Below are 50,740 nucleotides of genomic sequence, written 5' to 3' on the forward strand. Positions count from 1 at the left end.
GCCGAACTCCGGGCTCATGTTGCCGATGGTGGCGCGGTTGGCCAGCGGCACTGCCGCGACACCTTCGCCGTAGAACTCCACGAACTTGCCCACAACGCCGTGCTTGCGCAGCTGCTCGGTGATGGTGAGGACGACGTCCGTGGCGGTAGCGCCGGCCGGGATGGACCCGGTCAGCTTGAAGCCCACGACGCGCGGGATCAGCATGGAAACGGGCTGGCCCAGCATTGCGGCCTCGGCTTCAATACCGCCAACGCCCCAGCCCAGCACGCCCAGGCCGTTGACCATGGTGGTGTGCGAGTCGGTGCCGACGCAGGTGTCCGGGTAGGCCCGGACGACGCCGTCGATTTCGCGGGTCATGACGGTGCGGGCCAGGTACTCGATGTTGACCTGGTGCACAATGCCGGTTCCCGGCGGGACGACCTTGAAGTCGTCGAACGCGGTCTGGCCCCAGCGCAGGAACTGGTAGCGCTCACCGTTGCGCTGGTATTCGATCTCCATATTGCGCTCCAGTGCGCCGGAGTTGCCGAAGGCATCGATCTGCACCGAGTGGTCAATCACCATCTCGGCCGGAGCCAGCGGGTTCACCCTCTTCGGATCGCCGCCAAGCTCCTTGACCGCCTCACGCATGGTGGCAAGGTCCACAACGCAGGGCACGCCAGTGAAGTCCTGCATGATCACGCGGGCGGGCGTGAACTGGATTTCAGTGTCGGGCTGGGCATTCGGATCCCACCCTGCCAAGGCGCGGACGTGATCGGCAGTGATGTTCGCGCCGTCCTCGGTCCTCAACAGGTTTTCAAGCAATACCTTGAGGCTGAACGGAAGGTTTTCTGAACCTTCAACGGAGTTCAACCGGAAAATTTCGTATTCGGTACCGGCTACATTAAGTTTGCCTTTTGAACCGAAGCTGTCCACAATGCTCATCGCAGGACTCCTCTCGCAACAGTTTCATCTTTGTCGCGCGGTAGACCGCTTGCTAGTTAGGTCATCCTAATTAGTACAAGGTCATACAAAAGAGCATGGGGTCAGCCGAGAATTCGGCGCGCGACGTGGGACTACTAGGCCCATCCTAGTCACATCAGCCGCGGGGAGTCAGCAGTGCCACCGTCTCCAAATGGTGCGTGTGCGGGTACAGGTCGAACGCCCGGAGCGCCGAGAGAGACCACCCGCCCTGCTGGAAGTACCCGACGTCACGGGCAAACGATGCGGGGTCGCAGGACACGTAGGCGATGGCACGGGGATTTGCGGCCATCAGCTGGCCTACCACTGCCTTGCCCGCACCGGCACGCGGCGGATCCAGCAGGAGGGCGTCAAAGCTGCGCGGGTTCTGGCGCAGCACGCGTTCCACGCGGCCCTGCACGATTTCGACCTGCGGGGCACCGTGCAGGTTTTTCCGGGCGTCCCGGCTGGTTCCGGGGGCGCCTTCCACCGACAGCACGGTACCGGTCACACCGACGGCGTCGGCGAGCGGTGCCGTGAACAGTCCAGCCCCGGCGTAGAGATCGGCGACCGCCGCTCCGGGCTCCAGGAAACCGCCGTCGTGCAGGAATCCGGTCACTGCGCCCACCAGGGTTTCCGGGGCGTCGCGGTGGATCTGCCAGAAGCCGGCACCCGTGACCCGGTAATCGTGGCCGGCAGCGGACTCCTGGACCCAGGTGCGGCCGCGCAGCTGCAGAGTCTCATCCTTGAGGGGGTCGTAGCTGGCCACGGAAACATCGGCGGGAAGCTGGGCGAGGATGGTGCTGAGCCGCTTGGCGCGCGTCCCGGGCACGGGCGCGAGGAGCACCAGCGGCCGCGAGCCGTTGGCCGGCGCCGCCACTTCCACGCGCTCGATGCCCTGCAGGTCAATCTCCCACAGGCGCAGGGCGTTCACCCCGTCAACCGCAAGCGGCATCTCCCGCACCGGAATGACCTGGTCCGAACGGTGGGCGTGCATGCCCAGCTTGCCGCCGGCGGTCACCGCAAAACTAGCGCGGGTGCGCCACGCAAGGCCGGTGCCGCCGTCGTGGATCTCCGCGTCTGCGGCGCTAGCGGCGCCCACTGCTTCCACTTCGGTGGAAAGTTCGACGCCGGCGAGCCGCTTGAGCTGTTCGGCAAGCACTTCGCCTTTCAGGCTTCGCTGGCGGGACGGGGACACGTGGCCCAGTTCGGCACCGCCGACGGGCGGGTGCCCGTGCTCCCAGGAACTGACCGAATCTGCCACACGCCAGAAGTGCGGCACACGGTCCGGCGACGGTTCCAGGACGTCCACCACATCGGCCCGCCAGAATTTGGCTGACTCCCCCGCATCGGTGAGCCGGATCCGGGCACGCTCCCCGGGTATGCCGTGACGGACGAAGATCACTCGGCCTTCGTGCCGCGCCACGCAGTGCCCGCCGTGGGCCACGGAGCCGATTTCCACCACCAGTTCGGCGCCGATGGAGTTGGTCTTGGTGTCCGGCATGCTCATTGGATGTCCTGCAGTTTCTTTGCTTCTTCGGATGATTTGAGCTGCCAGGGAACACTGGCAACCATGACGCCTGGTTCAAAGTGGAGCCGGGTCTTGATGCGCAGCGCCGTCTGGTTGTGGACCAGCTGTTCCCACCACTTGCCCACCACGTATTCCGGGATGTAGACCACAATGAGGTCCCGGGGAGAGTCCCGGCGCATGTTCTTGACGTAATCCATGATGGGGGTGACCGTCTCGCGGTACGGGCTGGCGAGCACGGTCAGCGGGACGGGGATCTCAAGTTTGTCCCAGTCGGCCAGAGTGTGCGCTGTTTCCTCGGCGTTGATGTCCACGGTGATCGCGTCCAGCCGGGACGGGCGTGAGGCGCGCGCGTAGGCAAGGGCCCGGAGGACGGGCTTCCGGACGTGAGACACGAGCAGCACGGCGTGGACTCGGGTGGGGAGCGCGCGGGGCGAGGAGTCCTCGTCCACGGCCAGTTCCTTGGCCACATTGTCGTAGTGGGCGTGGATGCTCCACATGATGAGAAACAGCACGAGCATCGCCAGCAGGGCGATCCAGGCGCCCTGCTCGAACTTGGTGATGAGCACGATTACCAGCACCAACGAGGTCATGCCGAAGCCGATCATGTTGATGGTGCGGGACTTGAACATCCGGCGGCGCACCGCCTTGTCCTTGGCCAGCTTCAGCTCCCGGCCCCAGTGCCGGACCATGCCGAGCTGGCTAACCGTGAACGAAATGAAGACACCCACAATGTAGAGCTGGATGAGCTTGGTGACGTCGGCGTTGAAGGCGATGATCAGCACCAGGGCCCCGGCCGCCAGCGCAAGAACGCCATTGCTGAAGGCCAGCCGGTCACCGCGGGTGCGCAGCTGGCGCGGCAGGTAGCCGTCCTGGGCCAGGATGGAGCCGAGGACCGGGAAGCCGTTGAAGGCCGTGTTGGAGGCGAACACCAGGATCACCCCGGTGGCGGCGACCACGATAAAGAAGAAGATGCTACCCGGGCCGAAGATGGTCTGGGCGATCTGGCTGATGGCCGGACTCTGGATGTAATCTTCCGGCAGCGGCCGGCCGTTCAGGAGGAACTCTTTGGCCGGGTCCAGGACGATGTGCACCTTGGTGGCGTTGGCCAGGTAGATGATGCCGGCCAGCATGGACGAGGCGATCACGCCGAGCAGCAGCAGCGTGGTGGCTGCGTTCTTGCTCTTGGGTTTCCGGAAGTTCGGCACGCCGTTGCTGATGGCCTCGATACCGGTCAACGCGGCGGCGCCGGAAGAGAACGCCCGGAGCAGAAGGAAGGCACCGGCCAGTCCCACCAGGCCCTCGTCGAAGCCTTCCGCCGGCACGATCTCGAAGGCCGCCGACGGCGCCTCGCCCAGTTGGCCGGTGACCGCCTGGAAGACTCCGACAGCCGTCATGCCCAGGATGGATGCCATGAAGATATACGTGGGCACAGCGAACAGGCTGCCGGCCTCCCTGACGCCGCGCAGGTTCACCAGGGCCAGGATGATCACGCCGATGGTGGCCATCATGGCCTGCTGTCCGTGGAGCGACGGAACCGCGGTGGTGAGGTAGGTCGCGGCCGACGACATCGACACGGCGACGGTCAGCACGTAGTCCACGAGCAGCGCGGATGCCACGGTCAGCCCGGCGTACTTCCCCAGGTTCACGTTCGCGATCTCGTAGTCGCCGCCACCGGAAGGGTAGGCGTGGACGTTCTGCCGGTAGGAGGCCACGACCGTCAGCAGGACCACCATGACGGCCAGTCCCACGAGCGGGGAGAACGCCACAGCGCTGACGCCTGCCAGGGCCAACGTGAGCAGGATCTCGTCCGGAGCATAGGCCACGGAGGACAAAGCGTCCGAGGCGAAGACGGGCAGCGCGATCCGCTTCGGCAGGAGCGTATGGGCCAGCCGGTCGTTCCGGAACGGCCGCCCCACCAGGACCCGCTTCACGGCATTCAGAATTGTCAGCACCACACAAAGTTAGTCTGATTCGGACGCGATGTCATGGCAGGATTCCGGCGGTAGAGTCGTACCGAGCAGTCGGCGAGAAGTATGAGGAGACAGTGTGGCGCACTTCGTGATCATGGGATGTGGACGCGTGGGAGCAACGCTGGCGCACACGCTCGAGGATGCGGGCCATTCAGTGGCCATCATCGACCAGGATGACCGCGCCTTCCGTCGGCTCCGTTCCGGCTTCACCGGCCGGAAAGTGACCGGCGTCGGCTTTGACCGGGACACGCTCAAGCAGGCCGGGGTCGCCGACGCGTACGCGTTCGCCGCGGTTTCCAGCGGCGACAATTCCAACATCCTGGCCACCCGCGTGGCCCGCGAGACGTTCCATGTACCCCATGTTGTTGCCAGAATCTACGATCCCGGCCGTGCGGAGATCTACCAGCGCCTGGGCATTCCCACAGTCGCGGCCGTGCGCTGGAGCGCCGACCAGGTCCTTCGGCGCATCCTGCCGGAGCAGCACCTCGCCGGTGACTTCCGGGAGCCGTCCGGCCGCCTGGTGCTGGCCGAACTCGAACTGGATCCCGCCTGGATCGGCCATGCCGTGTCCTCGATCGAGAAGGCAGCCGACATCCGGATCGCCTACCTGACCCGGTTCGGCGAAGGCGTCCTTCCCACTCCCGGCACCTCGTACCAGGAAGGCGACACCATCCACGCCATGCTTCGTGTGGACCGCAGCGCCGAAGTGGCCCATGTTCTGGCCAAAGCACCCGCCAAGGAGTCTTAAGTGAAAGTCGTCATCGTCGGGGCCGGAAGCGTCGGCTCCTCGATCGCCCGTGAGCTGCTTGCCCACAAGCACGAGATTCTGCTGATCGATCTCAAACCGGAGGTCATTGGCCGGAGCGGGCTGCGCGGTGCGCACTGGCTGGTCGGTGACGCCTGCGAGCTCAGCACCCTGCAGGACGCGAAGCTCGACGACGCCGATGTAGTCGTATCGGCAACGGGCGATGACAAAGTCAATCTCGTCGTCTCGTTGCTTGCCAAGACCGAGTTCGGGGTCGGGCGCACCGTTGGCCGGGTCAACAACCCCAAGAACGACTGGATGTTCAATGACTCGTGGGGCGTCGACGTTGCCGTCAACACGCCGCAGCTCATGACGGCGCTGGTGGAGGAAGCCGTTGAAATCGGAGACCTCGTGCGCCTGCTGACGCTGCAGACCGGGGTGTCGTCCCTCGTTGAGTTCACGGTGCCCCATGACTCCCACGCGATCGGGCTGACAGTGGGCGACATCGACTGGCCCGAGGACTCGACACTCGTGGCCATCCTGAGGGACCAGGCCCCGATAACGCCCAGCCGGGACGACGTCATCGATGGCGGCGACGAGCTGTTCTTCGTCACCACCATCGCCGCCGAGGACCAGCTGCGGGAGCTCCTCTCCCCCGGCTCCAGCGAAGGGCGAGGTTCCGCCGAAGAGTCAGCCGGCGAGGCCGCTGCGGCGCAGCTGCCGGCCGGCGTCCAGCAGACGCGGCTGGATCAGTCGCCGGAGGATGACGGCTTCGAGGGCTGAACCACGGCGGCCGGTGCGGGCCGGGTGACCAGCCAGGCCAGCCACACGCCCAGGATGTACAGCGGAGCGCCCATGATGAGCCTTGTGGTTGCCAGCGCCGCCAGGCCGTCCGGCCCCATCAGGTAGAGCGGCACCTGAACCAGCAGGCGCAGGGCAAGCACTCCGACGATGATCCACGTGCCGAGCCGGTAGGCGCGGACACGGTCAGGGTTCCGGCGCCATTCCAGGCCCTCGTTCCGGATAAAACCGAACAGCAGCCCGGCGACGGGCCACTTGACGGCAATCGAGATGACCATGGCAGTGATGTAGGCGGCGTTGGCAAGGAATCCGGGCAGGTAGAAGTCCTCGGCCTTGCCGGTGCTGTTGGCGAACCACGCGGAGATGCCGACTCCGACGACGCCGGCCAGGGCCTGCGTCAGGGGGCGGCGCTGCACGAGCCGGACCACGGTAAACACGGCGGCAGTGCCGAGGGCTGCAATGAGCGACGGCGTCAACGCGCCTGTCGCGGTGAAAGTAATAAGGAAGAGCAGGCCCGGCAGGATGCTCTCCGCAATGCCCTGGTACCCCCCGGCACTCTTGAGGACGTCGATCTGACCGTCATGGGTGCGGTGCAGCCCGGCCTTGGACGCGTAGCCTTCGGCCAGCCCGGCAATGCCGGGACCCTCCGGCGCCGAGCCTGGCTCCTGCCGTCCCGTTCCCCGGTCCGGATTCTCAGGCAAAGTCATTGGTTCTCCTGGTGGGACAGTATTTCGTAACGGGGGTTGAAGATGGTGGGCAATCCGTCGCGCACCGTCAGCATGCCTTCCAGGCGAAGCTCGGTGCCGGCATCGATGCCCGGAATCCGGCGGCGCCCCAGCCAGATGACGCGGAGGCGGTTGCGTCGCACGGGCGCCGGACGGTCGTGGTCCGTAACGATGGCGGTGAACGCCGCCACGTGCGTTGCGGGCGCATAGGTCACCGATTCAATGAAGCCCTGGCACACGACGCGCCCCCGCTCCGGCAGGCCGCTGATGGGCACTGCCTCGCCCACGGGATGGCTGGCATCAACCAATCTGGGTGATCTCCGGACCGCGTTCGGGCTGCTGGAACTCCGGGGCGCCGGGCGGCACCGATCCGGTGGCGTCCTTGGGGAGCCGCAGCTGCAGAAGGTCACGGGGAGGCATGGGGTTGTCGCCGCGGATCACGACGATTTTCCGGAAAAGCTCCTCCAGGCCGGCCGCCGCAGCGCGGTCAAGCGCCGCTTCGCCTCCGAAGACCCCGCGGAGGAACCAGCGGGGACCGTCGACGCCGATGAACCGGGCAACGCGGTAGCCCTGGCTGCCGTCGGCCGATCCGGCCGGCAGCTTGGCCACCAGCTCCGGGCCGAAGTCGCCGGTGATTTCCTCGACCTGACCGCCCTGGCTGCCCACGGACTGGCCGATCTGTTCGCGGATTTCCTCCCAGAGTCCCTCCGAGCGCGGCGCAGCGAAGGCCTGCAGCTGCAGGCTGGATCCGTCCAGGTCCATGGTCACTGCCACGACCCGCTGCGTTGCCTCCTCGACCTCAAGCCTCAGCTGGAGACCATCACGCGGTGCGATGAGGAGGGCACCGAGATCCACGTAGCCGTCCCGGCTGCTGATCTCGGAGGCGTCGAAGGGACCGGAGGCGCTGCGGCCGTCGGCGGCGTCGTCAGCTGCATCAGCCGCGATGTCCGTCTCGACGTCCTCAGGCTCCGCCGCCTCGTGCTTCTTGGCTTTTCTGCCACGCCCAAAAACCATGGGTTGTCTCCTTAGTTGTGATCTTGCCGCGCAGGCCCCGCAGGCGCCGCGTCATGTCTTGCTGACCGCCGCGGCGTCGCGGGAGGCTTCGCCCTCACGGAACGCTCGGGGTGTCCGGTGAAGCTAGGCGCCCGGAACGGCGAAGCCGCCCGTGGAGCCGAAGCCTCCGGCACCGCGAACGGAGTCGTTCAACTCCCCCACGGCGACGAACTGCGCATGCTCCACGCGCTGGATGACCATCTGTGCAATTCTATCGCCGCGGCGCAGTTCTATGGCCTGGTCCCGGTCGGTGTTCAGCAACGTCACGGCGATTTCGCCGCGGTAGCCTGCGTCGACGGTTCCCGGTGCGTTAACCACCGTCAGCCCGTGTTTCGTGGCGAGGCCCGAGCGCGGGTGGATGAGGGCCACAAAGCCGTGCGGAAGGGCAATGGAGACGCCGGTCGGCACAAGCCGCCGTTCGCCAGGCTCCAGCACGACGTCCTCGCGTGCGCGCAAATCGGCTCCGGCGTCACCGGGGTGGGCGTAGGACGGCGCTTCCAGGCCGGCGTCGAGCATTTTCAGTTGAACCTGCACTGTCGGTGCTCCGAACCCTGCCGGAGCGGGCTCTGCCGGGGCGGCGGGTGCCGCTACGTGCGGCGGTGGCGTAATAGGCGTTATTTCGTCAGTCACAGTCCCTCACTCTATCGCCCGCGCGGTGCTTGCTCCTACCGAACCCGGGGCCGGCGGCGCCCCGTCCGGGCGGGATGAAATGGGACGGCAAAGGTGGAAAGCTGGGTGCATGCCCGATTCAAGCGCAGCCGTGCCTGCCCACCACCAGTCCTCCCCCGATGAAACCGTTCTGTTCAGCGAAAAGCTGTGGCCCGGCGTCTGGATCTGGCTGGTCGCGGCGGGCATCGCCGGTGCGGGCATCCTGGTTTTTGCCCCCATCAGCCTGGCGGCCGGCCTCACGGCTGCCGGCGTGCTTTTCGCCATCGAGGCGGTCCTGCTGATTCTGTCCACGCCTGCCGTGACCGTGACGGCGGGACGGCTGCAGGTGGGCCGGGCAAGTATTGAGCGCAGCCTCACGGGACAGGCAGATGCCTACCGCGGCAGCGAGGCGACGGCGGAACGCGGGACACGCCTGAACGGCCTGGCGTACCTGTGCATCCGCGGCTGGATCGATCCGGTGGTGCGCATCGAAATCACCGATCCCTCGGACCCCACTCCGTACTGGCTGACTTCCACGCGCCGCCCGGACGAGCTCGTCGCGGCGCTGACCGGAAAGTAGGCGGCCGGGAAGGCGGGCCGTATAAGGGCTAGCCTTCGCAGTCTTTGCAGTAAAAAAGGCCGTCCTTTTCGCGCGCGATCTGCGAGCGGTGCCGGACCAGGAAGCATGAAGAACAGGTGAACTCATCAGCCTGGGCCGGCATGACGCGGACCAGCAGTTCCTCGCCCGACAGGTCCGCGCCGGGCAATTCATATCCCTCGGCGAGGTCGGCTTCGTCCTCTTCGACGACTGCCGTCGGTTTATCGGCGCGGCGCGTTTTCAGCTCCTCAATGGAATCCTCATTGAGGTCCTCTTCGGTTTTCCTCGGCGCATCGTAATCTGTCGCCATGGTCTGCTGTTCACGCTCCGTCGACTCGCTTGATTAATTCATCTGATTAATTCACCCTGCACAACACCGGACCTCGTCATTTTGTGCCCTATCACGGGCACATTTTTCCCTAACCCGCAAGGAAAAGCCAGAGTCGGGCCAAAGACCTGCAGCGCTTTGGCCCTGCAGCACCGAAAGTCCCGGAATTTCGCGGCGCGCCCTCTGTCCTAACCCGAAAAGACCACCTTGGGTGGCAGAGTTTCGATTGATAGTAATGCCAGGGTGGAGGATTGTATGCAGGATCTACGGCTTGTAGGCGTCCACGACGACGGGGTGCATCTCCTGTTAAGCGGCACCGGCGGCGAAATGTTCCAGTTGCCGATCAACGAAGCATTACGTATGGCTGCCAGCCGGCCCTCTCTACGGACATCGGCGGCCAGCATCGTGGCCATGTCTCCCCGCGACATCCAGGCCAGGATCCGCAGCGGCTCCACAGCTGCGGAGGTGGCGGCAGCCTCGGGCATGCCGCTCGAAAAAGTTGAACGGTACGAGGGCCCGGTCCTGGCCGAGCGCGAATACGTTGCCCAGCAGGCCCGCAAGGTGGAAGTCGCTTCGCCGGCCCCGGGGCATGACATCTACCGGTCAGCGTTCGGTGACAACCCCGCGACTCTGGCCGACATGGTGGCCCACAGGCTCACGGCCCACGGCATTGCAGGGTCCTCGCTCGAGTGGGATTCCTGGCGCCGGCCCGACGGCACCTGGACGGTGGTGGCCAGGTTTGAGGTTGCGCCGGGCGGCCACGCCAGCATCGGCGAAGAACCCCCTGCCATGTGGACATTTAACCCCGCACGCAAGTCCCTGCAAAACGCCAACCGCTGGGCGCAGCAGCTCAGCGAACTGGAACCCCTGGACGGGCCGGTGCCCGCCCGGCGGCTCTCCGCAGTTTCTGACCGGCCCTTTGATTTTGAAACCGACGCCGAGGCCGCGGCCCGCACCGGTGCGGAGCACCAGAAGGAGGCCGACGGTCTTCTGGACATGCTGCGCTCCCGGCGGGGCCAGCGGATCGGTGTGGATGAGGACGGCGATGACGCCCTTGCCCTGCTGCTGACCAACGGAGTCCCTGCGGCCCATCCGAGGCCCTCGGAAGTGCCTGCCGGCGTCGACACCAGCGCGGAGCCCGAAGACGAGGCACCGGAATCCGCCGAAGCCGATCTGTCCGATGCCCCGGCCGCCCAGTTCGGCCAGCCGGGCCGCAGGCGCGACGCCCGGCCTTCGATGCTGTCCCGTCTCAGCCTCGCACCCCAGCACCAGGATGCCGACGACGATTCCCTGAAGCTTCACGACGGCGTCAGCACGGACACGCGGGAAATCACCATTGTGCCGTCCCGGCTGCGCCCGGTCAGCACCACGGATAGGGACAACTCCACAGCTTCTCCGTCGGACCCTGCAACTCGTGTTGCCGACGACGCAGCGGCGGACCGTCCAGCCGAAGGGCCGCAACGGCCGGCCGCCGCCAACGCCGGGCTGGATGAGTTGCTGGGCCGCGGGGCTCCCCGCCGCCGGTTGGAAGGCAACCGGACAGAGCCGGGCCAGGGCGCCACACCCCGCCCGGATCAGGATCGGGATGAACCTGAACGCCAGCCGTCGAGGCCGAAGCGCTCCAGCGTTCCCAGCTGGGACGAAATCGTCTTCGGCACCAGGGGCGACTGAGCCCTGACCCAGAAGGTCCGGAGTCAGCTCAGGCGTCTCCGGCCGCGGTCCTGTCGCCGGCTCCGTGCCAGAGGCACGCGTCAACCTCGAACGGCAGCAGCTGGTCCTGCTGGGCCATGATGTTGGCGCCGTGGGCGGTGACGCGGCGCATGAAGTGGCGCCGGCACAGCGTTTCGTAGCCCACGACCGGCATGTGGCCGGCCTCCGTGGACGCCGCATCGCCTGCCATGTCGACGTCGCCCACCACCACCTGCGCGCCCTCCATGACCATGACGCCGTCCACTGTCCGGGCGTTGTGCGTGGCGCGGCGTCCGCACCAGCACAGGGCTTCCACCTGGAGGACCTGGACGCGGTCCGCCAGTTCAATCAGCCTCTGCGAGCCGGGAAAGAGGCGCGTGCGGAAGTCTGCGGTGATGCCAAAGGCAAAGACGTCGACGTCGATCTCGTCGACTACCCGCGCAAGCTGCTCCACCTGGGCCGGCGAATAGAACTGGGCTTCGTCGCAGATGAGATAGTCAACGCGGATCCCCCGGGTGCGGCGGAGCACCACTTCGTCCCAGAAATCGGTCGTGTCCACCACCTCGACGGCGTCCGTCTCCAGCCCGAGGCGGCTGGAAATACGGAATCCGCCGGCGCGGTCGTTGCGGCTGAACCGCACCCCGCCGCGTCCGCGGGCGCGGTGGTTGTAGTCCATCTGGAGCGCCAGGGTTGATTTTCCGCAGTCCATGGTGCCCGAGAAAAAGACGAGTTCAGCCACGGGCTCCCCTCCGGCCGGCGGGCTTCCCCGTCGCCTGGAAGCAGAGCAGCGGCACTTCCCGTTCCGCCTTGGTAAGGGAGCCGTGCTGGCCCACCACCTCGAGGGCGGTCGGCCGCACGCGGCGGGTGTCGTAAAACGCCACGGCATCGCGGGCGGCGATCATCACGTCGCCCACGCGCCCCACAACTTCCGGCCGGACCGGGCCGAAGAGTCCGGCAGCCAGGGCTTCTTCCCGGGTAAAGGCCCAGATCCGGTCGCCGAACCGTCCGCGCCAGGCGGCAAGGAGACGCTGCCGTGCGTTCCCGTCGGCATCATCTTCGAGGTACAGGTGGACCATCCGCGGCTCGCCTGCCGTGTGGCGGACCCCGGCCACCAGCGGGGGTTCGGCGGAATAGTCGATGCGCTGCGCCTCTGCGACGTCCAGCATGCCGTGGTCGGCAGTGACCAGCACGGTGGCCCCGGTCGGGAGGGTGGCGTCCAAACGTTTGACGGTGGCATCCAGCTCTTCCAGCTGGTGTTCCCACTCCGGTGACTGGGAGCCGTGGCGGTGGCCGGCCTTGTCGAGGTCGTTCAGGTAGAAGTACATGAGGCAGGAATCCGTCCCCGCCATCGCTTCCGCGGCGGCGCCGGTCCGGGCGTGCGAGGTGGTCCCTGAAATGAACCTTCCGCCACGCAGCGCCGCGAGGGTCATGGGCGAACTGCCGAACTGGGGAAGGCTGACGGTGGCGACGTCAACCTGCTGGGCCGCGCGTTCGAAGACCGTGGGGAAGGGCTGCCATACCAGCGGGTCCACGCCGGTATCCCAGTTGCCCAGCATGTTAACCACCTTGTCCTGCGCAGGATCCAGGACGTCGTACCCCACCAGTCCGTGCTGGCCGGGGGCGAGCCCGGTGCCGAGGCTGGCAAGGGACGCCGCCGTGGTGGAGGGGAACGCCGAATCCAGCCATACGGGGACTGCACCCTGCCCCTGCTGCATGATCGCGCGGAGGAACGGCGTATGCGCGGACTTCTGCTTGAGCAGGCTGCGGCCCAGACCGTCGGCGAGAACCACGCAGATGCGTTTGGCCGGCGGCAGCGCCAGCGCATTCTCGAACCCGTCCAGCCCGAGGCTCGCCGCTGCGCTGGTCAGTACTTCCGCGACGGAGCGCCGTCCATAGGCCGGGGCGGCAGGCAGTTCGGGCCCGGCCTGTTGCGAGGACCCGGACGGCTCCTGGCGAAGCGTTGACGGGGCGGAAAAGGACGATTCGTGTTCCGGCCCCATCTCAGCGCTGGTGCCCGCGGCTCAGGCGGTTCGAGAAGACGCCCATTCGGGGACGTGGCTGGGGTGTGGGCAGCCCGTGCTGCACCGGGGCGGCGGAGGCGGTGTTCACGGCACGGAGGGCACGGGCAAACAGCTTGGCATCCTGGACTGCCTGCAGTCCGTCCGCCTCGGCGCTGATGCGCAGGACGATGTCCTCCTGGGCGATGGTTCCGCTGTACCCGTGGTCGGCCTCGCACTGCGGATCTCCGCAACTTGCCGGCCCCATGTCCAGCCGCTGCCCGCCGGACCATGCGATGGAAAGGGTCACTTCGCGGACCGGATCGGACGGCTTGTAGTTCTGCGGCTGCGAGTACATGTAGCTGAGCACCACCGAACGGATCTGGGTGACGGGCACCGACTCCGTGGAAATCTGCGCCACGATCTGTTCGCCCGCCTCATCCAGCTGCTGGTCGTCCACGTGGGTGATCACCAGCATGTCGTCGGTGAGGACCAGCACGGTGATATGCCGCCGGACCTCGGCGCGGTCGAAGTGCGTTTCCAAGTGGACCAGGTGGGCCACGCAGTCCCGGCCGTCCAGGGCGTCGTCGACGACGTCCGCCACCAGCCGGGGGTAGAAGCCGGCCTGCTGGAGCGCGCCTTCGAGGCTCTGGCCCTGAGCGCTGTGGTGGTGTGAGCTGTGGTGGAAAGCCTGCGGGCTGTGGTCGGGCGCTTGAGGCTTCGAAGTGGGAGGCTGGGAGCTCATTTCCCCATTTTCACAGATCGGCTTGGCACATGCTAACCCGGCGTCAACTGCGCATGGCCCGCCGTGCGCTGTCCGTGCGCTGCGCAGCGTTGGCGATCCGGACGTCGGCGGCCAGGATAAACGCACCCTGCGGAGTGGCCAGGACGGGGTTGAACTCCACGAGCGCGATTTCCGGGTGGGCGTCCTTGAGCCGTGCCAGGCGGGCGGCGAGGTCCTCGAGGGCGGCAACGTCGACCGCGGGCAGGCCCTGGTAGCCGAAGAGCTTCCGGGACGCCCGGGGGCTGCGGATGAACTCCCGGAGGTCGGCGGCGGACAACGGCGGCACCCGGTGCGCCCAGTCGTCGAGCAGGTTCACCGCGTCACCGGCCAGCCCGAAGGAGACCACCGGTCCCAGCAGCGGATCCTCGATGGCGCGGAATGTGCAGGCCTGGCCCACCGGTGCCATCGCCTGGACCTCCAAGGATGACGATCCGTAGGGCTCAAGTGCGCGGCGCATCTGGAGGATGTTCAACCGCAGGGAATCCGGGTCCTGGATGTCCAAGCGCACGCCGCCCAGATCGAGCCTGTGGCGCAGCATCGGGTCAGTGGTCTTCAGGGCCACCGGCCAGCCCAGCCTTGCGGCTGCTTCGACGGCTTCATCGGCGGTATCAAAGCCGGCGGCGGGCAGCACCTCAATTCCGTAGTGCCCGAGCAGTCGCGCGGCGTCCGCGGCATCCAGCTGCTTCAGCTGTTCGCCCCGGACATCCGCCAGCAGCCTCTCGAGATCGGCATGGGCGGCGTCCGCATCGCACCCGTCAGGCTCGGCAAAGAGGCCCTGGTCGCGGCCCGCCCACTCGGCGTAGCGCACCACGGCGGCAAGGGCGGCGACGGCGGCCCCGGGGTTTGAGTAGCACGGGACCGGCGACGTGCCGGCGTCCTCCCCCACCATGCCCTCCACGTACACGGACGGGTCCAGGATTCCGGTGAAAGCCGCAACCACGGGCTTTCCTGCCTCGGCCGAACACGAAGCCAGGACGCCCGCGATGTTCTCCACGGTAAGTCCGCGGGCCGGAAGGAACGCCACCACCGCCGCGTGCACGGCCTCCATGGCGAGGGCTTCCCGCAGCCTGTCCCGCAGGGCCGGCAGCGCCAGCGACATGCCGGCGTCGAGATCCAGTTCCGTCACGAGCTGTTCCACACCAAGGCCCTGGGCGGACGCACTGTCCGCCACCACCTTCCCCAGGGCCCCCGAGTTGCTGAAGACCGCCACCCCGGCGCCCTTCGGCAGCGGCTGGCCGGACACGATCTGCGCCACGTCCATGAGCTGTTCGATGGTCTCCACGCGGATCACGCCCGCCTGGCGCATCATCGCGTCCAAGGCGCCGGCGGGGGCCTGCGTGGTCCGGACGGCGTGCCCGGGCGGAAGCTGGAGGCCCATGGAATTGGACTTGGCCACGATGACGGGTTTGGTCAGGGCCAGCCGGCGTGCCAGCCGTGAGAATTTGCGCGGGTTGCCGATCGACTCCAGATACAGGCCCACGGCGGTGGTGTCGGCGTCGTCCTCCCAGAACTGCATCATGTCGTTGCCGGAAACGTCCGCACGGTTACCGGCGGAGAGGAAGCTGGAGATGCCGGCGCGGCGTCGGCTGGAAGCCGCGTACAGCGCCACTCCGATGGCCGCCGACTGGCTGAAGAGCCCCAGACCGCCGCGGCGGGCCAGGCCGGGCGCCATGGAGGCGTTGAGGGAGACAGCCGGATTGGTGTTGACGATGCCCAGCGACGCAGGGCCGATCACCCGCATGCCGTTGGCCCTCGCCTGCCGGACAAGGGCGCGCTGGCGCGCCAGGCCGCGCTCGCCGTCCTCGGCGAAGCCTGCCGAGGCCACCAGGACCCCCTTGACTCCGGCGGCCGCGCACTCATCCACCACCTTGGGGACTTCCTCGTACGGAACGGCGATGATGGCCAACTGGACGGTGCCGGGCACTTCGGCAAGCCGGCCAAAGGACAGCATTCCGGCGAGCTCGAACGCCTCAGGGTTAATGGCGTAGACGGGGCCGGTAAAGCCGCCTTCAATGATGTGCTCGAGGAACTGGTAGCCGATCTTTCCCCATTTGCGGCTTGCGCCGATCACGGCCAGCGACGACGGCGCCAGCAGGTCCTGCACGCTCCTCGCCTCGGCGCGGTGCTCCCGGGATTCCATCACGGCACGCGATTTGTCCGTGGGGTCGATGTTGAACTCCAGGCTGACCACGCCGTCGTCGAAATGGCGCTTGACGTCGTAACCCGCATCGGAAAACACCATCAGCATCTTGCGGTTCTCGGGAAGGACCTCGGCACTGAACCGGCGGATCCCGTTTTCCCGGGCGGCGGCCGCCAGGTGCTCCAGGAGGATGGACCCGATGCCGCGGCCCTGGTGGGCGTCGGCGATGTTGAAGGCCACTTCCGCCTCCGCCGGATCGTCCAGGCGGTCGTAGCGGCCGATCCCGATGATGTCCCCGCCGATGGTGATCACCAGCGCGACGCGGTCCCGGTAATCCACCTCCGTGAACCGCTTGAGTTCCTTGTTCGAGAGCCGGGCCTTGAAAGCGAAGAACCGCATGTAGATGGAGTCCTGGGACTGGCCCGTGTGGAACGCCTGCACGGCGTCAGAATCGGCGGGGTGAATGGGGCGCAAATGTGCCGTCCCGCCGTCCCGCAGGACGACATCGGCTTCCCAATATTCCGGATATACGCCGTCCGCGGGCTGATCCACCATAGGCTTAGCCTAGCTAAGACTCCCGAAGTGCACCCCAAAAAGGATTTACCAGCCTCATGGCCCGCCGCCAGAATTCAGCCCCCGCAGGGGAACCCGCCCAGGACTACATCGAAAACATCGTTGACATAGACGTCACTTCCGAGATGGAAGGTTCATTCCTCGAGTACGCCTACTCGGTCATCTACTCGCGGGCCCTGCCCGACGCGCGGGACGGCCTCAAGCCGGTCCAGCGGCGCATTCTGTACATGATGAGCGAGATGGGCCTGCGGCCGGACCGCGGCCACGTCAAGAGCGCCCGCGTGGTGGGCGAGGTCATGGGCAAACTCCACCCGCACGGTGACACCGCCATTTACGATGCCATGGTCCGCATGGCCCAGGACTTCTCGCTGCGGCTTCCGCTCATCGATGGGCACGGCAACTTCGGATCGCTCGACGACGGCCCGGCGGCGCCGCGCTACACGGAGGCCCGCCTCGCGGCGGCTGCGCTCACGCTGACGGACCATCTCGATGAAGACGTGGTGGACTTCGTCCCGAACTACGACAACCAGCTCACGCAGCCGGATGTGCTGCCGGCCGCGTTCCCGAATCTCCTGGTCAACGGAACCACCGGCATCGCCGTCGGCATGGCCACCAACATGGCCCCGCACAACCTTGTGGAGGTCATCTCCGCGGCGCGGCACCTCATCGCCAATCCTGACGCCACGCTCGAGGACATCATGCGGTTCGTCCCGGGCCCGGACCTCCCCACCGGCGGGCGGATTGTGGGCTTGGACGGCATCCGCGATGCCTACGCCACCGGCCGCGGCTCGTTCAGGACGCGGGCCAAGGTGGAGGTGGAGCAGTTGTCAGCCCGGCGGACGGGCCTGGTGGTCACCGAACTGCCCTACATGGTGGGCCCTGAAAAGGTGATCGAGAAGATCAAGGACGCCGTCAACGGCAAGAAGCTCACCGGCATCAGCGACATCGTCGACCTCACCGACCGCAAGCACGGCCTGCGCCTGGTGATCGAGCTCAAGAACGGCTTCAACCCGAACGCGGTGCTCCAGCAGCTCTACCGCTACTCGCCGATGGAGGATTCCTTCGGCATCAACAACGTCACGCTGGTGGACGGGCAGCCGCAGACCCTTGGCCTGCTCAAACTGCTGACCGTCTACGTGGACCACCGGATCAACGTGGTGCGGCGCCGGACGGCGTTCCGGCTGGGCAAGAAGAAGGACCGCCTGCACCTGGTGGAGGGCCTCCTCATTGCCATCGTGGACATCGATGAGGTTATCCAGATCATCCGGTCCTCCGACGAGGCGTCGGCCGCCCGGGAACGGCTGATGTCCATCTACGACCTCTCCGAGATCCAGGCCAATTACATCCTGGAGCTCCGGCTCCGACAACTGACCAAATACTCCAGGATCGAACTCGAGAAGGAGCAGGACCAGCTCCGCCGGGAAATCGAAGAACTCCAGGCCATCCTCGCCTCCGACGAGCTGCTCCGCGAGCTGGTGTCCGGCGAACTGGCGGAAATTGCGGAGAAGTACGGCACGCCGCGGCGGACCGTGCTCCTCGAATCCGAGGCGGTCTCCCCCACTGTTGCGGCCGCGGCCCTCCCCGGGGTCAAGGGCAAGGCGGCCCCGCTGGCCCTCGAAATACCGGACGATCCCTGCTGGGCCATTCTCACGGCGTCGGGACAGATTGCCCGGACGTCTAACCAGGACAGCCTCGCGGAAACCGGGCCGCGCTCGAAGCACGATGTGTTCCGTTCCGTGGTCAAGACCTCGGCCCGCGGCGAGATCGCTGCGGTCACCTCGCAGGGGCGCATGCTGCGCATCCAGGTCATGGACATGCCGGTCCTGCCACCGATGTCCGGCCTGCCGAACCTGGCCGGCGGCGTGCCGGCCAGGGACTTCATCACGCTGCTCAAGGGGGAATCCCTTGTGGCCTTCGCGCCGCTGGATGAGGTGCTGGCGATCGGAACCGTCCAGGGCGTGGTCAAGCGGGTCCAGCCGGACTACCCCCTGAACCGCGAGGACTGGGAAGTCATTGCGCTCAAGGACAAGGACACCGTGGTGGGCGTTGCCCCTGCGGGATCCGACGACGCCGACCTCGTCTTCCTCACCCGGGAAGCCCAGCTGTTGCGGTTCAGTGCCGCCAACGTCCGGCCGCAGGGCCGGACGGCAGGCGGCATGGCCGGCATCAAGCTCGCGCCCGGCGACCACGTGATGTTCTTCGGCGCCGTCGCCCCCGGTGACGAGGCCGCCGTCGTCGTCACGATTTCCGGTACCGACGGCGCCCTGCCGGGCACCGCGCCGGGAGCCGCGAAGGTTACGGCCTTTTCCGAGTACCCCGTCAAGGGCCGCGCCACCGGCGGGGTCCGGGCGCACCGCTTCCTCAAGGGGGAAGACACCCTGCTGCAGGCGTGGGCCGGCCACGGCCCGGCGAAAGCGTCGTCCCTCGCCGGAGTGGCCCGTTCCCTTCCCCAGGAGCACGGCCGCCGCGACGGTTCCGGTATTCCGCTGTCCCAGGCGGTGGAGGCGATCGGCCCCAGCATGACCTGGGCGGCGGACCAGCCCGGCTGACGGGCACCGTGCCGGTCGCGGCGCCCTGTGTGATGTGACGCCGCCCTGTGTGACGGGCGCCCTGCCCCATCGGGCCTAGACTACTGCCATGCCTATCATCCCGGATGAAAAAGACTGGACGTGGGTCCTGTCACGCCCGTGCGCCGAGTGCGGATTCGATGCCTCCACTGTTACGCCGGCCACTGTTCCGGGCAGCGTCGAAAGCATGCTGCCCCGCTGGCGCTCGGTGCTCCGCCGGCCGGACGCCACCGAACGCCCGGACGACAGCACGTGGTCGGCACTGGAGTATGCCTGCCACGTCCGCGATGTCTTCAGCCTTTTCGACCAGCGCCTGAACCTGATGCTCAGCCGGGACAACGCGCAGTTTGAGAACTGGGACCAGGATGCCACGGCCGTGGAGAAGGATTACGCCAACGCGGACACCGCCGTGGTGAGCGCCGAACTCACGGCAGAAGGTGAGCAGGTGGCCTCCTCCTTCGCCCGCGTCCAGCAGTCGCAGTGGGGACGGACCGGCCTCCGCAGCAACGGCTCGGAGTTCTCGGTCCTGACACTGTCGCAGTATTTCCTGCACGACGTCGTCCATCATCTGCACGACGTCGACGGCTGACACACTCGCTTCGAAAGAAGTCATCAAACAGGTCACTAAAGAGCACTAAAAGAGTCACAAAGGCTGTCACTAAACAAGTCATTTCAGCCGGACCATTGCCTGCGGCGGCACCGATGAATAGTCTTTGGCTTGGGAGTGTCCGTCAAACCTGGTTGGGGGGCGGCTTGAACGGTCTTCGTCTCGGGGGGACACTGCCGTAAAGGGCTGGCTCCACGGTCTCTCCCGCGGCAGGTGGAGCCAGCTCCGGCATCCCCGTCAGGGAATGGGCGTCAGGGAAACCGCGTCAGAGGACCTTGTCCCAGGCCATGCTCCGGTTGACGGGCTGGTATCCCATCTTGAGGTAGAGCGCCAGGGCACCCGTCGGGTTTTCGGAATCCACATCCAGTGATGCCTTGTCCATGCCCGCGGCCGCGAACCGCCGCATGGCGTCAGCCAGCAGGGCCTGCGCAATACCCCGGCCGCGAAATTCACGGCGCACGCCCAGGAGTTCCGTGTAGCCCTCGCTGAAGCCGCGCGTCACGGCGCTCTCGGGGTCGTGGCTGGCCAGCTGGTACCCGGCCACATCGCCGGTGCCGGCTTCCACAATGACCGCGCTGAGATCGGGGCGGGCCAGGGGGTCGTTCACGGTAAACCGCCACGATTCCTCGTCGCGCGGCTCGCTGCCCCAGTGGTCGGCGAAGGCCTGGTTATGCGCCAGCCGCACGGCTTCGCTCAACCCCGGCTCCATGGTCACGAGCTCCAAGCCGGCGTCCAGGACCACCTCAGGCAGGGGCTCCGTCAAAGGCCGGTGCATTTCATTGAAATAACGGACCACGTCGTAGCCGCGCCTGGCCAGGAGCGCGGCCTGGTGCTGGTGCTGCTGCTCGATGAGAATCCTCAGCCGGGGTGCAGCACCGGAATCCTCGGCGAACCGCTGCCGGGTCCGGGCCTCGAGCCAGCCGAGGAGGGCGGAGCCGACGCCGCGGCGCTGCCACAGCGGATCGACGCAGCCGAAGCCGTACGCCTTCTCGCCGTCCTTGTTCTTGGAGATGCGGGCATAGGCCCGCGGGACGCCGTCGGGGTCGAATCCGAGCACGGTGTTGGGCTCGGGCGGGTTTTTCCGGGACTCCATGAGCTGCTCCAGTTCGGCGCGGTGCTCAAACCACACGGGCTTCTCCACCGCTGCCGTGCGGGCAATCAGCGCCGCCCACGAATCGAGGTCCCCGGCGTCGGCGTTCCGCCACTGCAGCGCCGGAAAGTCAACGGGGCACGGGGCAGCAACATCGTTTTGCGTCATGGCAACAGGCTAACCGGCGGAAACAGAGCGCGCCATCACCCCGGCCACGTCCGGTCGGCCCTCGCCGCCCAGGGCAAGAAGTGCATCCTGGGGGCTGATGTCGGCGGGGTTGTGCGTCACCAGCACCACCGTCCGGGAGCTCAGCCCCACCCTGAGGTCCGCCATCAGCTCCCGGCCGGATTCGGCGTCCAAGTGGGCGGTGGGCTCGTCCAGCAGGATCACGTCAGCCCTGGTCATCAGCGTCCGGGCAACGGCCAGCCGCTGACGTTCGCCGCCGCTGAGGAACGCGCCGCCCGGGCCGATCCGCGTGTCCAGGCCGTACTCCAGCCGGGCCACGAGCGGTGCCAGGCCCACAGCGGCGAGCGCATCCCGCATGTCCCGTTCGGCGCCCTCCCCGCCCGCTGCCGGCTCCCCCTGGCGTCCGAGCAGCAGGTTGCCGCGCACCGTTGAATCAAAGAGGTGGGCCTCCTGGGGGCACCACGCTGCTGTGCCGGTGACCGCTATTCCTCCCCCGGTGGCCGGGAGGAAGCCGAGTGCCACGGCCAGGAGTGTGGATTTGCCGGCACCGGACGGACCCGTGACAGCAAGCCAGCGGCCGGGTTCCGCGACGGCGGTAAGTCCGCTGAAGACGTCTTCTCCGCCGGGCCATGCGGCGGACAGTCCCGCCAGTTCCATGCCGGGACGGCCACCTTGACGGGCGCCCGGCGTGGCCGGCGTCGTCGCGTCCGGTCCTCCGGGGCTGAGGACGCCGGACTCGCCGATGCGCCGCAGCACGGCCCGCAGCGCAGGAAATTGGCGCACCGCCGTCGTCATGGCGGCAAACGGTTCCACGAGCGCCAGCTGCAGCAGGACGACGACGGCGACCGTCGGCGCCGCGCCGGAGCCTGCCAGCACCTGCGGTGCCGCCATGACCGCGGTGGCCAGCGCGCCGGCGCCGCACGCGGCGACGGTCATCGCCTGGCCGAGTCCTTCGGCCCATGCCGAGCGCTGGGCGGCACGGGTTGCTGCGCGGTCCAGCGAACGGATTTCCGCGAGCACCGGCAGCGCCGCACCGTTGGCATGCAGTTCGGCCCTGGCGTCGAGCGCAGCGGCGATCCGGCGGAGGACTCCGGAACGCATTCGCTGCTCCGTGCCCGCCGACATCCGGTCGGCAACCAGCGCTGCCGCAGGCGCCGCTACCAGGCTTGCGATTGCCGTCGCGAGAACTGCCGGCAGGGCGGCGGGCAGTATCCACGCCGACGTGCCGGCAGCGGCCCCCGCGACCGCCAGCGCCGTGACCGGCGGAAGGACAACCCGCGGGAGCAGGTCCCGGACGGTGTCGACGTCGTCGATGATGGTGCCCAGCACGTTACCGCCCTGCAGGAGGCGCCGGAGGGACAGTGCCCGCTGGCTCAACGACGCCCAGAGGGTGCCCCGCAGGATGGTCAGCGAGGCAAACACGGTTTCATGCACCAGGAGCCGTTCGCAGTAGCGCAGGACCGCCCGGCCGATTCCGAAGAAGCGGACGCCCACGATGGCCGTCAGCAGGTACAAAATGGGCGGCTGCTCGCTTGCCCGCAGGATGAGCCAGCCTGACAGTCCGGACAGTGCAATGGCAAAGAGGGCTGCCAGCGTGCCCACGATGCCGGCGGCAGCGAACCTGCCGCCCACCGGTGCTAGCAGCCTGCCCAGGAGTGTGGCCGTCGAAGGAAGACCGGCGGGCTGTGCGTTTGCCGAACCGGCACGTTCGACGGCGGTGGCAGACTGCGCGGCGCCGGCAGTGCTCGCGGCGCGGGCAGTGCTCGCGGCGCTGGCCGGTTGACGGGTCTCGTGACCGGAAACAACGGGCTGCCGCCCCGCTGCCGCGGTTCCGGCCTCACGGGCGGCGCTGCCGGACCGCGGCAGCGAAACGAGTTCGTCGGCGAGCTCGCGTGTCTGGCGGTCATGGGCCACCAAGATCACGGTGGCCCGGCCGCGCAGGGCGCGGATGGCGTCGTGGACCACGTCGGCTGATGCCCGGTCCAGGTGCGCAGTGGGTTCGTCGAGCAGGAGCACTGTGGCCCCTGCTTCGATGCGGGCCAGCCCCCGGGCCAGCGCGACGCGGCGCAGTTCGCCGGGACTCAGTTCGGCCGGATGTTTCCCGGCCAGGTGCGCTGCGCCGGCGGCCGAAAGGCAGCGCAGCACTGCAGCGGCTGACGCCCCGGCTGAACCCGCCGGGGCGTTGGCCGTCGGAGGGTTGACCGTCAGGTACAGCAGGATCTCGTCGTGCACCGTCTCCGCCACCATGACCGGATGCTGCGGCACCCAGGCGACGTCCCCGGCGCCAAAGCCGCCGACGACGCCGCTGACTTCGGTGCCTCCCCCTGAGCCGACGGTCCCGGCCAGCACGCCCAGAACGGTGCTCTTGCCTGCGCCGCTGGGGCCGTCCAGCGCGGTGACCAGGCCGGCCGGTGCCGTGAAGCTGAGCGGGCCGACGGCTGGGCCCTGCCTCCCCGCGTAGCTGACAGTGAGTTCCCGGACGGTCAGGTCCGCCGGGCCGACACGCCCGGGCTGACCCGACTGCACGGGCTGCAGGCGCCGCTGCTCCGGTGCTTCCAGCACGGCCGTTGTCTCCGTGAGGGCGGCCCTGCCGTCGTCGCTTGCGTGGTGCGCCGTTCCCAGTTCGCGGAGCGGCAGGTAGCAGTCCGGCGCAAGAATCAGCGCGAGCAGGCCGGCTTCGAGGGCCATGTCGCCGTGGACCAACCGGACGCCGATGAAGACGGCAACGACGGCCACCGAAATCGTGGCGATCAGCTCCAGGGCGAGGGCCGAGAGAAACGCGGTCCGCAGGGTTCCCATGGTCCGCGACCTGTACTCCTCGGAGATTTCCTCCAGGGCCCGGCGCTGGGCGGAAGCACGGCCCAGGCCCACCAGCACCGGCAGCCCCTTGGCGAGTTCGAGCATGTGCGCGGAAAGCCGGGACAGTGCCGCCTGGGCGTCGCGGACCTTGTCCTCCGTATAGCGGCCGATGAGTACCATGAACACTGGCACGAGGGGAACCGTCAGCACGATCACCACGGCACTGACCCAGTCGGCGAAAAGGATCCGGGCGCCCAGCAGCAATGGAATGGCGGCGCAATTCACCAGCGCAGGGAGGTACTGGGTGTAGTAGCTGTCCAGGGCGTCGAGCCCCCGGGTGGCGAGCACGGCCAGTCCGCCATCGGCGGGGCCGGCCTCGCGGACACCGTTGCGCAGAGCGGTCTCGACGAGCCGGGAACGCAGCTCCTCCTTGACGCCGAGGGCGGCCCGGCGTGCGGCGGCGCCCTGCGCCCAGACCGTCAAGGAACGGAGGATCACGCCGGCCGCTCCCCAGCCCAGCTGCGCCGCCCAGGCGGGATCCCGCACCATGAGCCCGGCCAGGACGGAAGCGACCGCCTGGCCCATGAACACCAGGGAGAGGGCCTTTAGTGCTGCGAGCAGGCCAAGGACGTAGAGTGCCCGGCGCGTTGACGGGCCTGCAGGGAACTCCGGTTTCACGGCCGGTTAGTCATTCCTGGTGAAGGCCTTGGCGGCAATCGCCGGCAAGAAGCTGTGCGCCTCCGGGATGTGCTTGGCGCTGACCCGGCGGCGGAACACCCAATACGTCCAGGCCTGGTAGGCGATGACCAGCGGCAGTCCGACGCACGCCACGATGCTCATGAGGCCCAGCGTGTAGTCGGACGAAGACGCGTTGGAGACGGTCAGGTTGAATGCGGGGTCAATGGTTGACGGAAGGACCACCGGGAACACTGCTCCGAAGATGGAGGCCGAACCGCACAGTAGGAACAGGCCGACTGCCAGGAAGGCGCGGCCTTCATTGCCGCTCCGGGCCTGGAACCAGGCGGCACCAGCCGCAACGACCGCGACGACGAGGACGGCTACCGTCCATGCCTCGCCGCTGAGCAGCTGGACGCTGACGGCCCAGCCGGCCAGCGGAAGGAGCAGCACGGGCAGCAGCCGCACAAACCAGCGCCGGGCACGGTGCCGGACATCGCCGTCGGTCTTCAACGCCAGGAAGGCCAGCGCATGCAGCAGGGCAAACCCTGCCACCGCGAAGCCGCCGAGGAGCGCGTATCCGCTGAACCAGGAGAACGGGCCGCCGTTGCGGTCGCCGTTGGCGTCCAGGGGCAGGCCCGTTGTGGTCAGCGCGAGGGCGGCCCCCACTCCGAAGGCGGCAACGAAGGAACCGACTGCTATGGCCCAGTCCCAGGTGTTGCGCCACCGGTCCGTGTCCACCTTGCCGCGGTACTCAAAGGCCACAGCCCGGAAGATCAGGGCCACGAGGACCATCAGGAGGGGCAGGTAGAGGGCCGAGAACAGCGAGGCGTACCAGAACGGGAAGGCGGCGAAGGTGGCGCCGGCGGCAGTCAGGAGCCAGACCTCGTTGCCGTCCCAGACCGGCCCGATCGTGTTGAGCAGCACGCGGCGCTCAGTGTTGTTGCGGGCGAAGATCTTCATCAGCATTCCCACGCCCAGGTCGAAACCCTCGAGGAAGAGGTAGCCGGTCCACAGGACGGCGATGGCGATGAACCAGATGGTTGGCAGCAGTTCCATGCTCTTGATCCTCAGCTCTTAGTAGGCGAACGCCAGGACGTCGTCGACTGTTCCGGCCTTTCCCGGCCCGCCCGGGCCCGGGGTGGCGTCCTCGTTCTCGTCAACGGGTGCGTGGACCAGTTCGGGCATGGCCGAAACGACGCCGCCGCGGACGTACTTGACGAGGAGTTTCACCTCCACCACGAGCAGCACAGCGTAGATGGCGGTGAGCACGATCAGCGACGTGAGGATCTCGCCGGCGGATACCCCGGGGGATACGGCCGCGGCCGTGAACATGAAGACCTGGTCGATGCCGTTGAGGTCGGGGTTGGGCGCCACGACGAACGGCTGCCGGCCCATTTCCGTGAAGATCCAGCCCGCGGCATTCGCACCGAACGGAGCCAGGATGCCGAACACGGCCAGCCGCATGAGCCAGCGTGACTCCGGCACGGTGCCGCTGCGCGTGACCCAAAGCGCCAGGAGTGCTGCCAGGGCGGCGACCCCGCCGAAGCCGATCATCATGCGGAATCCCCAGTAGGTGACCTCCATGACGGGGACGTATTCGATCTCCTGGCCGGCACGCTCGCCGTAGAGGGGATCGTTCGGCAGGTGCGTGCCGTAGTCGGCCTTGTACTGGTCCAGGAGGCTGTTGACGCCCTTGACCTCGGTGGTGAAGTCGCCCTTGGCGAGGTAGGAGAGGATGCCCGGGACCTCGATCAGCGCCACGATGTCGTCGCAGTTGCGGGCGCCGAGGTTGCCGACGCTGAGGACCGAGAAGCCCGTACCGTCGTGGCAGGCGGCTTCGGCGGCAGCCATTTTCATGGGCTGCTGTTCGAACATCAGCTTTCCCTGCAGGTCGCCGGTCAGTGCGGTGCCGGCGAAGGAGATCATGGCGACGACGGCGCCGATCCGCAGCGAGCGGATCCAGACGGTGTGGTCGGTCAGGTCCCGCCCCGGGATGTCGGCTGCGTCGCCCGGGATGACCTTGCCGTCGGCTCCGACGGTGTCGATGCCGTCCCTGCGCCGACGCCAGAGGTGGTACCAGGCGATGCCGAGCAAGAAGCCGCCGGCCACGGCGAGGGCACCGAAGAGGGTGTGCGGCACGGCCACGAGGGCGGTGTTGTTGGTGAAGACGGCCCAGGCGTCGGTCATGACCGGCCGGCCGTCGATCATCTCGACGCCCACGGGGTGCTGCATCCAGCTGTTGGCCACGATGATGAAGTACGCGGAAAAGAAGGAGCCGATCACGGCGATCCAGAGGCAGGCCAGGTGGACGCCCTGCTTGAGCTGCTTCCAGCCGAAGATCCAGAGGCCCAGGAACGTCGATTCGACAAAGAACGCCAGCAGCGCCTCCAGGGCCAGCGGAGCGCCGAAGACGTCGCCCACGAAGCGGCTGTATTCGCTCCACGCCATGCCGAACTGGAATTCCTGCACGATTCCGGTGGCCACGCCCATGATGAAGTTGATGAGGAAGAGCTTGCCCCAGAATTTCGTCATCCGCAGGTAGGCCGGGTTGCCCGTCCGGTGCCAGATGGTCTGCATGACTGCCACGACGAGGCCCAGGCCGATCGTCAGCGGCACCATCATGAAGTGGTAGACGGTGGTGATCCCGAACTGCCAGCGTGCGATTTCCAAGGCTTCCAAGGCGGTCCCTACTTTAGGCTAGGTCTCAAGCTCTCAAGCGTTGTTTTCTACGCAACGTAGAACATCAACTTCTACATAGTGTAGAAGATGCCATCCGACGCTGTAAACATCGTTACACCGCCCGCGCCGGGCTGCAATGAGCCGCGGCACGCCGCGCCTTCTACTTCATGTAGAAAGAACGGCGCAAACACGCTAGATTTGAACTTGAAGAATTGGAATCACAGCATGGGGCCAGCCGGCCCTAGGGCAGAGCGTTGTCAAAAGGATGTACAGATGGCAAGTCTTGGGGAACTGGAACGGGCGGTCATGGACCTGCTCTGGGCGGGCCACGAAGCAGCCACCGCCAACACGCTGCGGGACATGCTCGCGCAGAGCACGGCGGCCCAGGGCGGCGCAGCAGGGCACGAAGGCAAGGACCTGGCGGTCACCACTGTCCTGACCGTGCTGTCGCGCCTGGAAAAGAAGGGCCTAGTGGAGCGGGAACGCGGTACCCGCCCCCACCGCTACCAGGCGGTATCCAGCCGCGAGGACCACACCGCCGAGCTCATGCACGAAGTGCTGGGCTCCGCCCCGGACCGCGAGGCCGTTCTTGCGCGGTTCATCGGATCCGTGACCGAAAGTGAAGCCGAGACGCTGCGCAAACTGCTTGGCCACAGCTAGCGGCAGATGTTCTGGACCTCATACTTCCTGGCGGTCCTGGCGATAGTACTGGCGTGGCCGGTGCCTATCCTCCTTTCCCGCGCCCACTGGCCGGCCCGGGATCCCTTTACGGCCATGCTGCTGTGGCAGGTCATCGGCCTCGCCGGTGGCCTCTCGATGATCGGCGCCATGCTGGTCTACGGGCTCGAACCGGTCGGGGACAACCTGATCGCCGGGCTGCAGGCCCTGGCCGGAATGGTGCTGTACAACGCACCCACCACATCATTGGGCTTCTGGCACCTGTTCGCGCTCTCCGCTGCCGCCCTGCTGACGGCGCACCTCGTCTTCACGCTGCTGCTGACGTACTTCAAGATCGAGCGGCAGCGCCGGCGCCACCGTGAACTGCTGACATTGCTGGCCTCGCCCTCCGCGGACGGCACGGGCACCGTGGTGATCAACCACGATTCGCCCGTGGCCTACTGCCTGCCCGGCGGGGCACGTTCTGTCACCGTGCTCTCCGACGGACTCATGGCTGCCCTGGAACCGGCGGAGCTCCGCGCCGTCCTGATTCACGAGAACGCCCACCTGAACCAGCGCCACCACCTGCTGCTGTGGGCCTTCGCCGCCTGGCGCCAGGCCCTGCCCTGGCTGCCCACCACGCGGCTGGCCCAGGAAGCCGTCAACTCCCTGATCGAGATGCTCGCCGATGACGTCGCCCTCAGGACGGAGAGCAAGGCGACCCTGATCAAGGCCATAGCGATCGTCGCGAGCGGCTCAGCCGTTCCGCAGGCGGCACCGGTCTTGGGACCGGCCGGACTTCCCGGTGCGGGCCTGCAGCTGCCGGACGGCGCCGGCTCCGGTTCGGCAAGCACGACGGCGTCACGCGTCAGCCGTCTTCTCTCGCCCCGGCCGCCGCTTCCGGCCGCCCTCCGCGCCACCGTGGTGGGGGTCTGTGTCCTGTTGCTGGCCATGCCCACCGCACTGCTGATTGTGCCCGGCCTGCTCGGCTGATTACCGCTGCCGGTTCCGCCCCGCTGGTGACGCCGGGCCTGCCCCGGCCTCAGGCGTCGATGCGGTCCCGGTCCAGGCTAGCGGCGCCGGCGATGATGAAGTCCTTGCGCGGCGCGACGTCGGATCCCATCAGCAGATCGAACGTGGCCTCGGCATGCTGGGCGTTTTCGATGTTGACCTTGCGGAGCATGCGGTGCCGCGGATCCATGGTGGTTTCGGCCAGCTGCTCGGCGTCCATCTCCCCCAGGCCCTTGTAGCGCTGGATGGGCTCCTTGTACTTCTTGCCGTCCTTCGCGAGCCTGGCGAGCAAGGCGTGGAGCTCCGCCTCGGAGTAGGTGTAGATCATCTCGTTGGCCTTTTGGCCCGGGTTGATGACTTCCACGCGGTGCAGCGGCGGCACGGCCGCGAACACCCGGCCCTGCTCCACCATGGGGCGCATGTAGCGGAAGAAGAGCGTGAGCAGCAGCGTGCGGATGTGGGCGCCGTCCACGTCGGCGTCGGTCATGAGGATCACCTTGCCGTAGCGGGCGGCCTCGATCGCGAAGCTCCGCCCCGAACCGGCGCCGACCACCTGGATCAGGGCGGCGCATTCCGCGTTGGAGAGCATGTCCCCCACCGAGGCCTTCTGGACGTTCAGGATCTTGCCGCGGATGGGCAGCAGCGCCTGGAAATCGGAGGATCGGGCCAGCTTAGCAGTGCCGAGGGCCGAATCGCCCTCGACGATGAACAGTTCCGAGCGGGCTACGTCGTCGGTGCGGCAGTCCGCCAGCTTCGTGGGCATGGACGACGTCTCGAGTGCGGTCTTGCGGCGCTGCGTCTCCTTGTGCACGCGGGCCGAGATGCGCGACTTCATCTCGCTGACGATCTTCTCGAGCAGCAGCGCCGACTGTGCCTTGTCGTTGCGGTTCGCGGAGTTGAGCCTGGCCGCGATCTCGCGTTCCACCACCCTGGCCACGATCGCCTTGACCGCCGAGGTCCCGAGGATCTCCTTCGTCTGGCCCTCGAACTGCGGCTCGGCGAGCCTGACGGTCAGCACGGCGGTCAGGCCGGCAAAAATGTCGTCCTTCTCGATTTTGTCGTTGCCGGCCTTCAGCTTCCTGGCGTTGGTCTCCACCGCCTTACGGAACGTCTTGACCAGGGCCTGCTCGAAGCCGGCCTGGTGCGTGCCGCCCTTGGGTGTGGAGATGATGTTGACGAAGCTGCGGACCGCGGTGTCGTAGCCGATGCCCCAGCGCAGGGCGACGTCCACTTCGCAGTCCCGTTCAACCTCCGCGAGCTTGCTGTGGCCTTTGTCGTCCAGCACGGGGACAGTTTCCTTGAACTTCCCGGCGCCGTGCAGGCGCCAGACGTCCGTCACGCCGGCGTCGATTGCGAGGAATTCCACGAACTCCGAGATGCCGCCGTCATGGTGGAACACTTCCTCGTGCGGGCCCAGCTCACCCGGGGTGCCGGCGAGCTTGCGTTCATCCCGCACCGTCAGCTTCAGCCCTGGTACCAGGAAAGACGTCTGGCGGGCGCGCGCGGCAAGTTCGTCATAGGAGAACTTGGCATCCGGGGTGAAGATCTGCCGGTCCGCCCAGTAGCGGATGCGCGTTCCGGTCACGCCCCGTTTGGCCTTGCCCACGACGTCGAGCACGGAATCGTCCACGAACGCGGCGAAATCGGCGGCCGGGTCCGGCCGCGGTCCGCTGTCCTTGAACCGGCCCGGCTCGCCCCGGCGAAAGGACATCTTGTAGGTTTTGCCGCCGCGGTCCACTTCCACATCGAGGCGGGCGGAGAGCGCGTTGACCACCGAGGCGCCCACGCCGTGCAGGCCGCCGGACGCGGTGTACGAGCCGCCGCCGAACTTGCCGCCGGCGTGGAGCTTGGTAAAGACGACCTCGACGCCGGTGAGGCCGGTCTTGGGTTCCACATCCACGGGGATACCGCGGCCGTCGTCGTGGATCTCCACGGAATTGTCCGCGTGCAGGATGATCTTGATGTCGTGGCCAAAACCCGCCAGGGCCTCGTCGACGGAGTTGTCGATGATTTCCCAGAGGCAGTGCATCAGACCCCTGGAGTCCGTGGAACCGATGTACATGCCCGGACGCTTGCGGACGGCTTCCAGGCCCTCCAGCACCGAAAGGTGGCGGGCGGTGTAATCAGAACTCGGTGTCACAGGTGGTGAACTCCTTCAGCGACGGGCCTGGTAAGGCGTTAAAAAGCTCCCTCTAGCCTAGTCCTGCGGGGCCGTTTCGCCCTGCTGCCACTCCCGCCGCAGCGACAGGCGGCACCTGTTCGTTACGCAGACGTGATACGCGGACAGCGAAAGTGACACATCCTTGCCATGGTTTGGCTGCGAATGCTGGTTATATAGATGTACAGATCTACTAAGGAGGCCGACATGACAACAGCAGTTGCCGACCGCACACTCACCGCAGCTGACCGGTGCGACCGTTGCGGTGCGCAGGCATACGTCCGGGTTGTACTCGAGTCCTCCGGAGGCGAGTTGCTCTTCTGCGCTCACCATTCACGTGCCGTCGAAGCGACCCTCAAGCCGCTGAGCTCGGACTGGCACGACGAGACGGGCCGGCTTCACGAGAAGGCACCGGTACCGGTCGACTAGACCAAGCAGCTGAAAAGCGCGAAGTGAAAAGCCAGGGCTCCCGGCAAGGGACCCTGGCTTTTTTCTGCCCAAGGACAAAAGCCAGGGCCGCCAACCGGATTATCCGGTGGCGGCCCTGGCTTCTTGACCGAAAGCTCCTAGTCCAGGTAGTCCCGCAGGACCTGGGACCGCGACGGGTGGCGCAGCTTGGACATGGTTTTGGATTCGATCTGGCGGATACGCTCACGCGTGACACCGTAGACCTTGCCGATTTCGTCTAAAGTCTTCGGCTGGCCGTCCGTGAGGCCAAAGCGCATGGCCACCACTCCGGCTTCGCGCTCGGACAGGGTGTCCAGCACCGAGTGGAGCTGTTCCTGCAGCAGCGTGAAGCTCACGGCGTCGGCCGGAACCACGGCTTCGGAGTCCTCGATGAGGTCACCGAACTCGGAGTCCCCGTCCTCGCCGAGCGGCGTGTGGAGGGAAATCGGTTCGCGGCCGTACTTCTGGACTTCGACAACCTTTTCGGGCGTCATGTCCAGTTCGAGGGCCAGCTCTTCGGGCGTGGGTTCCCGGCCGAGATCCTGAAGCATCTGGCGCTGCACGCGGGCGAGCTTGTTAATGACTTCAACCATGTGGACCGGGATACGGATGGTGCGGGCCTGGTCAGCCATGGCGCGGGTGATGGCCTGGCGGATCCACCAGGTGGCGTAGGTCGAGAACTTGAAGCCCTTGGTGTAGTCGAACTTCTCGACGGCACGGATGAGGCCCAGGTTTCCTTCCTGGATGAGGTCGAGGAAGAGCATGCCGCGGCCGGTGTAGCGCTTGGCCAGCGACACCACGAGGCGGAGGTTCGCCTCAAGCAGGTGGTTCTTGGCGCGCTTGCCGTCATGGATGATGAATTCCAGCTCACGCTTGTACTTCGGATCCATGGAGCCGTCGTCGGCGTTGATCTTCTCCTCGGCGAAGAGGCCGGCCTCGATCCGGAGGGCGAGGTCAACCTCCTGTTCGGCGTTGAGGAGGGCGACCTTGCCGATCTGCTTCAGGTAATCCTTGACAGGATCGGCGGTGGCGCCGGCGGACATGACCTGCTGGACAGGTGCGTCGTCGTCATCGGCATCGGAGTAGACAAATCCCGAACCGGTGGGCGCCGCAGCTCCCTTGCCTGCCTCGTCGGTTTCGTCAACGAGATCGGCGGTGTCGGGTGACACGTCGTCGAGGTCCTCTTCGACGTCTACGTCGTCATCGGAGGTGGAGCGGCTTCCGGCAGCCTCGGCTGCAGCCTTGGCGCCGGGCTTGGGGCCGCGCTTCTTCGGTTCGGGCTTCGAAGCGGCAGATGTCGAGCCGCCATCGGCGATCGCGGCATCCTTGACAGCCTTGTTGGCGGCGCGGGTGGCTGCACGCTTGGCGCTGGTTGCCGCCTTCTTCTCCTCGGCAGACGCATCGGCCAGGGCGGCGGGTTCCTTCTTCGCGGAAGACGGGGTCACAGAAAACCTTTCTAGCGGCGGTCTGTGGAATCACCATACGGGCAACACCACTATGACCCTGTCAAGTCCGTGATTGATATCAGGTGCAACCGCGGCTGGCAGAGCCATTAAGTAGAACTGCCGGGGCGGCCGCAATGTTCCCGTTTCAGGGTCTATTGCAAGCACTGATTCACGGACCCAACCGGGTCTCGGCAACCATTGTCTCATGGTTTTCCCCGTCATGGCCGCTGGGGGCTGTAATACGCAGGCGTCGGTACCTCCTTCCGCGGATCCGTCGTCCTAGGCGGCGTCGGTGGCGTCGGTGGCGAATTTCTGCCAAGCCGCCTCACGCCGACTGGCCCACCCACAGATGGTTCCGCGGCGGACCACTTCGGAAAGCAGTTCCGCAAGCCGATATCCGGGGCTGGCCTCCAATGCCTGGCTCAGCGAAGCGTGGGCGAAGGATCCCCTCCCCCGGCACCATTCAATCCAGCCCTTGGCCGTCAGGGCCGCAGCCCGTGCTTCGCCCGGGCCGCGGGACGACAGCTGAAGCATCACCTCTTCGAGGCGCTTCAGCGTGTTCCAGTCGGGCACGGATGGGCTCAGTCCCAGCAGGACCTCGCCGTAGCCGGGTACGTGAGCGGGTTCGCACGCGGGGGAAGTGGCCTGATCCGCACGGCCCCTCGCCTGGTCAGGTTCCGCCCGGCCGGCGGGCGCGGACGGACCGGCCAGAGCAGGCCCGGACCGGGACAAGCCGGACAGGTCCGGACCAGCCAGGTCCGGACCGGCCAGCGCCGGATCGGCCAGTGCCGGACCGGACAGGGCAGGACCGGGCAGGGCGGGACCGGCTGCCACCATGCCGGCACGGGACGAGAAGATCCCGAAGTCCTCCGCGCCCAACGCGGCTGCGGATCGTCCTGCGGCCGCCATGACCAGGACGGCGTCACGCCACGACGGGACGCCCAAGCCGGCGCGCAGGAATCCGGCCACTTCCGCCGGAATCTCTGAGCCGGGTTCGGCGGCCAGCACCCGCTCCCATGCGTCCAGGACTCTCTCGAACTGGGGCCGGCTGGTCCGCCTGCCAGCCAGTTCGCCGGCCCAGCGCTCCTCGGCGGCTTCCACGGCCGGATCCTGCGCCGCCGGCCCGGTGTGGTCCTCCGCCGGGGCAGCACCGGGCGGGGCACCGACACTGCTGCCCAGGAACACCATCTCGGCGTTGAGGCGGCTGTCCCGGATCTCGGCGAGGGGACGGCCCGGCAGCGGGCAGCAGCCGGCGTCCTCGCAGTAGGCGTTACGCCAGTACTCGTCGCCGACGTACCAGGCGTCCCGCACCGGCATTCCGGCGAGTCCGAGGGCGGCTTCAAGATCGTCCAGCAGCGGCCTGCCGACGCCTCCGGGCCCGGATTCCCCCGGCCGGGATGCCTCTTCCCAGCCGTCATTGATAAAGAACATCAGCAGGGTGCCGTCGGCGTCGTCGGCCAGCAGGTAGCCGGCCACGGTGCGGGCGAAATCTTCCCGGACGCGGCGGGATCCAGGGACGGGCAGATCCACCCGGAGCGTGGCTCCGAGGCGTTTGCCCTGCATGGTCATGGCCACGAGGCTGCGGGACGGCCAATATCCCAGACTGTGCGGAACGTACCCCAGAATGTCTTCGGGGCCGGTGATGGTGAGGTGCTGGGGCGCTGTCATGCCTCCAGCCTCGGGCAGGACCCTGCTGTCCGGTACCCGCGGCTTTGCCTATGTGGATACAGGCGGTGGTGGAGGGATAGTGCCGGTACCCGGCAGCGCTGCAGACGCTAAGGCCGGGGGTGCCAGCCGTCGGGCTGCTAGTCGCGGGAGGGGGCGCTGCGCCGGGCTGCGTTCCTGGTCCTGCGCTGTTCGGCCAGGACCTTGAGCAGCGGCTGGACCACCACGCCCTGTGCCGCCATCTGGCGGCGCACTTTACGGCGGACCACCAGCGTGGCAACGGCGCCGATCCCGAGCAGCAGGAAGTGCACGCACAGGGCAACGCGGAACGGCTCCAGTCCGTACAGCACCCCGTCGGAGAACCCTGTGACGTAGAGGATGTCCAGGACGGCGCCGATCAGGTAGATCGCCACGAGGGCGGCGATGAACCCGCCGACGTTCACGATGCCCGTGGCAGTGCCGATCCGGTGGGCCGGGTTGAACGTGCGCGCGAAGTCGAAGCCAATCATGGACCCCGGCCCGCCGATGGCCAGCACCACCACGAGGCCGGCCAGGAGCCACAGGGGCGAGCGGCCCGGGTAGAGCAGCACGGCCGCCCAGGCTGCTGCGGTGGCGGCGGCGATGAGGAGCACCATGGTGGAACGCCGGAGCGGGTGCCGTGAGACGAAGCGTCCGATCAGCGGACCGGCGCCGATGGCTCCGGCCACGTAAAGCGCCATGAGCGAGGCGACGGTGCCGGCGTCGAGCCCCTGGGCCGAAATCAGGAAGGGATATCCCCACGTCATGGCGAAGACGGTGCCGCTGAACTGGATGGTGAAGTGGCTCCACAGGCCAAGCCTGGTGCCTGGCTGCTTCCACGCCCGGGACAGGGACACACCCGTGGCGCGCAGGCCCTTCGTCGATGGCTGGGCCGGGGTTCCGTGCGGAAGGTCCTGCAGGAGCAGGATCACCAGGACGACGGCGACTCCGGACAGTCCCGCCAGTGACAGGAAGCCCGGTGTCCAGCCTGCGGAGTTCAGCACGAAGGCGAACGGCACCACGCTGATCAGCTGCCCGAGCTGCCCGGACATTCCGGTGAGCTGGGTCAGCAGCGGCACCCGGGCGGGAGCGAACCAGAGCGGGATCAGCCGTATGACGGAGATGAAGGTCATGGCATCGCCGGCGCCCACCAAAACGCGTCCCAGCACGCCGGCCGGAACGCTGTCAGCGAAGGCGAGCTGCAGCTGGCCGAGCCCCATGAGCAGGGCACCGCCGGCAATCATGGCCCGCGAGCCGAATCTGTCCACCAGCACGCCCACCGGGATCTGGAGTCCGGCGTAGACGAGCAGCTGCAGGACGGTGAAGAAGGAAATGGCGGAGGCGCTGGCGTGGAACCGTTCCGTGGCCTCGAGCCCCACTACACCGAAGGACGTACGCTGGGTCACAGCCACCAGGTAGGAAAAAATACCGATGGACCAAACGAGCCAGGCGCGGGGTGCAGTCACCCTTACATTATGCCCGGACGCAGCAAAAATCGTATTTTATTGACCCGCTTACTGACCGGGGTTTTCGCGGGCCAGGTAGGCCTCCACTGCCGCACCAAGCGCATCGCCGTCGGGCAGTTCATCGTTTTCGTTTGCCAGCAGCGACCGCCGCACCGTGCCCTCGGCCTTCTCGTCGTAACGGGCCTCCAGTTTGGACACCACCTGCTGGACGTCCTCGGAGGCCTCGATCTGTTCGGCGATCTGCCGGCCCACCTCGCGGCCGGATTCCCGGAGCCTATCCGTGGGGAGCATGAGGGAAGTGGCGGCGCCGAGGTACTCCAGTCCTGCCACGGCCGCGGTGGGGTATTCAGCCTCGGCGAGGTAATGCGGAACGTGGATGACGTAGCCGGCGACGTTCCTTCCCGCGTCCGTCAGGCGGAGCTCCAGCACATGTCCCACGGCGGCGGGAACCTCCACGGTCGGTTTCCAGACCGAGATGCCCTCGATGAGTTCGGGGCGGTTGCCGTGTACGGTCACGCCCACTGGGCGGGTGTGCGGCACCGGCATGGGGATGGAGTGGATCCACGTCACCAGGTTGACGTCCAGGTCCTCCACGATCTGCACGACGGCCCTGGCGAAGCGTTCCCACTGCAGGTCCGGCTCGAATCCGGCGAGGAACAGGAACGGATTTCCAAGCCCGTCGACGAGGCGGTAGAGCGCCAGGCTCGGCGCCTGGTAGTCCTGCAGATGGTCCTCCACGAAGGACACGTGGGGCCGCCGGGAACGGTAATCGATCAGCTGGTCGGCATCGAACACGGCAACCAGTTCGGAATCGAGGGTGTCGAGGAGCTCGGCCGTGATCTGCTTGACCACGTAGCCGGCGTCGGCAAAACCGGTAAATCCCATCACCAGATTCAGCCCGCGCAGTTCGGGGCTGTGGAACAGCTCGATGTTTTTTGCATAGAGCGCGTCGGGGTCCAGCAGCGAGCCGGAAATCCGTTCAAACACGGCGAGTTCCTTTCGTGGTCGGAGGGTTAATATCCATAACGCTGGGTAACCAAACGGAATTCCTTGTCCTGCTGTGGCGCGGCTCTCATTCAATCCGGCTCCTGCTCCGCCGAGAGACTACGATCGGAACTGGCCTGTATTGAGGGCCGCTGCTTCCGGCGGCCTCCCACACGGACGGCGGCCGGGTACCCATGGCAGGGCGCCTTACCTGCATTTCCTGCCCGAAATCACAGAGAATTGAGGACTGATCCTCGTGGTCAAGAATACTGAAATCAACCTTAGTGCCATTGCTCGGGACCTGAAGAAGGCGGCCAGCGATGCAGTTGTCATCGGCGTCGGCCAGGGGGCGGACGGTCCTGTCCTGCTGGAGAATCCGCTGACGGCCAAGTCGGCCGAGGCACTGGCCGATTCGTTGAAGGTTCTTGGCATCACCGGCGCCGCGGACCAGGCCGTCCGCCTGCCCGGGCTCCCCGAAACGGGCTCGGGCGTCCTGGTGCTGGCGGGAGTCGGTAAGGTGAGCGACGGCCAGCGGTTGTCGGGCGAGGCCCTGCGCCGCGCTGCGGGCTCCGCCGTCCGCCAGCTCGCCGGGCTGCCCTCCGTCACGCTGGCATTTCCGACGGCGGATGTCGCCGACGTCGCTGCGGTCGCCGAAGGCGCCGCGCTGGGAGCCTATTCCTTCACGGAGCACCGGTCCTCCAAGAACGGCCTCAAGGATCCGGTCAGCAAGGTCACCATCTTCACCGAGCTGGCCGGCAACAAGGAGCTCGAGCCCGTCCTCAAGCGTGCCGGCCTCCTCGGCAGGGCGGTCAACGCCACGCGTTCCCTGGTGAACCAGCCGCCGAGCCACCTGTACCCCGAATCCTTCGCCGACGCCGCCAGGGAACTGTCCAAGGGCCTGCCGGTCAAGGTCACGGTGTGGGATGAGAAGCGCCTTGAGAAGGAAGGCTTCGGCGGCATCATGGGCGTCGGCAAGGGCTCTGCCCGCCAGCCCCGCCTCGTGAAGGTGGAGTACGCGCCGGCCAAGGCCACCAGGAAGATCGCGCTGGTGGGCAAGGGCATCACGTTCGACACCGGGGGCATCTCCATCAAGCCGGCCCTGGGCATGGGTGACATGAAGAGCGATATGGCGGGAGCCGCCGTCGTCCTTAATACAGTGCTGGCCCTCGCGGGCCTGGGCCTGCCGGTGAAGGCGACCGCCTGGCTCTGCATCGCGGAGAACATGCCCTCCGGCGCGGCGTCCCGCCCGGCCGATGTCCTCACGATGTTCGGCGGCAAGACCGTTGAGGTCCTTAACACCGACGCCGAGGGCCGGCTGGTCATGGCGGACGGCATTGTCGCTGCGAGCCAGGAATACCCGGACGCCATCATCGACGTTGCCACGTTGACAGGCGCACAGCTGATCGCCCTCGGAAACCGCACGGCCGGCGTCATGGGTACGGACAGCGTCACCGGTCCGCTCAAGGCGGCGGCGGACCGTGCCGGCGAGCTCATCTGGCCCATGCCCCTGCCGGAGGAGCTGCGGCCCAGCCTCGACTCGCAGGTGGCGGACCTTGCCAACATCGGCGAGCGGCACGGCGGCATGATGACCGCGGCGGTGTTCCTGCGGGAGTTCGTCGGGAAAGGCAAGGACGGCCAGCCGATCCCCTGGGCGCACATCGACATCGCGGGCCCCTCCTTCAACAACGGCGCGCCATACGGCTACACCCCCAAACAGGGCACCGGCTGCACGGTGCGCACCCTGGTGGCCTACGTCGAGGATCTCCTGGCCGTGGCCTGACCGGTGGCGCGGCTGTGTGACGGGCGGCTGATCCGCCCGCCACACAGCCGCGTGACACTCGACACAAGCGCTCCACAAACGTCGCGGCAAGGTGGAGCATGGATAAGTGGTTCGCTAAGGTGAACCTCGGTAGTCACAAATGAAAGGGAACCGGCCTGCTGGCATAATCACGCAGAGCAAGTTCCAAGACCAGATGATGCGTACTCTCGTGTCATCATTCACGCGAGGGAGCGTCTAAGTGGCCGATCAGGCAACTGCGCAAGAATTCGACATCCTGGTACTCGGTGGCGGCAGCGGCGGATACGCCACAGCCCTCCGGGCCGTTCAGCTTGGCTTCACCGTCGGCCTCGTCGAAAAGGGCAAACTCGGCGGAACCTGCCTGCACAACGGCTGTATCCCCACCAAGGCGCTGCTGCACTCAGCCGAACTGGCCGACCACGCCCGCGACTCCGCCAAGTACGGCGTGAACGTCACCCTTGACGGCATCGACATCACGGCCGTCAACGCCTACAAGGACGGAATCGTCGCCGGCAAGTTCAAGGGACTGCAGGGCCTCATCAAGTCCAAAGGCATCACCGTCATCGAGGGTGAAGGCAAGCTCCAGGGCACCGACACCGTCGTCGTGAACGGCACCGCCTACAAGGGCAAGAACATCGTCCTCGCCACGGGTTCCTACTCCCGGTCGCTTCCCGGCCTGGAAATCGGCGGCCGCGTCATCACTTCGGACGAAGCGCTGACCATGGACTACATCCCGAAGAGCGTCATCGTCCTGGGCGGCGGCGTGATCGGCGTCGAATTCGCTTCGGTGTGGAAGTCGTTCGGCGTGGATGTCACGATCGTCGAAGGCCTGCCCTCGCTGGTCCCGAACGAAGACGCCACCATCGTGAAGAACCTGGAGCGGGCCTTCAAGAAGCGCGGCATCAAGTTCTCCACCGGCACCTTCTTCCAGGGCGTCGAGCAGGACGACAACGGCGTCAAGGTCACCCTCGTTGACGGCAAGACGTTTGAAGCCGAACTTCTCCTGGTGGCCGTTGGCCGCGGCCCGGTCACGGCCAACCTTGGCTACGAGGAGGCCGGCATCACCATTGACCGCGGATTCGTCATCCCCAACGAGCGCCTGCACACCGGCGTCGGTAACGTCTACGCCGTCGGCGACATCGTTCCCGGTGTCCAGCTGGCCCACCGCGGCTACCAGCAGGGCATCTTCGTTGCCGAGGAGATTGCGGGCCTGAAGCCCGTCATCGTCGAAGACGTCAACATCCCCAAGGTCACTTACTGCGAGCCCGAGATCGCCACGGTCGGCTACACGGAAAAGGGCGCCAAGGAAAAGTTCGGCGAGGACCAGGTCGAGACCCAGGAATACAACCTCGCCGGCAACGGCAAGAGCTCCATCCTGGGCACCGGCGGCCTCGTGAAGCTGGTCCGCCAGAAGGACGGCCCGGTCGTCGGCGTCCACATGATCGGCTCCCGCATGGGTGAGCAGATCGGCGAAGCCCAGCTGATCGTGAACTGGGAAGCCTACCCGGAGGATGTGGCCCAGCTGCTGCACGCCCACCCGACTCAGAACGAGGCGCTGGGCGAAGCCCATCTCGCCCTCGCGGGCAAGGCCCTCCACGGCTAAGCAGCTCCGCAAACAACAGGGCTTAGTGCACCCGGCATGATCCGCAGGGTGCACTAAGCTCGAACAAGCCAGCAATCATCCGCACCAACATTAATAAGGAGAACGGGGACGACATGTCTGAATCCGTTAACTTGCCCGCCCTCGGTGAGAGCGTCACCGAAGGAACCGTCACCCGCTGGCTCAAGCAGGTAGGTGACCGGGTAGAGGTGGACGAGCCGTTGCTCGAAGTCTCCACCGACAAAGTAGACACTGAAATCCCCTCTCCGATCGCCGGCGTCATCGAGGAAATCCTCGTTGCCGAAGACGAGACCGCAGAAGTTGGTGCTCCGCTGGTCCGCATCGGTGACGGCTCGGGCGGCGGGTCCGCCCCCGCTGAAGCCGCACCTGCTGAGGAAGCTCCCGCAGCTGAGGAAGCTCCCGCGGCTGAGGCACCTGCCGAGGAAGCACCCGCCGAGCAGGCACCGGCCGCCGAAGAGGCGCCTGCTGCGTCCGGCGAAGGCCACGAAGTGACCCTCCCCGCCCTGGGCGAAAGCGTCACCGAGGGCACCGTGACTCGTTGGCTCAAGGCCGTTGGCGACACCGTCGAAGTGGACGAGCCGCTCCTTGAGGTTTCCACGGACAAGGTGGATACCGAAATCCCGTCGCCGGTCGCCGGCACGCTCCAGGAAATCCGCGTCAACGAAGATGAAACGGCCGAGGTGGGTTCCGTCCTCGCGGTCATCGGCTCCGGTGCTGCTGCCCCTGCCGCAGCACCGGCTCCGGCCGCTGCGCCCGAGAAGCAGGCCGAGGCTCCGGCACCGGCTGCTGCCCCCGAGAAGCCGGCCGAGGCGCCTGCCCCGGCTCCGGCCAAGGAAGAAGCGGCTCCCGCTCCCCAGGCTCCGGCCGCGGCGGCTGCTCCGGCGGAGGCTCCTGCCGCTGGCGGCGAGTCCGGCTACGTCACTCCCCTGGTGCGCAAGCTCGCTAACCAGCAGGGCGTGGACATCTCCTCCCTTACCGGCACCGGAGTGGGCGGCCGCATCCGCAAGCAGGACGTGATTGCCGCCGCCGAGGCGAAGGCAGCTCCGGTTGCAGCCCCTGCAGCCCCCGCTGCCGCTTCCGCCGCTCCGTCGGCTGCGGCATCGTCGCTGCGCGGCACCACCCAGAAGGCCCCGCGTATCCGCCAGGTCATTGCCCGCCGCATGCGCGAGTCGCTGGATATCTCCACCCAGCTGACCCAGGTGCACGAAGTGGACATGACCAGGGTGGCCAAACTCCGCCTCAAGGCCAAGAACTCGTTCCAGGCCCAGAACGGCGTCAAGCTCACGTTCCTGCCGTTCATCGCCAAGGCTGTCGCCGAAGCCTTGAAGCAGCACCCCAAGGTCAACGCTGCGTACGACGAGGACAAGCAGGAAATCACCTACCACAACGCCGAGCACCTGGCGATCGCCGTCGACACTGACAAGGGCCTGCTGGTTCCGGTCATTTCCGACGCCGGCACCCTGAACCTCGCTGGCCTGGCAGCCAAGATCGCCGACGTTGCGGACCGCACGCGCAACGCCAAGATCGGTCCGGACGAGCTCTCCGGCGGCACGTTCAGCATCACGAACATCGGCTCGGTCGGTGCGCTGTTCGACACCCCGATCATCAACCAGCCGCAGGTCGGCATCCTCGGCACCGGCGCCATCGTCAAGCGCCCCGTGGTGGTCACCGACGAGAACGGTGACGACTCCATCGCCATCCGTTCCATGATGTACCTGTCGCTCACGTACGATCACCGCCTGGTGGACGGCGCGGACGCCGGACGCTTCCTGCAGACGCTCAAGGCCCGCCTTGAAGAGGGCGCGTTCGAAGCGGATCTGGGACTCTAGGCTCCAGGAATTTCGACGGCGGCGGCCGTCCGGGACACGATGGGAGACCACCGGCGGACCGGGCGGCTGCCGCCGTTTTTCGTGCCGGGTCTTTGCATTCCGACCCGCGCCCGGGCTTACTACGAAGCGTAGAATCATCTGGCTAGACTGATGCCATGATAATCGTCTATAACATCATGGTCTTCCTGCACATCGTCGGCGCCGCCATGATCGTCGGCATCTGGATCGGCAACATGAAGAAGCCCACCGTCCACCCCCGGCAGTTTGACGGCGCGGCTCTCCAGATCATCACCGGCATCGTCATGATGGGCCTGATTCCTGCGCTGGACATGGACGCCAACTACTTTAAGCTCGGCATCAAGTTCGCCGTCGCCCTGGCTGTCGGCGTGCTGGCCTTCCTGGGCAGCCGGAAATACAAGAAGGACGAGCCGATCAGCAAGGGCCTGGCCCACAGCGTCGGCGGCCTGGCGCTGCTGAACGTGGCAATCGCCACCCTCTGGAACTGACAGCCCACCTGCCCTCATGACGACGACGGCGACGCCCCCTCCGCGGGGGCGTCGCCGTCGTCGTTCCTGGCGTTCCGACAACTGAGTTCCGATAACTGAGTTTCCGACAACCGCGTTCCGACCGCTGCGCCCGGCGGCCCCCGACCTGCGCCCGGCGGCGTCGTGGAGCCCGGTCATAATCCTCTGACAGCGGACAACCCGTGCGCCGGCGCCGGCTAATCCCTAGGATTGTGCAAGAAGGATCGGGCGTCAGCCAGGTCCTGATGTGAACCCAAGCTAAGGAGTGGACATGGCAGCAACACGCACCGCACACACTGTATGGAACGGCGACCTGATGACGGGTGCCGGCAACACGACGCTCGACAGCTCGGGACTGGGCACCTACGAGGTCACCTGGAAGGCCCGCACCGAGGCTTCAGAAGGCAAGACCAGCCCCGAAGAGCTGATCGCCGCAGCCCACTCCGCCTGCTTCTCCATGGCCTTCAGCCACGCGCTGGCCGAGGCCGGTCACACCCCGGAAGAGGTGCACACCAAGGCGGACGTCACGTTCAAGCCGGGCACCGGCATCACCGGCAGCCACCTGACCCTGAACGCCAAGGTCCCCGGCATTTCCGAAGAGGAATTCCAGAAGATCGCAGGCGAAGCCAAGGTCGGCTGCCCGGTCTCCGGCGCCCTCGCCAGCATCGACATCACGCTGGACGCCACGCTCGCCGCGTCCTGATTTTCCGCCCCGGCTGCTGAGCGGCCGGAGCCGTGCGCAAAAGGCCCTGTTCCCGGCTGGATTCTCCAGACCGGGAACAGGGCCTTTCTGCGGATCAGACAGCGCCGGCGGTCAGCCGTCCGCGGGCTTGCGGGCCGGCAGCGGCTCCGGGCGCAGCCGGCGGTACCCTTCGCGTGCCGGCGGCCGGTCTGTGGGAAGCTCCTGCACCATTTCCTTGAGGGCGCCGATTCCGTATTCCAGCTGCGGGTCGCGCTTTGCCGCGTAGGCGTGCGGCGGGAACGTGACTTCGATGTCGGGTGCAACACCATAGTTCTCGACGCTCCAGCCCACGCCGCCGCCGAACCAGGTGGCATACCGCGGCTGGGTCACCCCGGTGCCGTCGGCCAGCGTGAAGCGGCTGTCGATGCCGACCACGCCGCCCCACGTGCGGGTCCCGATCACCGGGCCGATCCCGCGGAGCTTCGACACCTGGGTGATGATGTCGCCGTCGGAACCTGCGAATTCGTCAGCCAGGATGATGACCGGCCCGCGCGGTGCGTGGTGCGGGTAGGTTCGCGGCTTCTCGCCGCGCGGCATGCTCCAGCCCGTCACCTTGCGCCCGATCAACTCGGCCACGAGCTGGGAGGTGTGCCCGCCGCGGTTGCGGCGCACGTCAACGATCAGCCCGTCCAGTGCCGTTTCGGTGTCCAGATCGCGGTGGAGCTGCGCCCAGCCGTTGGCCATCATGTCAGGGACGTGGAGGTACCCGAAACTGCCGCCTGAGGCCTCCCGGACGGTGCGCCGGTTAGCGGCCACCCAGTCCTGGTACCGGAGCCGTTCCTCGTCCTTGATGGGAACGACGGCGATGCGACGCTGGGCTCCTGCGGCCGTGCCGTGACCGGCTCCGTTGCGGATGGTGAGTTCCACGGCGCGGCCGGCGGCGCCGACCAGCTGCATGGCGGGCGTGAGCGTTTCCGTCAGCCGCACGCCGTCGATCGCGAGCAGGACGTCACCCGCCTTGGCGTGGGCTCCGGGGCGGGTCAGCGGCGACGTTGCCAGCGGATCAGAGGATTCGCCGGCAAGGATGCGGAGAATCTCCCAGCCCTCCCCCGTGAACGCCAGATCGGCGCCGAGGCGTCCCTGGCCGTTGCTGCCGTTCTCCGTCGCGGCTGCAGGCCGGACGTAGGCGTGGGATGTGCCGAGCTCGCCGTGAAGCTCCCACAGCAGGTCCACGAGGTCGTCGTGCGAGCCCAGCCTGTCCACCAGCGGCCGGTAACGCTTGTGGATTGAAGCCCAATCCTGGCCCGCCATGTCCTCGGTCCAGAAGAAGTCGCGCTGCAGCCGCCATGCCTCATCGAAGGCCTGGCCCCAGACCCTGAGGGGGTCCATCAGCACGCGGATCCGCGTCAGGTCAACCTTGACGAGCTGGCCGGACTCCTCATCCGCCTTCGCATCGGAGGGGACCGCCTGGACCTGCTTGTCGTGAACCAGCACCACTTTCTTCCCGTCGCCGGAGAGGCGGTAGCTGTCGAGCGCCTCAACGATCGTGGCGGTCTTCCGCTTGGCGAGGTCGAACCTGACCAAACCGGGCGCCGCGTTCTTGTCCTCAAGGCTGGCCTTGCCGTCACCCGTCACGCCCGAGAGGGGGCTGTCCAGCCACAGCAGGGCGTTTTCGGTGGCCGTCAGTGCCGAGTAGTTGCCTTGCGGGACCGGCACGCTGATGACGCGGTGGGACAGTCCTTCAGCATCCACCGTGACAGGCGCAGGCTGCCCGGCCTGTTCTTCTGCGCTGGCGGGACCTGCGTCCGTTTCAACGGAAAGGTCCACGCTGGGACCGAACGGCGATGCTGTGTCGGCGGCCAGCGCCACCAGGTACGGCTTGATGGGGCTGGGGAAGGACAGGTCAAAGGAGTGTCCGTCGTACACGGGATCGAAACTGCGGTTGGACAGGAAGGCGAGGAACTTCCCGTCCGGCGTGAACGACGGCGATTCGTCGCGGAAGCGGCCGTCGGTCACCTCCACGATCCCGGACTTCCCGCCGGTGACCGGGACAAGCCGCAGGCGGCTGCGTGAGCCGAAGGACGTCACCGGCTCCGACCACGCCAGCCACGCCGAGTCCGGCGACCAGCAAAGGTCTTCGATGCTGCCGTCGCCGATGCTCGTCACAACGGTGACGGTTCCGTCGCGGGTATCAGCGAGGAACACGTCGCCGAAGGCCGTGCCCACCGCCACCCAGCGGCCGTCGGGGCTCGCCTCCATGGCGCTGGCCCGGGAGGGCTTCGGGAAGGAAATCTTCAGGGACGCCGGTGCCGGTTCGGCTGCCGTGCCGGCCGGCGGAGCGGCTTGGTCCTGCGTCTTGGCGGCGGGAGCGACATCCGCCGTCGAGTCGTCGGCCGCCGTCTGCCCCTCGGCCACCGTCAGCCCGGAGCCGTGGCCCACAAGTCCGGCCGCGGACACGGGCAGGGGCAGGTCCATGCCGGAGGCTACGGGCTCTGCTTGGGCCGTCTCAGATGGCGACGTGTCAGACTGCGCCGTGTCGGGTTCCGCCGGGGAATCCGGCATGCCCGGCTGGACTTCCAGTTGCGGGGCGATCTCCTTGATGAAGAGGGCCTCGTCGCCATCAGGATCGGCAACGTAGGCGATGCGGCCGCCGGTAAGGGGACGCGGAAGCCTCGCGCGGACGCCGGGAGTGGCTTCGACCACGCGGGACGGGCCGTCCTTGTGCCGCAGCCAGTGGAGGGTGCCGTGAGCCTCGACGGCGGAGGCGGCCCCAGTGCTGTCCGGTCGGACGTCGCCGAGGTGCTTGGCGGCCTTGAGCATGGCGGGACGCCTGCCCTGTGAGGCGGACCCGAGCTTGATGTCCAGCCGCATGGCCTCGGACGCGAGGTCGGAAAGGATCCACAGCTCGCCCGCGGATTCGAAAATGATCCGCTTGCCGTCGGTGGACGCGTGGCGCACGTAGAAGTCTTCGTGGTCAGTGTGGCGCCGGAGGTCTCCGCCGCCCGGCAGTACAGAGTAAAGGTTGCCGTAGCCTTCGTGGTCCGAAAGGAACGCGATCCGCCCGTCGACCCACATGGGGTCGGAGAGGTTGCCGTCCACGTCCGGGAGCAGCCGTTCAAATTCGCCGTTTCCGTCGGCGTCGATCCACAGCTTCCCGGCGGTGCCGCCGCGGTAGCGCTTCCACCAGGCTGGTTCGCGGGAGAGGACGCTGCCCACGACCACCGGCTTTTCGTCCCCGACCTCAGGCCCGAAGGCCACCGATTCAACCGGTCCGAACGGGAGTTCCTCGGCCCAGCCGCCGTCGGTGGACAGCCGGTAGGCATGCGTGTGGCGGCTCTCCGCCTGCCGGAACGCGCTGGTGACCACGATGTCCCCCGCCGGCGTGAAGCCCTTGACCCTTGTGGTGCTGTGCCCGAAGAAGGTCAGCTGACGGTATCCGCCGCCGTCGACATCAGCGATGACAACCTCGGGCGCCGTTCCCTGCACCGCTGTCCAGACCAGCCGCTTGCCGTCGGGGGTGAACCGGGGATTGCGGGCGGGCAGCTGAAGCGAAGAGACCCGCCAGGCCCGGCCGCCGTCGAGCGGTGCGATCCAGACGTCGTCCTCGGCCACAAATGTGACCAGATCGCCGTGAACATGCGGGAATCGGAAGTAGCTCGAAGAGGTCATCGTTCGATCATAGTCAAAGTCAACACAGGCTTCCGGCAGGTGCTATACCGTGCCGGGGCATGGTGAGATGGATCATGCGCATCGTCATGGCCGGCTCCTCGGGGCTCATCGGATCCGATCTCTCCTCGCGCCTCATTTCGGACGGACATGACGTCACCCGGCTGGTCCGGCGGCCGTCCAAATCGACGGCCGAGGTCCGCTGGGATCCGACGGCGGGCAGCCTTGACCCGGCAACCCTTGAGGGTGCCGACGCCGTCATCAACCTCTGCGGGGCCGGCATCGGCGACAGGCCGTGGACGCGACACCGGATCGACGAACTTTTCCGCTCACGGCTGGATCCCACCCGGACGCTCACGGCCGCCATGCGCCACCTCGACGCTCCGCCGAAAGTCTTCATCAGCCAGTCGGGCTCCGGATATTACGGCGACGCCGGGCAGGCCTTGGTCACGGAGGAGTCACCGGCCGGCGCCGGCATCATGGCACGGATCTGCGTTGAGTGGGAGGCTGCAGCCCGCGAGGCGCCAGCGGACGTCCGGGTGGTGACGCCCCGCTCGGCCGTGGTGCTGAGCAGGTCCGGCGGCGCGCTCGGTCGGCTTCTGCCGCTGCTGCGGGCGGGCCTTGGCGGCCCCCTCGGCAACGGCCGCCAGTATTGGCCGTGGATCACTCTTCCGGACCTCTCCTCCGCCTTCGCTTTCCTCCTGACGTCCGGCCTCTCCGGCCCGGTCAACGTCGCAGCGCCGCAAGCCGCGGATGTCAACACTCTCGTGGCCGAACTCGCCGCGGCGCTCCACCGTCCTGCACTCCTCCGTGCACCGGCGCCCGCGCTGCGGCTCGTCATGGGCAAGCTGGCCGACGAGCTCCTGCTCGCCAGCCAGCGGATGGAACCCGCGCTACTGCAGGGCAACGGGTTCACCTGGCAGCACCCTTCAGTCCGGGATGCCGCACGCTGGGTGGCAGGCGGCTCCTGAAACCGGACACCGGTTCATCCCGCCGGCAGAATGTCGGCAATCCGCCAGATGCCGTTCTCGGCCACCAGGACCAAGCGCAGCCTTAGCCCCGGCTGGGGACGGCTGACGGCAACCACCGTGCCGTTGGCCAGCCGTTCCTCGTAACCAGACGTCGCCGACGTCACCGCAACCACCGCTCTCGTCCCCGTGCTTTCCGGCAGGGTCCGGACCGAGGTGACGCTGGTACTGAACCCGGCCAGGACGCTTCCGGAATCCTGAAGCCGTGCGCTGATCCTGCCGTCGGCCTCCGCCGCCGGAGAGTTGCGTGCATTGACCTCTGCCAGCAGGTCCGGCTTTCCCTCCCTGAGGGCCATCGAGCGCAGCCAAGCGAGTCCCGTGACCGCTTCAGCGGGACTCCCCGACCGCAGCTGGTTCCGCACGGCATCCGGAACTGTCGCCGATCCCGGAGCGGGTCCGGCGGCCGGAGCAGTATGGACCACCTGCGGGCGGCCGGTCTGGCTTCCGGCGAAATCGTGCGGCAATGGAACCCACGGCACCAGCAGGAACGCCCCGGCCAGGGCGGGTGCCGTGAGAATGCCCGCCATGGCGACTCTGCGACGACGACGACGACGGGCCGGACTTTCGGTGACGGCCCGCCTGGAGGATAAGTACTGGCCGTCCGTCGCGGCCCGCCTGGCACGGCGGCGCGGCCCGGCGGGCTGCTCCGGCCCCGTCACTTCGGCCATCGCGTCGGCGGCAGGAAAGCCGGCGGCAGCCGGCACCGGCTTCCGGGACTGCCCGACGGCGTTGCCACCTCCACGCCGCAGCCCGGCGGCCAGAATCAGCGGGGAAGTGGACAGACGCCGCCCCCAGGCCAGGACGCGTTCCCGGTGAGGGCCACCGGACGGCGGACCCTGCCGGCGCGTCAGCAGTTCGGGCAGAACCGTCGCGTGCACAGAGCGGGACAGGTCCACGGGGACGGCACGGGCGCTGCGGTAGATGGCGGTGGCGAGATCGCCGGCTGCCGGCCGCCGCCTGCGGTCCTCGCTCAGTCCCGCCTCCAGGGCCGCCGCTAGTTCGGCCGGAACGTCCGGGACGAGCACCGAAAGCGGAGGCCTGTCGGCTGCCGGCAGGGGTGGCTCGCCGGTGAGGCAGTACCAGCCGAGCGCGGCCGCCGCATAGACGTCGCGTTCGGGCTGGAGTCCGGCCCGGACGGCATCCACCGGCGCGGGATCGGTGAAACCGTCAGTGCCAAGGTCCGGGACGCCGGAGGGGTCCCCTACCATCCGCGCCACGCCGAGGTCTGCGAGCAGCGGTTTGCCGTGCGCGGAAAACAGCACATTTCCCGGTGAGACGTCCGAGTGGGTGAATCCCCTGCCGTGGAGGTAGCTGAGAACCTGCGCGATGGGCGTCAGGACCGTCACCGTCTCGCCGACGCTGAGCCTTCCGCGGGCGTGGACGAGCTGACCCAGTGAACCCCCGGCGGCATAGTCAATGAGCAGCCCCAACCTGCTGTTACCGGGTTCACCGATCCGAACGACGTCGTGGACCTTGACCAGGTGCTCATGGTCAAGGACGGACATGATCAGGATCTCCCGGCGGAGGTCTTGCTCAGGAATGGTTCCGGACTCGGCGGCACGCCGGCCAGCGCCTGCCCCCAGGCATTTCAGGGCTAGCATCCGGCCGGTCGCTTCCTCGGTCACCAGCCACACCCCGGCGCTCCCGCCACGGCCCAGCCAGCGGCTCACCTGGTAGCCGGCCACTGTCGGTTCGCCGGCGGAATACTCAGCGTCCTGCCCCACCTCGTCCATGGCTTAATGACTACCGGAAACGGAAGCATCCTGCAGAAGTTATCCACAGGGCGCTGCGAGAAGAGGGCGGCCTGCCCCGGCCCGATGAGAGCTTGGGCACAGTCGCGGGCAGGATTGCCCCCGGGGTCTAAGCTGGATGCCATGACTCTTGAGTTCACACAGCTGGGTCTCGCCCCGGAATTTGTGGATTACACCCACGCCTGGGACCTCCAGCGCGAAATCCACGAGAACGTCCTGGCCGGCAAGGCCCCCAGCACAGTACTCCTGCTCGAACACGCCGCCGTTTACACCGCAGGTAAACGGACGGAGGACCACGAGCGCCCCTTTGACGGCACCCCCGTGGTCGCGGTGGACCGCGGCGGCAAGCTGACGTGGCACGGCCCCGGCCAGCTCGTGGGCTACCCCATCATCAAGCTGAAGAACAAGGCCGGAATCCGGGACTACGTCGAGCGGCTCGAGGCCGTGATCATCGCTGTCCTCGCGGACTACGGCATCAACGCCGTCCGGATCAGGGGCCGTGCCGGAGTCTGGATCACCGAGGATGACAAGGGCCCCGATCGCAAGATCGCGGCCATCGGCATCCGGGTCCACGAGGGTGTGACCATGCACGGGTTCGCCATCAACTGCAACAACAATCTCGCCCCGTACGGACAGATCATCGCCTGCGGAATCACCGATGCCGGGGTGACCACCATCGCCCGGGAGATCGGCCGCGACGTGACCCCGGCCGACCTCGTTTCGCGGATCACTGAAGAACTGCGCAAGAATGAAGACGCCCTAGTTGCAACCCCCGAAGGAGCTCTACTGTGACACTGGCACCAGAAGGCCGGAAGATGCTGCGCATTGAGCAGCGCAATGCGGCCACCCCGGTGGAGCGTAAGCCG

The 50,740-nt window shown here is 67.2% G+C and carries 39 protein-coding genes (1 of these 39 cut by a window edge); 16 read left to right on the forward strand and 23 right to left on the reverse strand.

The window, feature by feature from the left end; all coding sequences use genetic code 11:
• From acnA to CXQ90_RS14785, 3 genes are all read right to left on the reverse strand, one after another.
• Positions 1 to 921, reverse strand: partial view of an aconitate hydratase AcnA gene (gene acnA / locus CXQ90_RS14775; protein ID WP_104140136.1) — the 5' portion only. 1,890 nt of this gene lie to the left of the window's left edge; only the first 921 of its 2,811 coding nucleotides appear in the window; it begins with the start codon at positions 919 to 921; its stop codon lies beyond the left edge, outside the window.
• A 154-nt stretch (positions 922 to 1,075) separates the two neighbouring features.
• The gene (locus CXQ90_RS14780) at positions 1,076 to 2,446 is read right to left on the reverse strand and encodes a class I SAM-dependent RNA methyltransferase (RefSeq protein ID WP_146068907.1); all 1,371 of its coding nucleotides are present in this window, start codon (positions 2,444 to 2,446) and stop codon (positions 1,076 to 1,078) included.
• On the reverse strand, positions 2,443 to 4,419 hold the full coding sequence (locus CXQ90_RS14785) for an APC family permease (RefSeq protein WP_181038577.1): 1,977 nt from the start codon (positions 4,417 to 4,419) through the stop codon (positions 2,443 to 2,445). Before CXQ90_RS14785 ends, CXQ90_RS14780 begins: the two co-directional genes overlap by 4 nt.
• 94 nt (positions 4,420 to 4,513) lie before the next feature.
• Here CXQ90_RS14785 and CXQ90_RS14790 point away from each other — a divergent pair, with 94 nt between their 5' ends.
• Together CXQ90_RS14790 and CXQ90_RS14795 are read left to right on the forward strand one after the other, a co-directional pair.
• Complete coding sequence (locus tag CXQ90_RS14790; RefSeq protein ID WP_104140138.1) at positions 4,514 to 5,185, forward strand: TrkA family potassium uptake protein; 672 nt, start codon at positions 4,514 to 4,516, stop codon at positions 5,183 to 5,185.
• A complete protein-coding gene (locus CXQ90_RS14795; RefSeq protein WP_104140139.1) occupies positions 5,186 to 5,965 on the forward strand; it encodes a TrkA family potassium uptake protein in 780 nt (259 codons plus the stop codon).
• Here the strand turns inward: CXQ90_RS14795 and CXQ90_RS14800 are convergent.
• The 4 genes from CXQ90_RS14800 to dut form a co-directional block, all read right to left on the reverse strand.
• Positions 5,932 to 6,690: a DUF3159 domain-containing protein gene (locus CXQ90_RS14800; RefSeq protein ID WP_104140140.1), complete on the reverse strand. Its 759-nt coding sequence runs from the start codon at positions 6,688 to 6,690 to the stop codon at positions 5,932 to 5,934. The genes CXQ90_RS14795 and CXQ90_RS14800 overlap by 34 nt on opposite strands.
• Positions 6,687 to 7,016 (reverse strand): OB-fold nucleic acid binding domain-containing protein, encoded by a 330-nt coding sequence (locus CXQ90_RS14805; RefSeq protein ID WP_104140141.1) that lies wholly within the window; start codon positions 7,014 to 7,016, stop codon positions 6,687 to 6,689. Before CXQ90_RS14805 ends, CXQ90_RS14800 begins: the two co-directional genes overlap by 4 nt.
• The gene (locus CXQ90_RS14810; protein WP_104140142.1) at positions 7,009 to 7,722 is read right to left on the reverse strand and encodes a DUF3710 domain-containing protein; all 714 of its coding nucleotides are present in this window, start codon (positions 7,720 to 7,722) and stop codon (positions 7,009 to 7,011) included. The genes CXQ90_RS14805 and CXQ90_RS14810 overlap by 8 nt, the downstream gene beginning before the upstream one ends.
• A 123-nt stretch (positions 7,723 to 7,845) precedes the next feature.
• Positions 7,846 to 8,370 (reverse strand): dUTP diphosphatase, encoded by a 525-nt coding sequence (dut, locus tag CXQ90_RS14815; RefSeq protein ID WP_104140180.1) that lies wholly within the window; start codon positions 8,368 to 8,370, stop codon positions 7,846 to 7,848.
• Positions 8,371 to 8,500: 130 nt separating this feature from the next.
• Between dut and CXQ90_RS14820 the strand changes: the two genes are divergently transcribed.
• Positions 8,501 to 8,989 (forward strand): DUF3093 domain-containing protein, encoded by a 489-nt coding sequence (locus tag CXQ90_RS14820; protein WP_104140143.1) that lies wholly within the window; start codon positions 8,501 to 8,503, stop codon positions 8,987 to 8,989.
• Between the two features lie 28 nt (positions 8,990 to 9,017).
• Here CXQ90_RS14820 and CXQ90_RS14825 read toward each other — a convergent pair whose 3' ends face one another.
• The gene (locus CXQ90_RS14825; RefSeq protein WP_104140144.1) at positions 9,018 to 9,317 is read right to left on the reverse strand and encodes a DUF4193 domain-containing protein; all 300 of its coding nucleotides are present in this window, start codon (positions 9,315 to 9,317) and stop codon (positions 9,018 to 9,020) included.
• A 273-nt stretch (positions 9,318 to 9,590) separates the two neighbouring features.
• Between CXQ90_RS14825 and sepH the strand changes: the two genes are divergently transcribed.
• Positions 9,591 to 11,006 (forward strand): septation protein SepH, encoded by a 1,416-nt coding sequence (gene sepH / locus CXQ90_RS14830; RefSeq protein ID WP_104140145.1) that lies wholly within the window; start codon positions 9,591 to 9,593, stop codon positions 11,004 to 11,006.
• A gap of 28 nt (positions 11,007 to 11,034) precedes the next feature.
• Here sepH and CXQ90_RS14835 read toward each other — a convergent pair whose 3' ends face one another.
• From CXQ90_RS14835 to CXQ90_RS14850, 4 genes are read right to left on the reverse strand one after another with little or no spacing between them, the layout of a single operon-like run.
• The gene (locus CXQ90_RS14835; RefSeq protein ID WP_104140146.1) at positions 11,035 to 11,763 is read right to left on the reverse strand and encodes a thymidine kinase; all 729 of its coding nucleotides are present in this window, start codon (positions 11,761 to 11,763) and stop codon (positions 11,035 to 11,037) included.
• Entirely contained in the window at positions 11,756 to 13,024 is a 1,269-nt protein-coding gene (locus CXQ90_RS14840) for an alkaline phosphatase family protein (RefSeq protein WP_104140147.1), read from the reverse strand. The genes CXQ90_RS14835 and CXQ90_RS14840 overlap by 8 nt, the downstream gene beginning before the upstream one ends.
• 1 nt (position 13,025) lies before the next feature.
• Entirely contained in the window at positions 13,026 to 13,766 is a 741-nt protein-coding gene (locus CXQ90_RS14845; RefSeq protein ID WP_104140148.1) for a DUF5998 family protein, read from the reverse strand.
• 43 nt (positions 13,767 to 13,809) lie between these two features.
• A complete protein-coding gene (locus CXQ90_RS14850; protein WP_104140149.1) occupies positions 13,810 to 16,500 on the reverse strand; it encodes a bifunctional GNAT family N-acetyltransferase/acetate--CoA ligase family protein in 2,691 nt (896 codons plus the stop codon).
• Positions 16,501 to 16,556: 56 nt separating this feature from the next.
• On the opposite strand from CXQ90_RS14850, the gene CXQ90_RS14855 reads away from it, so the two are divergent.
• Together CXQ90_RS14855 and CXQ90_RS14860 are read left to right on the forward strand one after the other, a co-directional pair.
• A complete protein-coding gene (locus CXQ90_RS14855; protein WP_104140150.1) occupies positions 16,557 to 19,067 on the forward strand; it encodes a DNA topoisomerase (ATP-hydrolyzing) subunit A in 2,511 nt (836 codons plus the stop codon).
• 88 nt (positions 19,068 to 19,155) lie between these two features.
• Entirely contained in the window at positions 19,156 to 19,674 is a 519-nt protein-coding gene (locus CXQ90_RS14860; RefSeq protein ID WP_104140151.1) for a DinB family protein, read from the forward strand.
• A gap of 283 nt (positions 19,675 to 19,957) precedes the next feature.
• On the opposite strand, the gene CXQ90_RS14865 is transcribed toward CXQ90_RS14860, so the two are convergent.
• From CXQ90_RS14865 to CXQ90_RS14880, 4 genes are read right to left on the reverse strand one after another with little or no spacing between them, the layout of a single operon-like run.
• Positions 19,958 to 20,950 carry a GNAT family N-acetyltransferase gene (locus CXQ90_RS14865; protein WP_104140152.1) on the reverse strand — a complete coding sequence of 331 codons (993 nt, stop codon included), beginning with the start codon at positions 20,948 to 20,950 and terminating at the stop codon, positions 19,958 to 19,960.
• Between the two features lie 9 nt (positions 20,951 to 20,959).
• Positions 20,960 to 24,445 (reverse strand): thiol reductant ABC exporter subunit CydD, encoded by a 3,486-nt coding sequence (gene cydD / locus CXQ90_RS14870; RefSeq protein ID WP_104140153.1) that lies wholly within the window; start codon positions 24,443 to 24,445, stop codon positions 20,960 to 20,962.
• 6 nt (positions 24,446 to 24,451) lie between these two features.
• Positions 24,452 to 25,501, reverse strand: a complete 1,050-nt coding sequence (gene cydB, locus CXQ90_RS14875; protein WP_104140154.1) for a cytochrome d ubiquinol oxidase subunit II — start codon at positions 25,499 to 25,501, stop codon at positions 24,452 to 24,454.
• An 18-nt stretch (positions 25,502 to 25,519) separates the two neighbouring features.
• Entirely contained in the window at positions 25,520 to 27,124 is a 1,605-nt protein-coding gene (locus CXQ90_RS14880; protein ID WP_104140155.1) for a cytochrome ubiquinol oxidase subunit I, read from the reverse strand.
• Positions 27,125 to 27,397: 273 nt separating this feature from the next.
• Here CXQ90_RS14880 and CXQ90_RS14885 point away from each other — a divergent pair, with 273 nt between their 5' ends.
• Together CXQ90_RS14885 and CXQ90_RS14890 are read left to right on the forward strand one after the other, a co-directional pair.
• Positions 27,398 to 27,784 carry a BlaI/MecI/CopY family transcriptional regulator gene (locus tag CXQ90_RS14885; RefSeq protein ID WP_076797977.1) on the forward strand — a complete coding sequence of 129 codons (387 nt, stop codon included), beginning with the start codon at positions 27,398 to 27,400 and terminating at the stop codon, positions 27,782 to 27,784.
• Positions 27,785 to 27,790: 6 nt separating this feature from the next.
• Positions 27,791 to 28,774 (forward strand): M56 family metallopeptidase, encoded by a 984-nt coding sequence (locus CXQ90_RS14890; RefSeq protein WP_104140156.1) that lies wholly within the window; start codon positions 27,791 to 27,793, stop codon positions 28,772 to 28,774.
• A 49-nt stretch (positions 28,775 to 28,823) separates the two neighbouring features.
• Here CXQ90_RS14890 and CXQ90_RS14895 read toward each other — a convergent pair whose 3' ends face one another.
• A complete protein-coding gene (locus CXQ90_RS14895; protein WP_104140157.1) occupies positions 28,824 to 30,932 on the reverse strand; it encodes a type IIA DNA topoisomerase subunit B in 2,109 nt (702 codons plus the stop codon).
• A 225-nt stretch (positions 30,933 to 31,157) separates the two neighbouring features.
• Between CXQ90_RS14895 and CXQ90_RS14900 the strand changes: the two genes are divergently transcribed.
• Entirely contained in the window at positions 31,158 to 31,379 is a 222-nt protein-coding gene (locus tag CXQ90_RS14900; RefSeq protein ID WP_056628651.1) for a hypothetical protein, read from the forward strand.
• A 137-nt stretch (positions 31,380 to 31,516) separates the two neighbouring features.
• On the opposite strand, the gene CXQ90_RS14905 is transcribed toward CXQ90_RS14900, so the two are convergent.
• The 4 genes from CXQ90_RS14905 to CXQ90_RS14920 form a co-directional block, all read right to left on the reverse strand.
• Positions 31,517 to 32,842 carry an RNA polymerase sigma factor gene (locus CXQ90_RS14905; RefSeq protein ID WP_104140158.1) on the reverse strand — a complete coding sequence of 442 codons (1,326 nt, stop codon included), beginning with the start codon at positions 32,840 to 32,842 and terminating at the stop codon, positions 31,517 to 31,519.
• A gap of 279 nt (positions 32,843 to 33,121) precedes the next feature.
• Positions 33,122 to 34,510 carry a DUF4192 domain-containing protein gene (locus CXQ90_RS14910; protein ID WP_104140159.1) on the reverse strand — a complete coding sequence of 463 codons (1,389 nt, stop codon included), beginning with the start codon at positions 34,508 to 34,510 and terminating at the stop codon, positions 33,122 to 33,124.
• 137 nt (positions 34,511 to 34,647) lie between these two features.
• Positions 34,648 to 35,991, reverse strand: a complete 1,344-nt coding sequence (locus CXQ90_RS14915) for a nitrate/nitrite transporter (protein ID WP_104140160.1) — start codon at positions 35,989 to 35,991, stop codon at positions 34,648 to 34,650.
• Positions 35,992 to 36,039: 48 nt separating this feature from the next.
• Positions 36,040 to 36,978 (reverse strand): proteasome assembly chaperone family protein, encoded by a 939-nt coding sequence (locus CXQ90_RS14920; RefSeq protein WP_104140161.1) that lies wholly within the window; start codon positions 36,976 to 36,978, stop codon positions 36,040 to 36,042.
• 253 nt (positions 36,979 to 37,231) lie between these two features.
• Here CXQ90_RS14920 and CXQ90_RS14925 point away from each other — a divergent pair, with 253 nt between their 5' ends.
• The 5 genes from CXQ90_RS14925 (at position 37,232) to CXQ90_RS14945 (ending at position 43,450) form a co-directional block, all read left to right on the forward strand.
• Positions 37,232 to 38,755, forward strand: a complete 1,524-nt coding sequence (locus CXQ90_RS14925) for a leucyl aminopeptidase (protein WP_104140162.1) — start codon at positions 37,232 to 37,234, stop codon at positions 38,753 to 38,755.
• A gap of 238 nt (positions 38,756 to 38,993) precedes the next feature.
• Positions 38,994 to 40,376 (forward strand): dihydrolipoyl dehydrogenase, encoded by a 1,383-nt coding sequence (gene lpdA / locus CXQ90_RS14930; protein ID WP_104140163.1) that lies wholly within the window; start codon positions 38,994 to 38,996, stop codon positions 40,374 to 40,376.
• Positions 40,377 to 40,489: 113 nt separating this feature from the next.
• Entirely contained in the window at positions 40,490 to 42,223 is a 1,734-nt protein-coding gene (gene sucB / locus CXQ90_RS14935) for a 2-oxoglutarate dehydrogenase, E2 component, dihydrolipoamide succinyltransferase (RefSeq protein WP_104140164.1), read from the forward strand.
• 155 nt (positions 42,224 to 42,378) lie between these two features.
• Positions 42,379 to 42,729: a hypothetical protein gene (locus CXQ90_RS14940; protein WP_104140165.1), complete on the forward strand. Its 351-nt coding sequence runs from the start codon at positions 42,379 to 42,381 to the stop codon at positions 42,727 to 42,729.
• Positions 42,730 to 43,018: 289 nt separating this feature from the next.
• Entirely contained in the window at positions 43,019 to 43,450 is a 432-nt protein-coding gene (locus CXQ90_RS14945; RefSeq protein ID WP_104140166.1) for an OsmC family protein, read from the forward strand.
• Between the two features lie 111 nt (positions 43,451 to 43,561).
• On the opposite strand, the gene CXQ90_RS14950 is transcribed toward CXQ90_RS14945, so the two are convergent.
• Positions 43,562 to 47,098: a S41 family peptidase gene (locus CXQ90_RS14950; protein WP_104140167.1), complete on the reverse strand. Its 3,537-nt coding sequence runs from the start codon at positions 47,096 to 47,098 to the stop codon at positions 43,562 to 43,564.
• Between the two features lie 74 nt (positions 47,099 to 47,172).
• Between CXQ90_RS14950 and CXQ90_RS14955 the strand changes: the two genes are divergently transcribed.
• Entirely contained in the window at positions 47,173 to 48,066 is an 894-nt protein-coding gene (locus CXQ90_RS14955; RefSeq protein WP_104140168.1) for a TIGR01777 family oxidoreductase, read from the forward strand.
• Between the two features lie 14 nt (positions 48,067 to 48,080).
• Here CXQ90_RS14955 and CXQ90_RS14960 read toward each other — a convergent pair whose 3' ends face one another.
• A complete protein-coding gene (locus CXQ90_RS14960; protein ID WP_104140169.1) occupies positions 48,081 to 49,856 on the reverse strand; it encodes a serine/threonine-protein kinase in 1,776 nt (591 codons plus the stop codon).
• Between the two features lie 141 nt (positions 49,857 to 49,997).
• Here CXQ90_RS14960 and lipB point away from each other — a divergent pair, with 141 nt between their 5' ends.
• Positions 49,998 to 50,666 (forward strand): lipoyl(octanoyl) transferase LipB, encoded by a 669-nt coding sequence (lipB, locus tag CXQ90_RS14965; RefSeq protein ID WP_104140170.1) that lies wholly within the window; start codon positions 49,998 to 50,000, stop codon positions 50,664 to 50,666.
• Positions 50,667 to 50,740 lie beyond the last annotated feature (74 nt).

The organism is Arthrobacter sp. ZGTC131 (assembly GCF_002929275.1).
Classification (GTDB): Bacteria; Actinomycetota; Actinomycetes; order Actinomycetales; family Micrococcaceae; genus Arthrobacter.

What these genes read in the sequence shown, in the direction of transcription:
- CXQ90_RS14780 (WP_146068907.1), bottom strand. Translation starts at nt 2,446, where the DNA reads ATGAGCATGCCGGACACCAAGACCAACTCCATCGGCGCCGAACTGGTG.
- CXQ90_RS14800 (WP_104140140.1), bottom strand. Translation starts at nt 6,690, where the DNA reads ATGACTTTGCCTGAGAATCCGGACCGGGGAACGGGACGGCAGGAGCCA.
- CXQ90_RS14810 (WP_104140142.1), bottom strand. Translation starts at nt 7,722, where the DNA reads ATGGTTTTTGGGCGTGGCAGAAAAGCCAAGAAGCACGAGGCGGCGGAG.
- CXQ90_RS14820 (WP_104140143.1), top strand. Translation starts at nt 8,501, where the DNA reads ATGCCCGATTCAAGCGCAGCCGTGCCTGCCCACCACCAGTCCTCCCCC.
- CXQ90_RS14825 (WP_104140144.1), bottom strand. Translation starts at nt 9,317, where the DNA reads ATGGCGACAGATTACGATGCGCCGAGGAAAACCGAAGAGGACCTCAAT.
- sepH (WP_104140145.1), top strand. Translation starts at nt 9,591, where the DNA reads ATGCAGGATCTACGGCTTGTAGGCGTCCACGACGACGGGGTGCATCTC.
- CXQ90_RS14840 (WP_104140147.1), bottom strand. Translation starts at nt 13,024, where the DNA reads ATGGGGCCGGAACACGAATCGTCCTTTTCCGCCCCGTCAACGCTTCGC.
- CXQ90_RS14845 (WP_104140148.1), bottom strand. Translation starts at nt 13,766, where the DNA reads ATGAGCTCCCAGCCTCCCACTTCGAAGCCTCAAGCGCCCGACCACAGC.
- CXQ90_RS14850 (WP_104140149.1), bottom strand. Translation starts at nt 16,500, where the DNA reads ATGGTGGATCAGCCCGCGGACGGCGTATATCCGGAATATTGGGAAGCC.
- CXQ90_RS14855 (WP_104140150.1), top strand. Translation starts at nt 16,557, where the DNA reads ATGGCCCGCCGCCAGAATTCAGCCCCCGCAGGGGAACCCGCCCAGGAC.
- CXQ90_RS14860 (WP_104140151.1), top strand. Translation starts at nt 19,156, where the DNA reads ATGCCTATCATCCCGGATGAAAAAGACTGGACGTGGGTCCTGTCACGC.
- CXQ90_RS14865 (WP_104140152.1), bottom strand. Translation starts at nt 20,950, where the DNA reads ATGACGCAAAACGATGTTGCTGCCCCGTGCCCCGTTGACTTTCCGGCG.
- cydB (WP_104140154.1), bottom strand. Translation starts at nt 25,501, where the DNA reads ATGGAACTGCTGCCAACCATCTGGTTCATCGCCATCGCCGTCCTGTGG.
- CXQ90_RS14885 (WP_076797977.1), top strand. Translation starts at nt 27,398, where the DNA reads ATGGCAAGTCTTGGGGAACTGGAACGGGCGGTCATGGACCTGCTCTGG.
- CXQ90_RS14890 (WP_104140156.1), top strand. Translation starts at nt 27,791, where the DNA reads ATGTTCTGGACCTCATACTTCCTGGCGGTCCTGGCGATAGTACTGGCG.
- CXQ90_RS14900 (WP_056628651.1), top strand. Translation starts at nt 31,158, where the DNA reads ATGACAACAGCAGTTGCCGACCGCACACTCACCGCAGCTGACCGGTGC.
- CXQ90_RS14910 (WP_104140159.1), bottom strand. Translation starts at nt 34,510, where the DNA reads ATGACAGCGCCCCAGCACCTCACCATCACCGGCCCCGAAGACATTCTG.
- sucB (WP_104140164.1), top strand. Translation starts at nt 40,490, where the DNA reads ATGTCTGAATCCGTTAACTTGCCCGCCCTCGGTGAGAGCGTCACCGAA.
- CXQ90_RS14940 (WP_104140165.1), top strand. Translation starts at nt 42,379, where the DNA reads ATGATAATCGTCTATAACATCATGGTCTTCCTGCACATCGTCGGCGCC.
- CXQ90_RS14945 (WP_104140166.1), top strand. Translation starts at nt 43,019, where the DNA reads ATGGCAGCAACACGCACCGCACACACTGTATGGAACGGCGACCTGATG.
- CXQ90_RS14950 (WP_104140167.1), bottom strand. Translation starts at nt 47,098, where the DNA reads ATGACCTCTTCGAGCTACTTCCGATTCCCGCATGTTCACGGCGATCTG.
- CXQ90_RS14955 (WP_104140168.1), top strand. Translation starts at nt 47,173, where the DNA reads ATGCGCATCGTCATGGCCGGCTCCTCGGGGCTCATCGGATCCGATCTC.
- CXQ90_RS14960 (WP_104140169.1), bottom strand. Translation starts at nt 49,856, where the DNA reads ATGGACGAGGTGGGGCAGGACGCTGAGTATTCCGCCGGCGAACCGACA.
- lipB (WP_104140170.1), top strand. Translation starts at nt 49,998, where the DNA reads ATGACTCTTGAGTTCACACAGCTGGGTCTCGCCCCGGAATTTGTGGAT.